Source organism: Thermoactinomyces sp. CICC 10735, assembly GCF_016055175.1.
Classification (GTDB): Bacteria; Bacillota; Bacilli; order Thermoactinomycetales; family Thermoactinomycetaceae; genus Thermoactinomyces; species Thermoactinomyces vulgaris.
The window spans coordinates 1-56,733 of sequence record NZ_JAECVT010000004.1; the positions used below are offsets into that span (position 1 = coordinate 1).

65 protein-coding genes, 1 tRNA gene and 1 pseudogene (1 of these 67 only partly in view) are annotated in these 56,733 nt (G+C 46.9%); 11 read left to right on the forward strand and 56 right to left on the reverse strand.

The window, feature by feature from the left end; all coding sequences use genetic code 11:
- Window positions 1-230: 230 nt before the first annotated feature.
- From I8U23_RS08935 to I8U23_RS09005, 17 genes are all read right to left on the reverse strand, one after another.
- Window positions 231-749 (reverse strand): Imm6 family immunity protein, encoded by a 519-nt coding sequence (locus I8U23_RS08935; protein WP_037993606.1) that lies wholly within the window; start codon window positions 747-749, stop codon window positions 231-233.
- A 300-nt stretch (window positions 750-1,049) separates the two neighbouring features.
- On the reverse strand, window positions 1,050-1,295 hold the full coding sequence (locus I8U23_RS13740; protein ID WP_370526930.1) for an SMI1/KNR4 family protein: 246 nt from the start codon (window positions 1,293-1,295) through the stop codon (window positions 1,050-1,052).
- A 150-nt stretch (window positions 1,296-1,445) separates the two neighbouring features.
- Window positions 1,446-2,372, reverse strand: a complete 927-nt coding sequence (locus I8U23_RS08940) for an Imm6 family immunity protein (RefSeq protein ID WP_370526931.1) — start codon at window positions 2,370-2,372, stop codon at window positions 1,446-1,448.
- Window positions 2,373-2,504, reverse strand: a complete 132-nt coding sequence (locus tag I8U23_RS13605) for a hypothetical protein (RefSeq protein ID WP_255347150.1) — start codon at window positions 2,502-2,504, stop codon at window positions 2,373-2,375.
- Between the two features lie 144 nt (window positions 2,505-2,648).
- On the reverse strand, window positions 2,649-3,167 hold the full coding sequence (locus tag I8U23_RS08945) for an Imm6 family immunity protein (protein ID WP_037993611.1): 519 nt from the start codon (window positions 3,165-3,167) through the stop codon (window positions 2,649-2,651).
- Between the two features lie 131 nt (window positions 3,168-3,298).
- Window positions 3,299-3,796 carry an SMI1/KNR4 family protein gene (locus tag I8U23_RS08950; protein ID WP_037993612.1) on the reverse strand — a complete coding sequence of 166 codons (498 nt, stop codon included), beginning with the start codon at window positions 3,794-3,796 and terminating at the stop codon, window positions 3,299-3,301.
- Between the two features lie 143 nt (window positions 3,797-3,939).
- Window positions 3,940-4,464: an Imm6 family immunity protein gene (locus tag I8U23_RS08955; RefSeq protein WP_037993615.1), complete on the reverse strand. Its 525-nt coding sequence runs from the start codon at window positions 4,462-4,464 to the stop codon at window positions 3,940-3,942.
- A 30-nt stretch (window positions 4,465-4,494) separates the two neighbouring features.
- Window positions 4,495-4,869 carry an SMI1/KNR4 family protein gene (locus I8U23_RS08960; protein ID WP_037993617.1) on the reverse strand — a complete coding sequence of 125 codons (375 nt, stop codon included), beginning with the start codon at window positions 4,867-4,869 and terminating at the stop codon, window positions 4,495-4,497.
- A 148-nt stretch (window positions 4,870-5,017) separates the two neighbouring features.
- Complete coding sequence (locus I8U23_RS08965) at window positions 5,018-5,428, reverse strand: P-loop NTPase family protein (RefSeq protein WP_309485135.1); 411 nt, start codon at window positions 5,426-5,428, stop codon at window positions 5,018-5,020.
- A gap of 436 nt (window positions 5,429-5,864) precedes the next feature.
- Window positions 5,865-6,242, reverse strand: coding sequence for a hypothetical protein (locus I8U23_RS08970; RefSeq protein WP_198050923.1), 378 nt, complete (start codon window positions 6,240-6,242; stop codon window positions 5,865-5,867).
- Window positions 6,243-6,899: 657 nt separating this feature from the next.
- Window positions 6,900-6,976 (reverse strand) — tRNA-Arg (locus I8U23_RS08975).
- A gap of 112 nt (window positions 6,977-7,088) precedes the next feature.
- Entirely contained in the window at window positions 7,089-7,592 is a 504-nt protein-coding gene (locus tag I8U23_RS08980) for a metallophosphoesterase family protein (protein ID WP_037993619.1), read from the reverse strand.
- Window positions 7,593-7,606: 14 nt separating this feature from the next.
- On the reverse strand, window positions 7,607-8,230 hold the full coding sequence (locus I8U23_RS08985; protein WP_037993622.1) for an XTP/dITP diphosphatase: 624 nt from the start codon (window positions 8,228-8,230) through the stop codon (window positions 7,607-7,609).
- 75 nt (window positions 8,231-8,305) lie between these two features.
- A complete protein-coding gene (gene rph / locus I8U23_RS08990) occupies window positions 8,306-9,076 on the reverse strand; it encodes a ribonuclease PH (protein WP_037993623.1) in 771 nt (256 codons plus the stop codon).
- Window positions 9,077-9,187: 111 nt separating this feature from the next.
- Window positions 9,188-10,234, reverse strand: a complete 1,047-nt coding sequence (locus I8U23_RS08995) for a GerMN domain-containing protein (RefSeq protein ID WP_198050924.1) — start codon at window positions 10,232-10,234, stop codon at window positions 9,188-9,190.
- An 81-nt stretch (window positions 10,235-10,315) separates the two neighbouring features.
- Complete coding sequence (gene racE, locus I8U23_RS09000; protein WP_232335506.1) at window positions 10,316-11,137, reverse strand: glutamate racemase; 822 nt, start codon at window positions 11,135-11,137, stop codon at window positions 10,316-10,318.
- 117 nt (window positions 11,138-11,254) lie between these two features.
- Window positions 11,255-11,704, reverse strand: coding sequence for a MarR family winged helix-turn-helix transcriptional regulator (locus I8U23_RS09005; protein ID WP_181731865.1), 450 nt, complete (start codon window positions 11,702-11,704; stop codon window positions 11,255-11,257).
- A 143-nt stretch (window positions 11,705-11,847) separates the two neighbouring features.
- Here I8U23_RS09005 and speE point away from each other — a divergent pair, with 143 nt between their 5' ends.
- Window positions 11,848-12,714: a polyamine aminopropyltransferase gene (speE, locus tag I8U23_RS09010; RefSeq protein WP_181731866.1), complete on the forward strand. Its 867-nt coding sequence runs from the start codon at window positions 11,848-11,850 to the stop codon at window positions 12,712-12,714.
- Window positions 12,715-12,773: 59 nt separating this feature from the next.
- On the opposite strand, the gene I8U23_RS09015 is transcribed toward speE, so the two are convergent.
- From I8U23_RS09015 to rraA, 11 genes and pseudogenes are all read right to left on the reverse strand, one after another.
- Window positions 12,774-13,775: a hypothetical protein gene (locus tag I8U23_RS09015; RefSeq protein ID WP_198050925.1), complete on the reverse strand. Its 1,002-nt coding sequence runs from the start codon at window positions 13,773-13,775 to the stop codon at window positions 12,774-12,776.
- A 172-nt stretch (window positions 13,776-13,947) separates the two neighbouring features.
- Window positions 13,948-14,400 carry a MarR family winged helix-turn-helix transcriptional regulator gene (locus I8U23_RS09020; RefSeq protein ID WP_037993632.1) on the reverse strand — a complete coding sequence of 151 codons (453 nt, stop codon included), beginning with the start codon at window positions 14,398-14,400 and terminating at the stop codon, window positions 13,948-13,950.
- Window positions 14,401-14,513: 113 nt separating this feature from the next.
- Window positions 14,514-15,557: a type 2 isopentenyl-diphosphate Delta-isomerase gene (gene fni / locus I8U23_RS09025; protein WP_198050926.1), complete on the reverse strand. Its 1,044-nt coding sequence runs from the start codon at window positions 15,555-15,557 to the stop codon at window positions 14,514-14,516.
- An 80-nt stretch (window positions 15,558-15,637) separates the two neighbouring features.
- On the reverse strand, window positions 15,638-16,468 hold the full coding sequence (locus tag I8U23_RS09030) for a YitT family protein (protein WP_037993637.1): 831 nt from the start codon (window positions 16,466-16,468) through the stop codon (window positions 15,638-15,640).
- Window positions 16,469-16,601: 133 nt separating this feature from the next.
- Window positions 16,602-18,347 carry a B12-binding domain-containing radical SAM protein gene (locus I8U23_RS09035; RefSeq protein ID WP_198050927.1) on the reverse strand — a complete coding sequence of 582 codons (1,746 nt, stop codon included), beginning with the start codon at window positions 18,345-18,347 and terminating at the stop codon, window positions 16,602-16,604.
- Between the two features lie 449 nt (window positions 18,348-18,796).
- Window positions 18,797-19,789 (reverse strand): annotated as a pseudogene (locus I8U23_RS09040) (RNA-guided endonuclease TnpB family protein).
- A complete protein-coding gene (locus I8U23_RS09045) occupies window positions 19,782-20,195 on the reverse strand; it encodes a GNAT family N-acetyltransferase (RefSeq protein WP_037993642.1) in 414 nt (137 codons plus the stop codon). Before I8U23_RS09045 ends, I8U23_RS09040 begins: the two are co-directional and overlap by 8 nt.
- A 150-nt stretch (window positions 20,196-20,345) precedes the next feature.
- Entirely contained in the window at window positions 20,346-21,344 is a 999-nt protein-coding gene (locus I8U23_RS09050; protein WP_198050928.1) for a protein-L-isoaspartate O-methyltransferase family protein, read from the reverse strand.
- Window positions 21,304-21,516 (reverse strand): hypothetical protein, encoded by a 213-nt coding sequence (locus I8U23_RS09055; protein WP_165489699.1) that lies wholly within the window; start codon window positions 21,514-21,516, stop codon window positions 21,304-21,306. Before I8U23_RS09055 ends, I8U23_RS09050 begins: the two co-directional genes overlap by 41 nt.
- A gap of 393 nt (window positions 21,517-21,909) precedes the next feature.
- Complete coding sequence (locus I8U23_RS09060; protein WP_198050929.1) at window positions 21,910-22,272, reverse strand: DUF2178 domain-containing protein; 363 nt, start codon at window positions 22,270-22,272, stop codon at window positions 21,910-21,912.
- A gap of 211 nt (window positions 22,273-22,483) precedes the next feature.
- Window positions 22,484-22,960, reverse strand: coding sequence for a ribonuclease E activity regulator RraA (rraA, locus tag I8U23_RS09065; protein ID WP_037993650.1), 477 nt, complete (start codon window positions 22,958-22,960; stop codon window positions 22,484-22,486).
- Window positions 22,961-23,101: 141 nt separating this feature from the next.
- Here rraA and I8U23_RS09070 point away from each other — a divergent pair, with 141 nt between their 5' ends.
- On the forward strand, window positions 23,102-23,692 hold the full coding sequence (locus I8U23_RS09070) for a superoxide dismutase family protein (protein WP_198050930.1): 591 nt from the start codon (window positions 23,102-23,104) through the stop codon (window positions 23,690-23,692).
- Window positions 23,693-23,725: 33 nt separating this feature from the next.
- Here the strand turns inward: I8U23_RS09070 and I8U23_RS09075 are convergent, their stop codons facing one another.
- The 3 genes from I8U23_RS09075 to I8U23_RS09085 all read right to left on the reverse strand — a co-directional run bounded on the left by I8U23_RS09075 (window position 23,726) and on the right by I8U23_RS09085 (window position 26,363).
- Complete coding sequence (locus I8U23_RS09075; protein ID WP_198050931.1) at window positions 23,726-24,730, reverse strand: LLM class flavin-dependent oxidoreductase; 1,005 nt, start codon at window positions 24,728-24,730, stop codon at window positions 23,726-23,728.
- A 63-nt stretch (window positions 24,731-24,793) separates the two neighbouring features.
- Complete coding sequence (thiM, locus tag I8U23_RS09080; protein WP_082240577.1) at window positions 24,794-25,615, reverse strand: hydroxyethylthiazole kinase; 822 nt, start codon at window positions 25,613-25,615, stop codon at window positions 24,794-24,796.
- A gap of 157 nt (window positions 25,616-25,772) precedes the next feature.
- Entirely contained in the window at window positions 25,773-26,363 is a 591-nt protein-coding gene (locus I8U23_RS09085) for a class I SAM-dependent methyltransferase (RefSeq protein ID WP_340711964.1), read from the reverse strand.
- A 224-nt stretch (window positions 26,364-26,587) separates the two neighbouring features.
- Between I8U23_RS09085 and I8U23_RS09090 the strand changes: the two genes are divergently transcribed.
- Both I8U23_RS09090 and I8U23_RS09095 read left to right on the forward strand, forming a co-directional pair.
- Window positions 26,588-27,433, forward strand: coding sequence for a DUF6612 family protein (locus tag I8U23_RS09090; protein WP_049719864.1), 846 nt, complete (start codon window positions 26,588-26,590; stop codon window positions 27,431-27,433).
- Between the two features lie 124 nt (window positions 27,434-27,557).
- Window positions 27,558-28,292, forward strand: a complete 735-nt coding sequence (locus I8U23_RS09095) for an arginase family protein (RefSeq protein WP_062842924.1) — start codon at window positions 27,558-27,560, stop codon at window positions 28,290-28,292.
- A 289-nt stretch (window positions 28,293-28,581) separates the two neighbouring features.
- Here I8U23_RS09095 and I8U23_RS09100 read toward each other — a convergent pair whose 3' ends face one another.
- The gene (locus tag I8U23_RS09100) at window positions 28,582-30,018 is read right to left on the reverse strand and encodes a sigma-54 interaction domain-containing protein (protein ID WP_198050932.1); all 1,437 of its coding nucleotides are present in this window, start codon (window positions 30,016-30,018) and stop codon (window positions 28,582-28,584) included.
- A gap of 264 nt (window positions 30,019-30,282) precedes the next feature.
- Between I8U23_RS09100 and I8U23_RS09105 the strand changes: the two genes are divergently transcribed.
- Window positions 30,283-31,485 carry an ornithine--oxo-acid transaminase gene (locus tag I8U23_RS09105; protein ID WP_037993658.1) on the forward strand — a complete coding sequence of 401 codons (1,203 nt, stop codon included), beginning with the start codon at window positions 30,283-30,285 and terminating at the stop codon, window positions 31,483-31,485.
- A gap of 58 nt (window positions 31,486-31,543) precedes the next feature.
- Here I8U23_RS09105 and I8U23_RS09110 read toward each other — a convergent pair whose 3' ends face one another.
- The 21 genes from I8U23_RS09110 to I8U23_RS09210 all read right to left on the reverse strand — a co-directional run bounded on the left by I8U23_RS09110 (window position 31,544) and on the right by I8U23_RS09210 (window position 50,820).
- A complete protein-coding gene (locus I8U23_RS09110; protein WP_138615056.1) occupies window positions 31,544-33,229 on the reverse strand; it encodes a sigma-54 interaction domain-containing protein in 1,686 nt (561 codons plus the stop codon).
- A 115-nt stretch (window positions 33,230-33,344) separates the two neighbouring features.
- Window positions 33,345-34,487 carry an acyl-CoA dehydrogenase family protein gene (locus I8U23_RS09115; protein WP_037993792.1) on the reverse strand — a complete coding sequence of 381 codons (1,143 nt, stop codon included), beginning with the start codon at window positions 34,485-34,487 and terminating at the stop codon, window positions 33,345-33,347.
- 18 nt (window positions 34,488-34,505) lie between these two features.
- Window positions 34,506-35,699 carry an acyl-CoA dehydrogenase family protein gene (locus I8U23_RS09120; protein ID WP_198051064.1) on the reverse strand — a complete coding sequence of 398 codons (1,194 nt, stop codon included), beginning with the start codon at window positions 35,697-35,699 and terminating at the stop codon, window positions 34,506-34,508.
- Window positions 35,699-37,324: a long-chain-fatty-acid--CoA ligase gene (locus I8U23_RS09125; RefSeq protein ID WP_198050933.1), complete on the reverse strand. Its 1,626-nt coding sequence runs from the start codon at window positions 37,322-37,324 to the stop codon at window positions 35,699-35,701. The genes I8U23_RS09120 and I8U23_RS09125 overlap by 1 nt, the downstream gene beginning before the upstream one ends.
- Window positions 37,325-37,346: 22 nt before the next feature.
- The gene (locus tag I8U23_RS09130) at window positions 37,347-37,826 is read right to left on the reverse strand and encodes a PaaI family thioesterase (RefSeq protein ID WP_138615058.1); all 480 of its coding nucleotides are present in this window, start codon (window positions 37,824-37,826) and stop codon (window positions 37,347-37,349) included.
- Window positions 37,827-38,579: an SDR family NAD(P)-dependent oxidoreductase gene (locus tag I8U23_RS09135; protein ID WP_198050934.1), complete on the reverse strand. Its 753-nt coding sequence runs from the start codon at window positions 38,577-38,579 to the stop codon at window positions 37,827-37,829.
- Between the two features lie 26 nt (window positions 38,580-38,605).
- Window positions 38,606-39,025 (reverse strand): MaoC family dehydratase, encoded by a 420-nt coding sequence (locus I8U23_RS09140; RefSeq protein WP_181731886.1) that lies wholly within the window; start codon window positions 39,023-39,025, stop codon window positions 38,606-38,608.
- Window positions 39,022-39,468 (reverse strand): MaoC family dehydratase N-terminal domain-containing protein, encoded by a 447-nt coding sequence (locus tag I8U23_RS09145; protein ID WP_138615061.1) that lies wholly within the window; start codon window positions 39,466-39,468, stop codon window positions 39,022-39,024. Before I8U23_RS09145 ends, I8U23_RS09140 begins: the two co-directional genes overlap by 4 nt.
- A gap of 21 nt (window positions 39,469-39,489) precedes the next feature.
- Window positions 39,490-40,668 (reverse strand): acyl-CoA dehydrogenase family protein, encoded by a 1,179-nt coding sequence (locus I8U23_RS09150; RefSeq protein WP_181732012.1) that lies wholly within the window; start codon window positions 40,666-40,668, stop codon window positions 39,490-39,492.
- A 28-nt stretch (window positions 40,669-40,696) separates the two neighbouring features.
- Window positions 40,697-41,440 carry an SDR family NAD(P)-dependent oxidoreductase gene (locus I8U23_RS09155; RefSeq protein ID WP_138615216.1) on the reverse strand — a complete coding sequence of 248 codons (744 nt, stop codon included), beginning with the start codon at window positions 41,438-41,440 and terminating at the stop codon, window positions 40,697-40,699.
- A 247-nt stretch (window positions 41,441-41,687) separates the two neighbouring features.
- Window positions 41,688-42,113: a DUF2935 domain-containing protein gene (locus I8U23_RS09160; protein WP_181731888.1), complete on the reverse strand. Its 426-nt coding sequence runs from the start codon at window positions 42,111-42,113 to the stop codon at window positions 41,688-41,690.
- 145 nt (window positions 42,114-42,258) lie between these two features.
- Entirely contained in the window at window positions 42,259-42,762 is a 504-nt protein-coding gene (locus I8U23_RS09165) for an Imm6 family immunity protein (RefSeq protein WP_138615062.1), read from the reverse strand.
- Window positions 42,763-42,978: 216 nt separating this feature from the next.
- Window positions 42,979-44,217: an MFS transporter gene (locus tag I8U23_RS09170; protein WP_049719855.1), complete on the reverse strand. Its 1,239-nt coding sequence runs from the start codon at window positions 44,215-44,217 to the stop codon at window positions 42,979-42,981.
- A gap of 184 nt (window positions 44,218-44,401) precedes the next feature.
- Entirely contained in the window at window positions 44,402-44,623 is a 222-nt protein-coding gene (locus I8U23_RS09175) for an Imm6 family immunity protein (protein WP_138615063.1), read from the reverse strand.
- Between the two features lie 172 nt (window positions 44,624-44,795).
- On the reverse strand, window positions 44,796-45,335 hold the full coding sequence (locus tag I8U23_RS09180; RefSeq protein WP_049719853.1) for an SUKH-4 family immunity protein: 540 nt from the start codon (window positions 45,333-45,335) through the stop codon (window positions 44,796-44,798).
- 60 nt (window positions 45,336-45,395) lie between these two features.
- Window positions 45,396-46,877: a nucleic acid/nucleotide deaminase domain-containing protein gene (locus I8U23_RS09185; protein ID WP_198050935.1), complete on the reverse strand. Its 1,482-nt coding sequence runs from the start codon at window positions 46,875-46,877 to the stop codon at window positions 45,396-45,398.
- 169 nt (window positions 46,878-47,046) lie between these two features.
- Window positions 47,047-47,829 (reverse strand): CoA-transferase subunit beta, encoded by a 783-nt coding sequence (locus I8U23_RS09190; protein WP_198050936.1) that lies wholly within the window; start codon window positions 47,827-47,829, stop codon window positions 47,047-47,049.
- 21 nt (window positions 47,830-47,850) lie between these two features.
- A complete protein-coding gene (locus I8U23_RS09195) occupies window positions 47,851-48,771 on the reverse strand; it encodes a CoA transferase subunit A (RefSeq protein WP_049719850.1) in 921 nt (306 codons plus the stop codon).
- 210 nt (window positions 48,772-48,981) lie between these two features.
- On the reverse strand, window positions 48,982-49,635 hold the full coding sequence (locus I8U23_RS09200) for a class I SAM-dependent methyltransferase (RefSeq protein ID WP_049719849.1): 654 nt from the start codon (window positions 49,633-49,635) through the stop codon (window positions 48,982-48,984).
- Between the two features lie 223 nt (window positions 49,636-49,858).
- Window positions 49,859-50,293: a DUF350 domain-containing protein gene (locus tag I8U23_RS09205; protein WP_049719848.1), complete on the reverse strand. Its 435-nt coding sequence runs from the start codon at window positions 50,291-50,293 to the stop codon at window positions 49,859-49,861.
- A gap of 65 nt (window positions 50,294-50,358) precedes the next feature.
- Window positions 50,359-50,820 (reverse strand): riboflavin biosynthesis intermediates N-glycosidase, encoded by a 462-nt coding sequence (locus I8U23_RS09210; RefSeq protein ID WP_276319285.1) that lies wholly within the window; start codon window positions 50,818-50,820, stop codon window positions 50,359-50,361.
- Window positions 50,821-51,010: 190 nt separating this feature from the next.
- Between I8U23_RS09210 and I8U23_RS09215 the strand changes: the two genes are divergently transcribed.
- Together I8U23_RS09215 and def are read left to right on the forward strand one after the other, a co-directional pair.
- Window positions 51,011-51,202: a helix-turn-helix transcriptional regulator gene (locus tag I8U23_RS09215; protein ID WP_037993685.1), complete on the forward strand. Its 192-nt coding sequence runs from the start codon at window positions 51,011-51,013 to the stop codon at window positions 51,200-51,202.
- Window positions 51,195-51,770 (forward strand): peptide deformylase, encoded by a 576-nt coding sequence (gene def / locus I8U23_RS09220; RefSeq protein ID WP_049719846.1) that lies wholly within the window; start codon window positions 51,195-51,197, stop codon window positions 51,768-51,770. Before I8U23_RS09215 ends, def begins: the two co-directional genes overlap by 8 nt.
- Before the next feature lie 53 nt (window positions 51,771-51,823).
- Here def and cmr6 read toward each other — a convergent pair whose 3' ends face one another.
- The 3 genes from cmr6 to I8U23_RS09235 form a co-directional block, all read right to left on the reverse strand.
- Complete coding sequence (cmr6, locus tag I8U23_RS13745; protein WP_370526944.1) at window positions 51,824-52,867, reverse strand: type III-B CRISPR module RAMP protein Cmr6; 1,044 nt, start codon at window positions 52,865-52,867, stop codon at window positions 51,824-51,826.
- 48 nt (window positions 52,868-52,915) lie between these two features.
- Entirely contained in the window at window positions 52,916-53,647 is a 732-nt protein-coding gene (locus tag I8U23_RS09230; protein WP_049719844.1) for a hypothetical protein, read from the reverse strand.
- Window positions 53,648-53,718: 71 nt separating this feature from the next.
- A complete protein-coding gene (locus I8U23_RS09235) occupies window positions 53,719-53,865 on the reverse strand; it encodes a hypothetical protein (RefSeq protein ID WP_198050938.1) in 147 nt (48 codons plus the stop codon).
- A gap of 454 nt (window positions 53,866-54,319) precedes the next feature.
- Between I8U23_RS09235 and I8U23_RS09240 the strand changes: the two genes are divergently transcribed.
- The 4 genes from I8U23_RS09240 to I8U23_RS09255 all read left to right on the forward strand — a co-directional run.
- Window positions 54,320-54,691: a hypothetical protein gene (locus I8U23_RS09240; RefSeq protein ID WP_037993692.1), complete on the forward strand. Its 372-nt coding sequence runs from the start codon at window positions 54,320-54,322 to the stop codon at window positions 54,689-54,691.
- A 347-nt stretch (window positions 54,692-55,038) separates the two neighbouring features.
- The gene (locus I8U23_RS09245; RefSeq protein WP_198050939.1) at window positions 55,039-55,449 is read left to right on the forward strand and encodes a hypothetical protein; all 411 of its coding nucleotides are present in this window, start codon (window positions 55,039-55,041) and stop codon (window positions 55,447-55,449) included.
- Window positions 55,421-56,227 (forward strand): hypothetical protein, encoded by an 807-nt coding sequence (locus tag I8U23_RS09250; protein ID WP_198050940.1) that lies wholly within the window; start codon window positions 55,421-55,423, stop codon window positions 56,225-56,227. The genes I8U23_RS09245 and I8U23_RS09250 overlap by 29 nt, the downstream gene beginning before the upstream one ends.
- 94 nt (window positions 56,228-56,321) lie before the next feature.
- Window positions 56,322-56,733 carry the 5' portion of a GNAT family N-acetyltransferase gene (locus I8U23_RS09255; RefSeq protein WP_131470835.1) on the forward strand. 149 nt of this gene lie beyond the right edge of the window, so only the first 412 of its 561 coding nucleotides appear in the window; its start codon is at window positions 56,322-56,324; its stop codon lies beyond the right edge, outside the window.

The window sequence follows — 56,733 nt, forward strand, 5'->3', positions numbered from 1 at the left end:
AATTTATGTTTATACTCTGGTGGTGCTTGAACCTTTTCGGATGGAAGGACATATTTTTTCAAAAAAGAGAAATCACACATTGTTCTGATCACCTTTCAAGATATGAGATCAGACATAATTTCACCGCATCATTTAGTTATGACCCATAAAAACATGGTATCCCTGTTGCCATCTTTTACAAAACCATGGTCCGCTCCTGTCTCACCGGAAACGGACATCCAAACAACTTTTTATGAAATTATGTTCAACAACTCTTCTCTTTTGATCTTCTTGTCACTGCCTGACGGATAATGTTTCAGCAGGTATTCCTTTAAACGATCAGCCCATTCTTCTTGATATCCGACTGTTTTTACTATTTTTTCCATAAACTCATCTATCGTCCTGTCACTTTCACCTTCAAGAGATTGCGGCAGATATTCTTTTTCATATTGATAGGCTTGCCAGCACGTATAACACACTGCATCCAATACACATGCCCAGACTAATTTAACTTGGGGACTATATACTTTATCGCTCTCATATGCCACCCCTTCAATAAAAATCAATCCTTCCTCATCTTCGTTCTCCACATTCTCATAAAGATCATCACCATGATTCTTCTTCTCTTCCACCCATTCCCAACAAGCATCCATCGAAGTCCTCACTATTGCGTACCAATCATAATTTTCTATTGGATCAAGAACTCTCTCAGTCATTGTTAATAAAAATGCCGCTTTCGCATCCATATTTACTTTTTTATACCATTCCATCTCTTATCACCTCCGATTCATGGGGGTTGTCACATGGAGGGAAACATTATTCAAGAACCTATTCGTCATCAACGTATAAATAATAATTTTCTTTAGCATCTAATTTTCGTAAAAAGTCTTCAAGGGATTCCGCAATGATAATACCTGTATAGTCAACGGGATGGATTCCTTCTCTAGTCTCTTAACTCAATTCGAAAAAAATCATGGAATCATTTCCTACATCAAAAAAGGGGAATCGGTGTGGTTGCTCTGCTATTTCATCCACTAAATAGTAATCTTCCCAAATGTCTTCACCCAAGATCAAATCTGCGATGAATGGGGACCCATAATCAGGTTATCAAAAGTCTTCTGATGAAAGCACATAAAGCCATATCCAATCTGCAAGTAAAATTCCCGTAACTCTTTTGGAAACGTTCGATTCAGTCTTTTTTCTGCTTCTTCAACTTCACTTCTATCAAGAGGATAAAATTTATGTTTATACTCTGGTGGTGCTTGAACCTTTTCGGATGGAAGGACATATTTTTTCAAAAAAGAGAAATCACACATTGTTCTGATCACCTTTCAAAATATGAGATCAGACATAATTTCACCGCATCATTTAGTTATGACCCATAAAAACATGGTATCCCTGTTGCCATCTTTTACAAAACCATGGTCCGCTCCTGTTTCAACGGAAACGGACTTCCAAACAACTTTTTATGCAATCAAGTTCAACAACTCTTCTCTTTTGATCTTCTTGTCACTGCCTGACGGATAATGTTTCAGCAGGTATTCCTTTAAACGATCAGCCCATTCTTCTTGATATCCATCTACTTTTGCTATCTCTTTTGTAAATTCATCAATTATTTCATCATCAACGGTTTCAATTGGTTGTGGAACAGCTATCGCATTTTCATATTCATAAGCCTGCCAAATCGTATATTCCATCGCATAATTAAAACATAACCAAATCACCTCTTGCTGAGGATCTTCTGCAAACTCATAATACATGGCGACTCCCTGAGCTTCATCATTTACAAAAACTTCATAAATATCATCGGCATGATGCTTTTTTTCTTCCACCCATCCCCAGCACATGCTGATTGCCTTTCTTACATCTTTTTTCCCTTCAGCTACCTGATTAATGATTTTTTCAGTTAAACAGAGTAAATATGCCACTCCAGCCTCACTATTAATATTCATATACCATTGCATAAATCTTCCTCCAAGTAATTCCTCAAAAATCCCGCGCTCCATAAATAACGGAATAGAATTAATCCTCAACCTCTTATAAGTAAATCGTACATAATAATCTTGTTCGGCATCTAACTTTCTTAAAAACTCTTCCAATGAATTTGCAACCTTCAGACCTGTATAATCTACGGAGTGATTTCTGTTATCTGTTTCCAGACTCAAATCCAAGGAAATCATGATATCATCGCCAACCTCAAAAAAAGGAAATAAGTGTGATTCCTCTGCGAATTCATCTGACAGATAATAATCTTCATAGACATTTATACCCAAAAGCAGATCCGCCACGGAACCCGGATCCATAATCCGATTGATGGACATCCGATCTTTGATTGTCCACATAAAGCCGTAACCAATCTGCAAATAAAATTCCCTTAACTCTTTTGGGAACATTCAATTGAGTCTTTTTTCCGCTTCTTCCACTTCACTTATATCAAGAGGATAAAATTTATGTTTATACTCTGGTGGTGCTTGAACCTTTTCGGATGGAAGGACATATTTTTTCAAAAAAGAAAAGTCGCTCATTGCTCTGATCACCTTTCAAGATATGAGATCAATGATTTCACCGCATCATTAGATAACCCATTGAAACATGTTACCCCTGCTGCCATCTTTTACAAAACCAAAGCCCGCTCCTGTTTCAACGGAAACGGACTTCCAAACAACTTTTTATGTAATCAAGTTCAACAACTCTTCTCTTTGGATCTTCTTGTCACTGCCTGACGGATAATGTTTCAGCAGGTATTCCTTTAAACGCTCAGCCCACTCTTCTTGGTAGCTGTTTACTTTTTTTATTTCTTCCATAAATTCATTTGGCGTATTTTCATCATTGACCGGTTCAATAGGTTGCGGAACTTCATTTTGCTCACCAGCAAGGATATATGCTTGTTTTATGGTGTATGATACGGCATCCAGAACACACCAAAAAGCTGACTCTGCTTGAGAATTTCCTGAAAACGGATCTGTTAAAGTCGTGACAACAAACAATCCCTCGTCTTCATCGTCTATCTCCAAATACATGTCGAGTCCACTTAACTTTTTTTCCTCGATCCATTTCCAACACAAATCCATGGACTTTCTTATTGCCGGAAACCAATCAAATTTAGTTAATTTATCTAAAACTTTCTCAGATAAAGCTAAAAAATAAGCCGCTCTCGCATCCATATTTACCTTTTTGTACCACTCCACACTCTATTGCCTCCCAAGTTCGTTACATTGTTCCATAATATCGGCCGCAAAATCGGAATCAACTTTTCAGCATTTGATATTCTATCGTTCAATCAGGTGCCACTATATTTTTTATAATGGGGGAAAATCTTTCAAAAACCCGATTTATCATCAACAACATTGATATAATAATTTTCTTTAGCATCTAACTTACGTAAAAAATCTTCAAGGGATTCCGCAATGATCACCCTTCCATAGTCAGCCGGATGAATTCCTTCTCTTGTCTCTTGACTCAAATCGAAAAAAATCAAGTCATCATTACCCAAGAAAAAAAACGGGAATAAATGCGGTTCTCCGATCTCTTCCATCAGATCATAATCTTCCCAAATGTCTTCACCCAAGATCAAATCTGCAAGGGAATCGGAATCCATGATACGGTTATCAAAAGTCTTCTGATGAATACACATAAAGCCATATCCAATTTGCAAATAAAATTCCCTTAACTCTTTTGGAAACGTTCGATTGAGTCTATGTTCCGCTTCTTCCACTTCACATATATCCAGAGGATAAAATACATGTTTATACTCTGGTGGTGCTTGAACGTTTACGGATGGAAGGACATATTTTTTCAAAAAAGAAAAGTCGCTCATTGCTCTGATCACCTCCAAAAAATGAAATCGAATCATTCAATGATAACCTATGGAAACACGTTACTTTTCTTTCACCTTTAACAAAAACAAAACCCGCACCTTTTGACCGGGCGGGCTTTCAAAGAAATCCATGAAACCGATTTTTACGCAATCAAGCTCAACAATTCTTCTCTTTGGATCTTCTTGTCACTGCCTGCCGGGTGGTTTTTTATCAGGTATTGTTTTAACCGCTCAGCCCATTTTTCTTGGTAATCATGAATCTGGCAAATTTTTCTCATAAATTCGCCGTCTGTAAATTCATCATTTACAACTTCAATTGCTTGCGGAACATAGCCTTTCTCTTCATACTTACAGGCTTGCCAAACCGTGTAGGCCACTGCATCGATTACACAGAAAAACGCAAGTTCATCTTCATCGTCATCTAAACCAGCATCGACTTCATTTATGTGAATTGAAAATAACCCTGTTTCTGATTCTTCATCATCAAGCCTTTCATAAAGATCATGTCCACTCCATCCTTTTTCCTCAATCCAATCCCAACACATGTTCATGGTTTCTTTTACATGAGGAAACCATTCATAATGACTGATTTTATCCAATACTTTTTCTGTTAAAGATAAATAAAAAGCCGCCTTTGCATCTTCACTAACATGATCATACCATTTCATAACGACCCCTCGATCCAATCCGGATGATATTCAAAGGATTATGAATATATATACCATCCCCAGGATAATCCATCTTTTGTTGTAAAGAAATATCTCATAGTCCTCTTTTGTCTTTCTTTCATTGCTGATGATACAATCATCAAGAGATATTTTTAAACGACGTTTACTGACATCCCACTTTAACAGAGTGAGAAATTTTGAATAAAACGATTCGTGAGGTTCGTTTTTCTGTTTGGTTTGAAGAAGATGATTTTTTAGATCTCCAAAGTCAATCGTATCAGGACTTGGTTGGGTTCCATGAGAAATAATTGCAATTTGTCGGAAATCGGAAGGGAGTTGAATCCCAAAATTTTTTTCTATCTGATCAATTGATTGCTTATCAGCAGGCACCTTGCTTTTCTGCATTTCATAATGTGCATCTCTAAGCTTTCAAATTTGGATCAGAGGTTCTGCAGAAATCTGAATAGCAAGCTGTTTACACTGTTTTGTTAAAATAACTGTTTGACCTTTCTTTGTCCCTTTTTTCAGTTCGGATTTCCCGTGCAATTTTTTCTTACTTATTTCTCTCTTCCTGCCTTTTGATATTTTCCAGAAAACGATGCATTGCTTGTTTGCTCTTTAAGATGACAACCGTTTTGCCAGCACCGGATTTTTGAAAAGCTTCTAATCGCTCCATCATTTTTCTCCGGCGGGAATCATAAGTGGTAAATACATACTTTATGAAATCCTTATTCCATCTTTCCGGACACCCTTCTCCCATACGCCGCGCTTTCCCCATGTTCACCAAAAAGCGCCTGATCACACGCAACAGGCACAGATATCGGGGCAGTTCCAAATAGATTATTGTATCCGCATGTTCTGCCCGGATCTCAAACGTACGACTGTAATTCCCTTCCACAATCCATTGGCATTGGTTCACAATTTCTTGCTGAGCTGCGACGAACTCCTCCGGGGAAGACTCCACCCAGCCCGGTTTTCAATAGAAAGCATCCAAATGATAAACACGGATCTTTAAGATTTGCCCTAATTTCCGCGCAAACGTCGATTTCCCAACTCCGGATGAAACCCCGATCACCATAATGCGGTTCACCACATGCCACCCCCTTTTCCCGTTTCCGGCCACAGAACCGGCCATTCCGGTTCAAGACCACACTTTGCAAGATACACGACAGCGCCACTTCCCTCCGCTTTGATCGTCGAAAAACCTCTCTAACAAAAATGATTCGCTCTTTTCGGCGCTTCTTTTCGTTTTTTATGTGCATAAAAGGTTACAAAACGCACATTTTGTAAAGATGATTCGGCAAACAACGCTGTTTTACGCACAGACCATCTGAATCCGGCTGACAACAGCCAGGCTTTGCTTTGCATGCACACAAAAAAATAACAGCCTGAAAAGGCAGTTATACCAGCACCGCACCGCGTTTTTTCCGTATGGATTCGTGAAACTCCGCCAATTGGCGGCAGCTTTCGGTTGGCACCCGTATTCTCTCTCCATCCAACCGTATGTACATTCCATCTTCTTTCGCTTCTTCATACGGATATTTGTCCAGCAACCAGAGTGCATTGATTTCGAAGTCTTCTATATCAGTGACAAAGCTGCATCCGCAATAAATCAACCCGATTTTCCGTCCTCTCATCCACCGATATTCTTCAATGTTTCCTTTTCTCTCTGCTTCCATCATCCGTACGTAAAAATCCACGGCTTTCGGCGGGAAACCCAAAATCGTCCCCAAAATCCGGTCGGCTTCTTTCGCGGATAGCGTTCCGCTGCGTTTCACTTCTGCGTGGAATAAAGATTAGATCAGCTCGTTTTGAAAGAACAAGTAAAAAGGTCAAATCATAATCTTTATCCCCGACCATACGGGTAATTGTCCAGCAAATACTCCATGTGTCCCGTTTTCCATCTTTCAAGGGGAATTTCCAAGAAGGCCGGTTTGTACCCTTATAAGAACGCATCCACCGCACGCAAGTTCATCGCTCCCCCGCTTACAATTGTGCGGGTATTTTATTCGTTATAGCCGCTATGATTCCTGCATAAAAAAACGCCCGTGACGGGCGCCAACCGTTCAACCGTCGTCTTCCCCGCATCCGTCGTATTCTTCGTATCCGCAGTTGCTGCAATACACGTAGCCGTCCCGGGACTTTCCCAATGTTTGTTCACCACAGCGAAGGCAAAGGGGTGCCATCTTTCAAGCCTCCTTCCGTTTGTGGCGGGTCTCGGATCGGCATTGTGAATAAAATTAATAATTTCCTTTATATTTTTATTATAACCCATTCAATACCGGATATTAAAAACCTGGAAATGTCAGCCGGGCCCGTTTTTCATCACAGTGGAGAAGTCTGTGCTTCGTGTTGGCAGGTTCCCCTTCACAGACACAAAAAAACGTTTGCCCCGTCCATATAGGGAAGGGGCAAACGTATTCCCTTGATCATTTTGGCGTCCCAGGAGAGATTCGAACTCCCGACCGACGGCTTAGAAGGCCGCTGCTCTATCCAGCTGAGCTACTGGGACATTTTTCTAATTCGCTGTGACGACACAAAATATTTTACAACAGATTATTCTTTCCGTCAACCACTTTTTTTATTTCAGCGAAAAAAACAGGCAAAAGGAAAAGGAATTATCGTTACGACAATTCCCCTTCAAATCCTCGCTCGGTAATCGGAGTTCCATCGGTTTGGTAGAATACCACTTTGATCTTCCCGTCTTTTTTCTCCAAAACAGCATAGGTCGGCACAGTAAAGCCCCGGGGTTGCGTGATGCTTCCGGGATTGATCAGCAAGACGCCGTCTTCTTCTTCACACACCGGGAAATGGGAGTGGCCGAAACAAGCAATTTGCGCTCCCGCCTCCTGCGCCCGGTATTTGACGGGAAGCAAAGATTCTTTCACCCGGTACCGGTGGCCGTGCGTGACAAAAAAGCGAAGGGAATCCGCTTCAAAGACCTCTTCCTCGGAAACTTCTTCCCAATCGCAATTGCCTCTCACCACAGTCAACGGCACAGAGGGAAGTTCCGATCGGCCGGTGCAAAAATCTCCGCAATGGATCACATGATCGGCTTTCACCCGGTCCACGATTTCATTCAACCGTTTCGCCCGGCCGTGTGAATCGCTGATGATCAACACTTTCATCATCATTCCTCCCCTTATGAAAAATGATACATGTTCTTCATCTCTTCGATCAACAGACGAGTGGCTTTCCCGCGGTGACTGATGGCGAATTTTTCTTGATTGCTCAGCTCCGCCATTGTTTTGTGAAGCGAAGGCACATAAAAAAGCGGATCATAGCCGAAACCTTGATCGCCTCTCGGCTCCCGGGTGATCTCCCCGTGGCACGTTCCTTCCACGGTTTTGGTCGGTTCACCGGGCACGGCCAGCGCCATGACGCAAACGTAGTAAGCCTGGCGTTTCTCTTGCGGGATGGATTCCATTTGCTTCAGCAATTTCCGGTTGTTCTCTTCATCTGTGGCATTTTCTCCCGCATAGCGGGCCGAATAAACGCCAGGCTCCCCGTTTAGCGCCGGAACCACCAGCCCGGAATCATCTGAAACCACCGGGGCATTCAAATGCCGGGAAATTGTTTCCGCTTTTTTGACGGCATTGCCTTCAAAAGTATCCTGATCCTCCACAATGCCGGGCAAATCTTGAAAGTCTTTCAACCCTTTGACATCCAGGTTCAAATGCTCCAAAAACAGTTCCCGGAATTGTTCCAGTTTGTTTCGGTTTCCCGTCGCAATGATGATATACGGAAAAGGCCAGTTTCTTTTCATTTTTCTCTTCCTTTCCCTCTCAGTGGTTCATGGGAAAGCCCATGAACAATAAAAAAGCTCATGGGCCCGTTTTGATTATTTGGTTGCCGAAGAACTTTCCTCCGAAACGGTTTCCCCCACCAGTTCGGCGTCGCTGCCCAAGATTTCTTTTTGCATGCGAATCAATTCAGACGTTCCTTTTTTGGCCAGCTCTAAGAGTTGGAAAAGCTGGTCGCCCGAAAAAGGAGATTCTTCGCCGGTTCCCTGGATTTCCACATATTTGCCGAGACCCGTCATGACTATATTCATATCCACAATGGCGGAGGAGTCTTCTTCATAACAAAGATCCAAGAGCACTTCTTCCCCGACGATCCCCACACTGGTCGCAGCCAAAAAGTCTTTGACCGGCATCTCTTTTAAAACACCGTTTTTCACCATGGGAGCCAGTGCATCCACCATGGCTACAAACGCTCCGGTAATCGCCGCGGTACGGGTTCCGCCGTCCGCCTGGATCACGTCGCAGTCGATCCACAGGGTTCTTTCACCGATGGCGGATAAATCCACAACGGAACGGAGCGCCCTTCCAATCAGGCGCTGGATTTCCATCGTCCGGCCGCTGACTTTCCCCCGGCTGGATTCGCGAACGGTCCGTTGATGGGTTGCTCTCGGCAACATCGAATACTCCGCGGTAATCCACCCTTTACCGGAATTTCTCAAAAAAGGGGGGACTCTTTCTTCCACCGTCGCCGTGCAAATGACCCGGGTATCCCCCACAGTTATGTAAACGGAACCTTCCGCCGTCTTGATAAAGCCTCGCTGCATTTCCACTTTTCTTAGTTCATGATTTGCGCGTCCATCGGTTCTCAATGATGCTTCCCTCCTGTGCCAAGTTCCTTTAGTATAGCATACCCTTATCCCAAATTCCGAATGAGAAAAGAAAAAAGGAATGAAATTTGACTCATTCCTTTTGCACCTGCATCAGGATTTATTTGGATTGACAAAGACCGGCCGGGCCACGGGCTGGCTGACGGTTCCTTCCCCTTCCACGGCAACGCTTTGTTTTCCGTTCACGGTCAATTGCACTTTATCCGCATCGGTGTTTTCCGTCAAGGACAACACGATCGTTTGGATGGCGTCTTTGGAAGCGCTGTTCTTTCCGTACTGTAACAGTTGCTCTCCCAGATCCGCCGACACCACCTTGCCTTTGACCTGAACTTTATTCACCGCCAGGGTGTTGTCCAGCGCCGCACTCAAACCGGAATCGTATTGCGGCCCTTTGATCAGCTCATTCATCACCGTTTCGCCGATTTGGTCCGATGAATTGACCATCCGGGTCACCGGCACATAGTAAATTTCGTTATTGGGCAATTGCCCCATGAAATACAGGATGACCGGCATGCTCCGCGTCAGGTCCGTTCCTTCGGCCACCTCCAGATTGATCCCGTCTTTGCGGGTCAAACCTTGAGCCGGTGTCTTTTTCTTCGGCATGACCGCAAGCGGTTTCCCATCGACCCAGATATTCACCTGGTCAATGGTGGGAAAACCCGTCAACGTCCAAGTCACGGCACTTAACAAATCCTCTTCTTCATCCTCTTTGTAGTTCAAAAATTCTTTTGAAAAGTCAATGGTTGCAACCCCGTCTGAAATATTTAACGCCTTCACCTGCGTTCCTTTGGGCAGAATCGGAGTCATCCCTTCCGGCAGCATGGACGCTCCCGGTCCTTCCTTCACCATGAACTTTAACACTTCTTTGGCAATCCCTGTGGAAGCCGGAAGATTCAAGGTATAAGGAGCGACGTGGCCGTTATTCGTTTTGAAATAAAGTTCGACCCCGGTCGTCTTTTCCTGTTTGTCATCCTTTTTTTCTTGGCCGGCCCCCACCGGCGTCGCGTTGTCCAAATTGGCATTGGCCGGGGGCGGGTCAATGGGCTTGGTGGATTCTTTTCCCGGTCCGAACATGCATCCGGTCACCAGCAAAGGAATGAATAATAGAAAAACGGCTGAGCGTATGAATCTTTGATCCATGAACAATCTCCCCCCAAGGACAAGTCATTTATTACATGTATACGGGCATGGGGGGAATTTAGCACTTTCCGGAACAAAATTTTATCCCACCGAAGGGAAATAAAGCTCCACCTGTTCCACCTTGACCGGAAAACCAAACCAGTCTTCGGCAATCTTCGAAAAGCTTTCCGTCGACCCCGTCGTAAAGAAGCGGTGTTTGGGCGAATGCTGATCCGAAAGCAATTGTTGGTGCTGCAAAATCGTGCTTAACTCCACCGCGGTTTCTTCCGCCGAGCTGATGATGGACACCGATTCGCTCACCGCTTTTCGGATGGAATCCGCCAAAAGGGGATAATGCGTGCATCCGAGAATCAAGGTGTCCATGGAAGTGTTCCGGAGCGGGGACAACGTGTCGGCAACTATGTCATCGGCCAAAGCGGTATGGCGATACCCGCTTTCCACCAGCGGCACAAAGGCCGGACAGGCCAGACTGTGAATGGTCAAGTCGGGATGGATTTTGCGGAGAGCCTGTTCATAAGCCCCGCTTTGAATCGTTCCCTGCGTGCCGATCACGCCAATCGTTTTGTTTTTCGTCGCTTTAATGGCCGCCCGCGCTCCGGGATCAATCACTCCCAGGACCGGAATGTCCACCTGTTCTCTCACCAAATCCAGCGCTGCGGCGGTTGCGGTATTGCACGCGATCAAAATCGCTTTGATCGGATGATTCATCAAAAACCGGACAATGCCCATGGTGAATTTCCGGACTTCTTCTTTGCTGCGGGGGCCATACGGACAGCGTTTGGTATCCCCCACATAATAAATGGTCTCCCGGGGCAACTGCCGCATCACTTCACGGGCAACGGTCAACCCGCCGACCCCGGAATCAAGGATGCCGATCGCCCGGTCTCTGGTTTGCTGCATCATACAAAAATCCAACTCCTATCCCTCTGTCTCAACCGGATATGATATCATATTGGTTTCCCCAAGAATTGGAACACAGGCAACAAAAACCTCCATTCGGTGCATGAATGGAGGAAAACCTCAATCTTTTTTCATTTCATGATACAAAACGGATAAATGTTTTTGGATTTGCTCCGTCTCTTCAGATGACAAATGCGAGAGAATGTCGGACAAATACTGCCGACGGGCTGCCAAAACTTCATCGATGATTTTCCGCCCTTTATCCAATAAACGGATCCGCACCACGCGCCGGTCACGTTCATCCCTTATCCGTTCCACCACTTCGTTTTTCTCCATCCGGTCAATCAAATCGGTCATCGTACTGCAAGCCAAAAACATTTTTTGACTCAATTCCCCGATGGTTAAATCCCCGTTTTCCTGAAGCAACAACAAAGCGGAAAACTGGGGAGGGGTCACCGGAAACCGGTCCAGGATTTCCCTTCCTTTTCTTTTGACAATCACACTGATTTCCCGCAATAAAAATTCGATTTCAGCAAATCGCTCGTAAGAGACCGGCTTTTTCTTTTCCATAAGCCTCTCCTTTATTTCAAACTTTCATCATACCCTTATCAAGAAAGTATATATAAAATTATACACCTTGACAAACCAAATCCAGTAAACAAAAAACTGCAAAACGGTGACACATCTGATAAAATGGTGTCTCGGTAACATATATGAAGGAGGTTGGACGGTTGAACCAAACACCTGAATTTCTGCAAGAAAAAAACGGGGATTTATGGCTGATCGAAGATGAACGGGAAAACATGAAGGTGAGTTACCGGATCAAAGAAGTGGTGTTTTCGGAAAAATCCCCTTTTCAACATGTCATGATTTTGGATTCATATGATTTCGGCCGCATGCTCGTTTTGGACGGCGTGGTGCAAACCACTTCCCTGGACGGCCACATCTACAATGAAATGATCACCCACATCCCGCTTTCCATCCACCCGAATCCCGAGCGCGTGCTGATCATCGGGGGCGGGGACTGCGGAGCCGCCCGGGAAGTATGCAAATATGAGAATGTCAAAGAAATCGACATGGTGGAAATTGACGAGCTGGTGGTCGACGCCTGCAAAAAATACCTGCCGGCGGTTTCCGGAAATCTTTCCGATCCCCGGGTGAACTTTATTTTTAATGACGGGATCAAACATGTGGAAAACATTCGGGATCACTACGATGTGATCATCGTGGACTCCTCCGATCCCGTGGGCCCTGCCAGAGCGCTTTTTGAAAAAAGCTTCTATGAAAACATCCACCGGGCTTTAAAAGAAGACGGATTAATGGTGTGCCAAAGCCAGTCCCCGCTGTTTCACCGATCCGTCATGAACCAAACCATCCGCCACATCCGCGATCTGTATCCGGCCGTCAAAGTATACACGGCAACGGTTCCCACCTATCCGGGCGGCTTCTGGAGCTTCACCCTGGGCTCCAAAAATTATGATCAAGTGTATGTGGACCGCTTCGAAAAAGACACCAAATACGTCAACCATTCCATCCTGACCACCTGTTTTGACGTGCCGGCCTTTTTGAAACATGATTAAATTAAAATACACTTCTTCAGAAACAAAAAAATCCCTCCTGTTTGAAGGAGGGATTTTGCTTAATCGTTTTCCTGCAATTGATTCAATAAATTTCGCCAACCGTGAAGGTGCGCCAGCGTCGTCACTTCACGCCGGATTTTTTCGTGGCGGCAATCGGCAAAATCGGCAAACACTTGCTCCAGATCCCCGATTTCCCGTTTGACCAAGGGACAATCCAAATATCCGAGCAAATGAATAAACCATTCATAATTGCCGTTTAATGCCTCTTCTTTTAACTCTTCTATGGTAAAGAGCTGATAAAAAGGGAATTGATCCAAGGCCAGAACCACATCAAAGGGAGCATCCACCGGCAATTTTCCGGCAGGTTTCTCCTCTGACGCCAGTTTATTTAAGGTTTGCCTCTTCCCTTCCAGGTATGGGCACGGCCTGTAGTGGACAAACAGATAAAAAATGCCCCATTGATCCTCCATCGGGATGCGGTACAAGGAGAAAATGGAACCGGAGTAATTCGTGTACCATTGCGACCACTGCCCTCCGTCCGCAGTGGCCGTCACCATCCGGTCGGTGCGCAAAAAAGGATTGAACGCCGCGCTGTTTTCCAAGTTAACCATTTCATGTTCGTAATGGCCGACGCCTATGTAAAAAGAAGACCATTTCAAACGCTCCTCCGTCAGCGGTGTCAACTGCCGCTGGCTGGTTCCTCTCCAAACTCGCGGGATCGTGTGATGAGGCAAGCGCATTTGCTCCATTTGCCAACCCGGCGACAAATAATAATCTGAAAAGCGACGGACTTCATCCAAATCGGCCGGAATGGCCAACGGATGTGAAACACATCCTTGAAAGATTGCAAAAATTTGATGTTCCACCAAAGGTTGATAGGCAAGCACAATACCGCGGGGAATACTCAGATCCTTTGCTTCGGCAAAAACGATCAAATCAGCTTCCCGATCCATGAACTGTGCCAGCTCATCCAAAAAAGCAGCTTCATCCAAAAACTCAAATCCCGTTTCCTGCCAACGCTGATCCCATTTCCAGCTTTGCAACCAGCCGGGTAGCTGCATAAAGATCATCCTTTTTATCAATATCCTTGAATTGTATTGAATACACAACTTTCGCCATTTGACAAATCCGCCCTCCATTTCTGATCTTTTTTAAGGGGGATTTTTCTCTTTTTTTACTGGCATTTTGGCTTCTTTTTGCAGTGATAGACCCTTCAACATTTTCCGAAAAAATTTATTCCGCCCGTTTTTCGTCGTTTACAATTCTCTCCAGTTTTTCATAAATTTCCAACAAGCGGATCAAATCGTCTTGGGACAAATTGGACAAATAATGTTTCACCACTTCTTCACTGATTTTTTTCGCTTTGGACAATATATTTTTTCCTTCTTCCGTCAGTTCAATGACAACCACACGACGGTCAAAAGCATCCTGGGAGCGCCTTACCCACTGGTGGGCTTCCAAACGGTCTATCATCAACGTCACCGCACTGGGCTTGACCTCCATCATGTTTGCAATGTCGGTCGCCCGGCATCGGTCGCTCGATCCGATATAATTCAATATATGAAACTGCGCCCGGGTCAAACCGATTTCGGATAACGCCGTGGTGATATGCTGTCCGATTCTCCGGGTAATGGCATATTGTTTCATTTGAATGTTGGTAATAATGTTCTCATGATCAAATGTCATCCGTCTCCCCGCTTTCCATCTCATTCCCATTGGTTAGGAAAGTTAATATTTAATTTTATTAAATATTAACCACCGGCCCGTTGTCAACCTGAACGGAAGCGATTACACCGCGATCACTGCCATGCATGAAATACCAGCCGGTCGGTCCGGGAAAGTTCCTTAACGGAACCGATGCCTGCTCCAAACATGGCGATTTTCATTTCCATCATCACCTGCCGGAGCCGGTCGATCAACATATCCTGCCGGTTATCGGCCGCATAGGGCAAAAGCGAACGTCCAAATCCGGCCAGATCTGCTCCCAACGCGATCGCCTTCGCGGCATCCACCCCGTTTTTCAATCCGCCGCTGGCAAGGATCGTTCCGGAAGGAGCCGCACTCCGCGCTTCGATCACACATTCCGCCGTCGGAATTCCCCAATTTTCAAAAGCTTGCGCCGCATTTTTCAACAAGGGGGTGGTCCGGTGTTTTTCCACCTGACTCCACGAAGTGCCTCCCGCTCCGGCCACATCCACAAACTGTACACCGCAATCAAACAGGGTTTTGACCAATTCGCCGTTGATTCCCCAACCCACTTCCTTGACACCGATGGGAAATGAAACGCGCCGGCACAGCTTTTCAATTTTCCGGAGGATGCCTTTGAAATTGACGTCCCCCTCCGGCTGAAACACTTCTTGCATCGAATTCAAGTGCAAAACCAGCGCATCGGCTTCCGCTGTCTCCACAAAACGGTAACATTCTTCTTCCCCGACCCCGTGATTCAATTGCACGGCTCCGATATTGGCAATCACCGGAATATCCGGGGCATGGCGCCGGACTTGAAAGGTGTGTTCCACCGGCGGCCGATCCAGAATCACACGCATTGATCCCAGCGCCATCGCCCACCCGCACTCCTGGGCCGCAATGGCCAACATGCGGTTAATCTCCCCCGTTTCTTCGGTCCCGCCGGTCATCGAACTGATGAAAAGCGGGGCCTTCAAAGGTTTCCCCAAAAAGGTACAGGAAAGATCAATTTCACGAAAATCCAGCTCCGGCAACGCCTGATGAACAAAGCGGTAATGTTCCAATCCGGTGGTCACTTGCCGGCTGGTCACATTTTCATTCAGCACGATTTCGATATGTTCGTTCTTTCGTTTCTGCACCCGAGACTTCGACTTCATAACGCAATCCTTTCCTCACAGGCAATTCCAACTATAGTTTAACGCAAGTCTTACTGGCTTCATGCAAAGTTCAACGTTTTTTAACCATTTTCTTCATTGAAATCCCGGTGGAAATATCCCATCACTTCCACGGTTTCCATGATATTGACAAACGCTTTGGGATCGTTTTCCATAATCACCCTTTTCACTTCCGCCAGTTGGTAGCGGGAAATAATCATGAACAAGACTTTCCGTTTTTCCCGGGTGTAGGCTCCCTCCCCGTCGACAATCGTGATTCCCCGCACCAATCTGGAAATCAGGCTTTTCCGGATTTCCTCACCTTTGCTAGTGATAATCATCAAGGTGACTTTCAAATGTTTGGTATGAATCATGTCAATCACTTTACCGGTGGCAAAAATGGACAACATGGTGTAAAGAGCCGTGTCCCAGTCAAACAGAAACCCTGAAACAAACACGATCACCGCATTCATGGTAAAGGTGAGCGTCCCCAAAGAAATCTCTTTTTTTCGGGTCAGCAAAAAGACAATGATATCCAATCCCCCGGTGGAACCGGATGAACGAAAGATAAATCCGGTGCCGATGCCGGCGAGCACACCCCCGAACAGCGAGGACAAGATCGGGTCGCTGGAAATCGGTTCAACAGGAATCAACCACAAAGCCACCGAAGTGACGACCACCGAAAGAATCGTATTGGTGATAAACTTTTTTCCCAGCTTCATGTATCCGAGCAGAAGCAAAGGAAGGTTCAAAGCAAAGTTGATGACCCCGGTGTTGATCGGCGTCAACAAACTGATAATCATGGCGATCCCGGAAACGCCGCTGCTTAAAATCTTATGCGGCAACAAAAACACATTCCATGCAAAGGCAATCAAGATGGAAGAAAGGACAATAATCACCATTCGCAAAACCATTTCGCATCACTTTCACTTTCTGTTTTCTGATATTCACAGCCATCTAGTATAACATCATCTTTCTCCGGAAGATATCCTATTCTTCGATTTTCCTGATAAAAATAAACCCTCTTCTCCAAAGAGGAGAAAGGGCTTAGTCATTGTCTGGATCCATGGTATAAATCTTCACCGGTTTACCCGGTTCATAATAAGCGATCATCAACTGTTTTTTCAAGAGGAATTCGCCGGTCTTAAGGTATCTTTTCAAATCAAACGGCACCGACTCGATCACCGCATGCTTGAACAACTGCCTTTCGCTCACCGGTTGCTCCCCGAAATCTCCCGAGACTTTCTCCGGTGATTTCAGCGCCATTTTCAAATAAGCGGCTTGTTCCTCCTTGCTCAGCGTCCAGTCCCACCACACTTTGCGCGGACGGTGACGATGATTGAGATAATAGTCATACTTCATCAACCCCAAAATCACATCCGGCTGTGAAGTGCCCCTGCTTTTCAGAAAGGAAACCAGACGCAAAAAGAGATCTTCCAACTGATGCCCGATTCGTTGCCATCCCTGCTCCTCCCAGTAGTCGCCAAACTCCTGGAAAAAGTCAAAGGCAGAAGGAAACTCGTGCTCAATCAAATAGTTCAAGGTGTGGTCCATGCGATGCGCATTCCAATACTTTTCCAACACATCCTCCACGCGCTTGATGCGGACAATGTCGGCAAAGGAAAGGTCCTTGTTGCCCAAGATCTCATAAGGTGCCCGCTCCATGTAAACATACTCATACTGATCAGCCTGGATGCGAAGTCCCGTTCCCCTCAACATTTTCAAAAAGCCCAGTTGCAATTCTTCCGGCCGCAGGGCAAATACATCATTAAATGTCTTTTTAAACGTGTCATAATCTTCATGGGGCAATCCGGCGATCAAATCCAGGTGCTGGGCAATCTTGCCGCTTTCTTTGATCATGTTCACCGTGCGCGACAGTTTGGAGAAGTTTTGTCTCCGTTTCACCGCCAAGTTGGTCGGGTCGTTCGTCGATTGAACCCCGATTTCAAAGCGGAAAATCCCCGGAGGCGCATTTTCCGTCAAAAATTGCAACACTTCCGGCCGCATGATATCTGCCGTGATCTCGAACTGGAACACACACCCTTGGTGATGGTCAATGAGAAACTGGAAAATCTCCAGCGCATAATCCCGCTTGATATTAAACGTCCGGTCGACAAATTTGATCAGCTTCGCCCCGTTTTCAATCAAGTACATAAGGTCCGCCTTCGTCCGCTCGATATCAAAATACCGGACCCCCACTTCAATGCTGGACAAACAAAACTGGCAATTGAACGGACATCCCCGGCTCGTCTCGAAATAAATCACCCGTTTGGACAAATCGGGCAGATCTTCCGGAAACCGGTGCGGAGTCGGGATCTCATTCAAGTCCAACTTGGGCCGCGGCGGATTGAGAATCACTTCTTCCCCTTGGCGGTAAGCCACGCCCAACACCTGATCATACCGCTCTTCTGCGCTGATCTCCTTCAGCAAGTGATGAAACGTCGCTTCCCCTTCCCCCATCACAATAAAATCCACTTGCGGCAACCGGTCCATCCATTCACGGGTGTCATACGACACTTCCGGACCGCCCAGCACAATCTTTGTCTGAGGCATGATCTTTTTTATCATATCCAAAATCGGGATGGTCTCTTCAATATTCCATATGTAACATGAAAAACCGATCACATCCGGCCGGCGTTGAAACAGATCCGAAACCACATTCATCGCCGGATCCTTGATCGTATACTCCGCGATCTCCACATCAAATTCCCGGCCGCTGTACGCTTTTAAATACCGCAACGCCAAAGATGTATGAATGTACTTTGCATTTAACGTCGCCAATACCACTTTCATCTTCATCAACCTCTTCTGAATTCATATTCTGTTTTCCATTTCATCTTCTCTATCCTAAACAGAATACCACAGAAACAGACAAAAAGCCCTCCCGCCGCGTTCCTTTCCCGCCAAACAAAAAAACCGCCAACCGGCTTGATGTCCGGAAGCGGATTGTATGACCAAACCCCGATTCTGCAAATCTTCCATTTTCTCAAATCAATGCCCTTTCCCCAAACAACCGGCCCATCCAGGGGGTTTTTCTATATCAATATACCGTTTTCGTCCAAGTCCAACAAATGATTCTCCCATATTGACACTCCACACGGCTGAAGCCGTGGGATTCTTGGGTCGTTAGCGTCCGTAGTCCATTTCCGTTTTGGACAACGCCCAAGTTCAGGGGTGTGTCATCACCCCGTCCCATGTGGTTAGAGTGTACCCACATGGGCGGCGTACCTGTTACCAGTACGCTAGGCTACTAACCCAGAATGGGCTTTAGCTATATTAATTGCTCCATTCAGATCAGCATGGCAGGTATAACCACACTTTTTGCATCTGAACTGGATGCCAATTCGATTCGCTTTTTCACGATGACCACATTTACAAGTTTGACTGGTGTAGTCCGGTTTAACTAATTCAAAGCAGATACCTACCATTTCTGCTTTGTACTTAATCATTTTCTGTAGCTGATAGAAAGCCCATGAATGAAGGTTTCTACCAGCTTCTTTTTTAGACTTTGCCCGATTTCAAATCTCCGTCAAATCTTCCATTCGAATGATACCAACACCGTTGGTAAATACGAAATCTACGATTTGACGGCTGATTTTATGGTTCTGATCTTTCATCCAACGAGACTCTTTATCTTTTGATTTTTTGATGGCGGAAAGTTTTTTCAGTTTACCTAGCTTTCTTCGTCTAGCCGCAAAAAGTCTACGAACAAAAGCAACTTGATTTCCTTTGAAGAATAATGATTTTGTTCCAACACTGGCGACAGCTATGTATCTCAGTCCCAGATCAACTCCCATGACTTTAGTTTCCGTTGTGCTACTTCAAAAGTGATTGGAATGGCGATATACCATTCCTTTTTTCCTGTATAGCTCGCTGGCACCCTGTTTGACGGTTCCGTTTAGGATTCTCTCTAACCATGCTTGCTGATAAGGACGGGCTACAACGGGTACACCGATCCGCTTTTCCAAAGTTGGAAAGGAAACCGTATAGAAGTCTCCAACCTTTTCCATCTTGAGGTTCTGATTGTTGAAGCAACACCATAGCTTTTTGAATGATTTCGCGTTTTGCTTTTTCTTTTTTGACTTGACTTCCCGAATCGTCTGGTTCACTACAGCAGACGGAAATTTCCCATGAGAAAACTCTTTGAAAATCTTACTGGTTGCTTTGCTCACCTCTGGGTGAACAAGTAGCCCGATATTCTTGGTTTGGTGTTTATACGGAGACGTATCAGACATATTTTGTTTTATCCCATATCATTCCTGGTGCGTCAGGACTGTGTTGAACAAAACCAAATCTTTCATAATAGCTGAACTTTCCTTTGGCACTAAATAGCATCACCAAAAGGATGTCATTTTCTTTACACTGATCTAAAAGCCTGCATAGAATACGGGTTCCGATCCCTTTTCCTTGATATTTTGAACTTACAATCAAGTCGCAGATCAGGGCTTGATAAACTCCATCAGATATCACTCTTCCAAATCCGACCAGCTCGTCTTCTTTGTAAGCTGAAACAGAATACCAGCTGTTTGATATTGCCTGAAATAAACGCTCTTTAGTAAATGGATGTTTCCATCCCGTCGTTTGGTACAGGTCAAAAAATTGCTTACTGTTTGGCAAATCATCTTTTAATGTAATTAACATTGTTAAATTCCCTCTCTTTACTAAATTCCGAATATAGTTATGACATCAATTATTTTTGTTAGATCATAAGGCTTTATGACTCCATGGAAAAAACAGTATTAATGTTTGGTTTACACGTTCAGAAGCACAAGAACGGCAAAATTGAATAGCCTAAATTTCCTTTGGTTCCGGTTCCTTTTTCAGTTCAACCCGGACTCGTTTCCCAACCACCCAGGCTTTGATCCGGCTGTAAGATGGACGTTTTTGTCGGTTCCACGATTCCCTCCAACGGATTAGAACATGTGCATGCCTTTCGTCCGTTGTGATCCATTGAGAATCCCGGAGGGAAAGCAATGCAAATCCTTCCGGACTGCTGTATCCGATATAGCTTCCATCCGATCGCTCTGCCGTTGTCAGACCATCGGGATTTACTGCCAGCAAGAATGCCCGAAGCTCGTCGCCAACTTCCGGAAAAGGAGGAGTTGTTGGATTGAGATAGAGGAATTGACAGACCCAGTCAGAATCAACCGGTCTTTCCATCCAAGAGGAACTGACCCACCACGGATTCTCTCCTTCTCCCGACCAATGGGCATGAATCCAAGGTCCGAAAAACTCTTCCGGTGTTCTTTCCGTCATGGCAATGTACGAACCCGGAATGACATTTTCCCCTTTCAGTTTCCCGTTTCTTTTGATCAGTCGAACCACAACATTGGTGTCCGCAATTGGAAGCACTTTAAATGGCGTTACCACCCAACCGCCTTCTTTCAATTGATGTTTCCACGCTTCAGGAAGAAGATCCGGGGTTGTCCAAGCCACAATCCGGTCATATGGGGAACCCGCTTCCCAACCGTTGCGCCCGTCCCGGGTTTCAAATTGCACCTGATGCAAATTTTGGTCTTCAAACATCCGGCGTGCACGTCGGGTGAGTTTCGGCTCAATATCCAAAGAGACAACCTTGCCGTCGGGCCCGGCAAGTAAGGCGATCAATGCCGTGCTGTACGCGGAACCCGTACCGATCTCCAGCACCCGCTGTCCTTTTTGGACATCCAATAATTCAAGACTGCCACGGATCGCGCCATCAGATGAAATCTGCGGGATCAGGCTCCCGTCCTCCTTGCGTATAAACTTTTCACGATTTACGCGCTGAAACACTTCCGGGATCGTCGGCATAATCTTCTTCTTCCTCCTTTTCACGTCCAAGATCAGGAAGAGCCTTTTCATTTATATTGTTAATATTATATATTTTTAATATAATTTTTGTATAAAATACAAAGGAGATTCCCATGATCAGTTTCGGAAAAAGGTTGTTGGCATTATTTTTTGCCACTTTGTTATTTGCCATATATTATATGTTTCTCGGTATCATCGATGATCCTGCTTTAGACAGTTCGACGGTTGAAACAATGTTCGTTTTCTCTTTTATATATGGCGGTTGCGGAATCTTTACTTACGGACTGGCAGTCTCTTATGTAACCGACCGGCTTTTGCATTCAGTTCAGAACCCGTGGAAACATGGAATCGCATTGCTGTCATATCTCTTCTTCGGTTTTATTGCTGACCAATGGATGTTTAAAGTAAATTTGCAAATGGAGGACAGCCCGAATTTTCTTCCTTTTTATTACTCAACGATCTCCGCTTTGCTGGTCTACATTTTCGTCAAACTGTTTGAATTTAAAGAACACAGGAAAAGAAAAGCCGATGGATTTCAGAATTGAACCAGAGGTATCTTTGCCACTCATTCATTCAAGCGGCTGTACACAAACAAACACAAGGGATAAGAAATCATAAAAATGGACAATGCAATCAAAACACCGGATTCGGTATCAATAAGATTCGCTCTTGAAGAAGCATACACAACCCCGACACTGATCAGACCGATTGCATAAGCCAAAAATCCACTCTTGCCTTTGATCAACTGAGTTCTTTCATCATTCTTTCTGATATCCAGATTAGAAAATACATAAAGAACAACAGACACCCCCAATGACAAGGGCAAAAGAGCATCCATCCCGTTGTTCATTGCTTTCAAAACACCTGAAAAGATAATGATGACAGCGCAAATTCCCAGCCAAAGACGATCGGATCGTTTCCCTTGCATGATTTCTCCCTCCTCTGAGACCATTTTTCCGCAATCAAAAACTGAAAGGAAGCCCCAAGGCAACCGGATCCTTTGTTTTTTGCGGTCAATCCTTCTGAAATGACAAGGAAGACATATTAAGTTTTTTCAATCACCTTGAGAATATTGAAGGAATATTCCGTATCATTTGACCCCCGGGATTTCTTTTCCGCCGGGGGTCGACGACCATTTTTCAGTCCAAGGTCAATGGCTTGTCCGAGAGCACAATGCCATCTTCATCGGCGTAAGCATACCAGCCTGGTTTCCAGTGAACGCCGGCGAAGGAGACGGTGATGTCCCGCTTGCCTTTTCCTTCTTTCTTGCTTTTGACGGGGCAGGTGCCTAGGGCCCGCACGCCGAGATCCATTTCATTGATTTCGGCTGAATCGCGAATGCAACCGTTGATGATGACGCCGGCCAGATTCCGTTCCACGGCGATCGTTGCCAGCCGGTCCCCCATCAATGCACAGCGGTTGGAACCTCCGCCGTCGACGACCAACACGGCGCCGGAGGGAACAGTTTGTAAAGCTTCTTTGACCAGCACATTGTCTTCAAACACTTTCACCGTATGAATCGGGCCGTTAAACCGCTTTTTCTTTCCAAAATTCAAAAAAATGTTTTCGCACACACCCAGTGACGAATAATGATCGCATAAATCCGCTGTTTTCACCACTTATCCTCCTTTCAGTTCTATTATATAAAAATATCCGATCCAAACGAGTCCCCTTCCCTTTCTTTCCCGGAAATCCTTGACAAATATATAAATTGTTTAAATAATGAGGGAAATTCAGCTTTCAGGAGGAATGCACCCATGCGCTTCTATTCTCTTTTTTCCATTTTTGTGTTGCTGATGGCGGGAAGCTTGGGATGTACCCCGAGCGAAGATGCCACGGCTCCCGGGGATCCTCATGCAACGGAAGAAAAAACACCGGAAGGAACCCCTCTGCGCAAAGCAGTGGCCAATCTGACCGACAGTGGGGGACATTCCGTGGGACAAGCGAGAATCACGGAAGATGAAAACGGCGTGCGAATTCATCTCACGGCAAATCACCTGGCTCCCGGCGAACATGGCTTCCATATCCATGAAACCGGCCAATGCGAAGCGCCGGATTTCGAATCGGCCGGCGGACATTTTAATCCGAAAGGCAAAAAACACGGAAAAGAAAACCCGGAAGGAGCCCATGCCGGGGATTTGGACAACATCACCGTGAATCCGGACGGAAAAGTGGATGTCACCTTGACTGTGGACGGCGTGACGCTGAATCCGGAAGCATCCCATTCGCTGCTGAAAAGCGGGGGAACCGCCCTGGTGATTCATGAAAAAGCCGATGACCTGAAGTCGGATCCTGCCGGAAATGCCGGGGACCGGATCGCTTGCGGTGTCATCGAAGAAACAAAATAACAGGCAGGGCGGTGAGTGCCCTGCCTTCTGTTTTCAGATCATGCCAAACGCTTCGGCGATCAACCGGTAAGATTTCAGCTTGGCTTCAAAGTCATGCATGATGGAAACCAGCATCACCTCATCGGCTTGATACGCTTCGCTCAGCCGGAGAATTTTTTCCTTGACATGAGCGGGATCGCCAACAACCACCCGTTTGCGGTTTTCTTTGATGCGGAACCGGTCAAACGCGTCATAGGGATAATTTAACGCCGTTTCCACGGAAGGAATCCCGCCCCGGGCTTCTCCTTTTTCGATCAAAAGCAGGGACAAATCGAGCGAGCTCGCCAGCTTTTCCGCTTCTTCCTCCGTTTCGCCGCACACCGCAAAAATGGAGACCATTGTCCGCGGTTTTTGGTTGATCCGGGAAGGTCGGAAATGCTCGCGGTAATAGCGGGTCACTTCTTCCCCGCCGGCTCCGTTGATAAACTGGGCAAACGAATAACCTGCCCCGTATTCGGCAGCCAGCGACGCACTGCCCCCGCTGGAGCCCAACAACCACAGTTCCGGAGCCGTTTCGATTTGCGGGGTGGCCAACAGGCCGGGGAACTTTTCATTTTCCTCCGCCAAATCATACAGATAAATGATCAGGTCTTTCAATTGCTCCGGATATGTGTCATGTCCCAACGTTTCCTTGCCTTCCTGCAGGGCGCGGGTCGCCAGCGGCATGCCACCCGGTGCTCTTCCCACCCCCAAGTCAATCCGGTTGGGATAAAGTGCCTCCAACACCTTGAAATTTTCTGCCACTTTATACGGGCTGTAGTGCGGAAGCATCACGCCTCCGGAACCGATCCGCATGCGGGAAGTTTTGGCCGCCAAATGGCTGATCAAAACTTCCGGGCTCGATCCGGCCAAGCTTTGGGTAAAGTGGTGTTCGGACACCCAAAAGCGATGATAACCCATTTTTTCGGTTTCTTGGGCAAACCGGGTCGTATCCGCCAAAGCTTCCACGGCATTTTTCCCCTCAGGGATCGGGGATTGGTCCAAAACACTTAATAACATAAACGGACATCCTTTCCATTGGTGGTTCATCTCCGGACGGAGACTGTTGCAGGGTGTGTTCTGCTACGGATTGACCTTTTGCACCCGGGCCATTGATTGCAAATCTTTGTCAGTAACCCAATGCAGTTGATCCAAAAAGGCCGTTTGGAAAGATCCGGGGCCCTTTTCTCCTGTTTCTTCAGCCGCCAATTCGCCTGCCACCCCATAGGCGGCGACACCGGTGACGACGGCCTGTAAATGGTTTGCCCCCACTGCGGTAAAGGCTCCCAATACAGAAGAAAGCAGGCAACCCGTGCCGGTTACTTTCATCAATAAAGGATGGCCGTTTTGCACCAAATAATGAGTGGATCCGTCCGTGATGAGATCTTCCTTGCCGGTCATTGCCACCACCGCTTTGAAGGATTTTGCACATGCGGCTGCATTTTCCACCAAACCGGCGGTTTCTTCCTCCTGCGCATCCACGCCTTTGGTCAATCCGGTCTGACCGGTCAATCCGGAAATCTCCCCGGCGTTTCCCCGGATCACCGAAACGTTTACTTCCGACAAAATTTTTTGCGCCATTTCCAGCCGGTAGGGGGTGCTGCCCACGCCAACGGGGTCAAAGATGACCGGAACCCCGTGCCGGTTGGCTGATTTGCCGGCAATGATCATGGCTTCCACCACGTCGGTTTGAAGCGTGCCGATATTTAAAACGAGCGCTTGCGAGAGCTTGGCCATGTCAGCCACCTCTTCCTTGGCATAAGCCATGACAGGGGACGCTCCCAATGCAAGCAACCCGTTAGCTGTAAATGCCGTCACCACCACGTTGGTGATATTGTGAATCAAGGGTTTTTGGCTGCGGATCCTGTTTAACAGATCTGCGTCGATCATTTCCATGCAACTCATCCCTTCATGAACAGACTATGTTTATTTTATCACGAAACCCTTGATTCCGTATCACCGGCTCACCATGACCGCCACCATACGCCCGCCCATTCGGGCACTTGCACCCAGCCGTTTTTTCTCACTTTGTCCGCCACTTCACCGCCAAAGAAAAAGCGTGTCAATTCTTCCGCTTCGTCCAGATCCCGGAATGTGTAATCAGTGCGGTTGACCGAATGGGAAAAACCGTATTCTTCTTCCAGAGCCCGGTAATACCGGCGTAAAAAATCCGGAGGATCCGGTTCTTCCGTGGCGGTTCCCATCGTTTCAAAAATGACGACGGTCCCCCCCCCGGTTTCAAGACACGCCGGATCTCCCCGATGATTTGGCTTAAATTTTTTCTCCATGTCGGATGATTGGAACTGGCCAGATAACAGATGCTCCATCCGGCCACCACCAAATCGGCTTGGTCATCTTCCATCGGAAGGCGGCGATGATCGGCCACCTGCACCTGCCAATGATCTAGGCCCTCCGCTTTCAGCTTTTCTGCCGTCACAGCCAGCATCCCGGCTGATTCATCCAAGGCCACGATACTGCGGGCAACTTTTGCCAGCGGCACGGTCAGCCTTCCGGTCCCGGCCTCTATGTCCACAATATCGGCTCCTTTTCCTGAATGGATTTTTTCAAGAAAAGGGATCACGCTTTTTTGTTTGGAAATCAACCGGTCATACATGGAAGCTTGTTCTTGATAAATCACGTCATGATCCGGCATCTTCATTCCCCTTTCTTCGCAAACGAACAATTGTTTGCAATTTTCGCCTTATCCGGGTAAAATAAAAAATGCGTCAATTTTTGCTTCTTTTTCCATCACGAAATATTTCATTTTATGGCAAATATTTTTTAAATTTTACGTTTCAGACATAATTATTATATCTAAAAAATTTAATTTATGCTAAAATATTACACGGATTACGGAAGCAAAGGAGTCAAAGTGTTATGCGAAGTTTGTGGAAATTATTTTCAGTCATGACCCTTTCGGGGGCCCTTCTCTTGACGGGTTGCGGCGGCAAAGAAAACGAAACGGCCGCAGATCAACCCAAACTCACTCCCACCCAAGTGATTGATAAATCCATGCAAACCATGGAAAAAGGCGGGCATACATACGATGTCAAAACGAATCAAACCATTACGGTAGCCTCCGGCGATGTGTCGCAAGCCATCAAAACCCGCAACACTTCCACCATTGATGTCACCATGAATCCGGTGGCCTTACACTTAAAAGGAAAAACCGAATCCAGCGGTGCGTCGGAAGAAATTGAGATGTTCCTTGCCGACAACGCCCTTTACAACAAAATCCCGCAAATGGGTTGGGTGAAAACCACCGTGGACACCTCCGCCATGGATGCCTCCCAGGATCCGATGTCAGGCATCAAACAGGTGGAGCAACTGTTTGAAAAATTGGGTGGAAATGCTCTTCCCGCCGGCGTTTCCTTAAATGAAGAAGGCAACCAATACGTTCTGTCCATTGATTTTACGGCCTTGAAACAAGACGGTCAAACCTTTGAGAGCATGATGAAAGATCAAGTCATCCGAGGCCTGCAAAGCTCGGGCTTCGACCCGTCCAAATTGCAAAATATGAAGTTTGAGAAATTGAATCAAAAGATTTATATCGACAAAAACAACTTCAAACAAACCAAGACCCTGCAAGAAATGCATATCCTGGTTACCAATGACCAAGATACCTTGAAACTGGAACAACAAATGGAAATGAATTTAAAAGGTGAGTACAACGGTAAAATCGAAGTGCCCGCTGATATAAAAAACAGCGCTAGACAAATTTAAAAAACCAACCGCTTTGCGGTTGGTTTTTTCGTCATTGATGTTTGGATCCCCGTCCGGAAGGGTATACAACTTTCACTTGGTTCTGTACTTCATTTCTTTTTTATTCAGAAAGGAAATGATATTGATGGAACTGAGAGAAGTCACGCTTTTAAATTTTGACAATACGTATCAGGAACAACCTCAACTTTCCCGTGTCGCCAATGAATGGATTGAACTTCAAGATATCCCCGGAACCAACCTCTATTGTTCCGGACAAGCATGGCAAAAGTTAACGGAACGGATTCCTGAAAAAACCGGCCGGGGCATCACCTTTATCGGGAACGGGAATCATCACTATGTCACCTATTTGTTTTTACAAAAATTCCGTCAACCGTTTACTCTTGTCCTTTTTGACAACCATACCGACAGCCAGCCGCTTACAGGAAGCAAGTTGCTTTCTTGTGGTTCCTGGGTCGCGGAAGCGCTCGGAAATTTGCCTTTTCTCCAAAAGGTTTTTTTGGTAGGGACCTGTTCAAAGTCCAAAGCGTTTCCGTCCCGGTTGAAAAACAAAATCGTTTTGTGGCTGAACCGGCAATGGGATCAACTCGTATCGGCCATTCCAACCGAGGATATCTATATCAGTATTGACAAAGATGTCCTGGACCGTGCCGACGCAATTACGAACTGGGACCAGGGAAACATGCGGTTGTCGGATTTGCTCGAGGCTCTTGGCCGCCTCATCCGCCGGAAAAAAGTACTCGGTGTGGATGTCTGTGGTGAACTTCCCGTTTCCCCGGCTGAAGTTTGGTCTCACCGCAACGAACTGAAACGAAATGAAACAGCCAATTTATCCATCCTTCAGCAAATCTTGTCCTCTTAAAGCTGAAAAGCGCCCGGACCATTGATGGCCGGGCGCTTTTTTTATTGATTCCTCATCATCCCCGCTCAAGCTGCTTTCTGCATTTTGGCCAACGGTTTCGGCAACGGCCAATCGGAAGGCGTGATCAGTGGTTGTTTCTTGTGGTCATGGGGACAAGTGGAATTCCATTTATTCCATCACTTTGGCGGTTCCTTCTTCACACGTGTCAATCACAATTTTTTTGTACTTGAAAAACCTTGCAACGATCAGGCAATGGCCCGTCTGACTGCAAGGTTTGGAATGGTTTTGTTTAACGCGTCTCTCCGGTTGCCAGATGGTACTTTTTCATCCGATACTGCAAACTCTGCCGGGAGATGCCAAGAGATTTTGCAGTCCGGGTGATATTCCCGTCATTTTCTTTCAAGGCTTCTTGAATCAGCCTTTTTTCCGCCTCTTCCATTTTTTCCTGCAAGGTTTGGCCGCGGAACCATTCCGGAATCCAACCGGTGGATTGTGTCGGAACCGATCCGGCCGCGCCGGAGTCATGCTCGTATTTTTTTCTCAACCGCAACGGAAGATGGCAAACATCCATCACCGCTTCATCCACAATCCGGTTCATCGCTCCTTCAATCACATGTTCCAATTCCCGCACATTTCCCGGCCAGTCATGCTGAACAAAAATCTTCCAGGCTTCCGGGCTGACCGCCTGGACATTTAAATGGAACCATTTATTGTATTTGTCGATAAAATGATGTGCCAACGGTTCCAGGTCTTCTTTGCGTTCACGCAAGGGCGGAATGTACAGCGTCACCACACTGAGGCGATAATACAGGTCTTTTCGCAACCGGTTGCGGTGCACCGCATCGACCGGATCTTCATTGATGGTGGCAAGAATGCGCACATCCACCTTTTTATCCCGGGTATCCCCGACCCTGCGGATGGTTTTTTCCTGTATGGCCCGGAGCAATTTGGCTTGCACCAAAGGATTCAACGCATGGATCTCATCCAGCAGCAGGGTTCCGCCATCGGCCTGTTCAAACAAGCCCGGCTGATCCACCGCTCCGGTAAACGCTCCTTTTTTGGTGCCAAACAGAATGCTTTCCGCCAGGCTGTGCGGGATCGCCGCGCAATTTTGCGCAATGAACGGCCCTTTCATGCGGGGACTGCCATTGTGGATGCTTTGCGCAAACAGTTCCTTTCCGGTTCCGGTTTCCCCCGCCAACAGCACCGAAGAAGAAGTGCGGGTCGCCCTTTGGGCTTCTTTGATGACAAAACGGATAGCTTCGCTTTGCCCGATAATTTGGTCAAACGTGTAAGTGGTGTTTTTGTTCCGCCACGCATTGTCTTTCATGACATGTTCCAGTTTGGTGATGTCTTTGGCCATTTCCACCGCCGCGATGATTTCACCGTCAACCCGGATCGGATACGTATCATTGATGGTGGTGATCTCTTTTCCTTTATTGTTGTAATACGTCTGTTTCACCCGCCGGGTTTCTTTTCCCGTCCGAACCGCTTCCAACAAGGTGCTTCCTTGATCACGGGAAAAGGAAAACACCTCCAAAACATTTTTATGGAGAACATCTTCACGCTTCATCGATTCGATTTCCGCCATTTTTTGATTGTAAATGATGGTCTTTCCGCTGCGGTCGATCATATGAATGCCGATCTCCACATCATCGATCAATTGCTTAAAAATTGCATCCATCTGCCTGGGAGACAGACCCTTCTTTCCTTGCGAACTGTTCATCTTCCTTGCCTCCCGCATCCGTCGGTCATGGAGTATATACTTTGATTATAAACGGATTTTCGCCGATGCAAAATATCTTGGCACATTTTTGGGTCAATACTTGTCATACGCAAAATTTATTTGCACCCGTTCTTACATAAAACCGCGCCATCCGGGCAACGAACTGACTGGCATGAAATTTGCTCTGTACTCTTACCGAACGGTTTTATCCCATCAAACTTTCCTCACCCATGAAAAATCAAGTTGAAAACTGGAGGGATCATCATGACCACGACAAACCGGTCCGGTCAAATCATTGACCAAACCAACCGCTATGGAGCACGCAACTATCATCCGCTTCCGGTCGTTGTCTCCGAAGCGGAAGGCGTTTGGGTGAAAGATCCGGATGGAAATAAATATTTGGATATGCTCAGTGCTTACTCCGCCGTCAACCAAGGACACCGGCACCCGAAAATCATTCAAGCTTTGAAAGAACAGGCAGACCGGGTCACCCTGACTTCCCGTGCGTTTCACAATGACCAACTGGGACCGTGGCTGGAAAAAATCTGCAAGCTGACGGGAAAAGACATGGCCCTGCCCATGAACACCGGAGCCGAAGCAGTGGAAACCGCCTTTAAAGCCGCCCGGAGATGGGCTTATGAGAAAAAAGGCGTGGAACCGGACAAAGCGGAAGTGATTGCCTGCACCGGAAACTTCCACGGACGGACCATGCTCGCCGTTTCGTTGTCTTCCGAAGCGGATTATCAGCGCGGTTTCGGCCCGATGTTGCCCGGAATCCGGCTTATCCCCTACGGCGACATCGATGCGTTAAAAGAAGCGATCCATGAAAACACGGCGGCCTTCCTGTTTGAACCGATCCAAGGAGAAGCCGGCATCAACATCCCGCCGGACGGATTTTTAAAGGAAGCGTATGAAGTCTGTAAAGCGCATCGTGTTTTATTTATGGCCGATGAGATCCAAACCGGGCTCGGGCGGACCGGCAAAATGTTTGCCTGCGATTGGGAAGGCGTGGTTCCGGATGTTTACATCCTCGGGAAAGCCTTGGGCGGCGGCGTGATGCCCATTTCTTGCGTGGTTGCCAACGAGGAGATTCTGGGGGTCTTTGAACCGGGTTCCCATGGTTCCACATTTGGCGGAAACCCTCTTGCCTGCGCCGTATCGATCGCTTCCCTTGATGTGATTACAGAGGAAAAATTGGCCGATCGTTCATTGGAACTCGGCGACTATTTCCAATCCAAATTAAAAGAAATTGACCATCCGGCGATCAAAGAAGTCCGGGGCAGAGGCCTTTTCATCGGTGTTGAACTGCATGAAGCGGCCCGTCCTTATTGTGAAAAATTAAAAGAAGAAGGATTGCTCTGCAAAGAAACCCATGAAAATGTGATTCGCTTCGCCCCACCGCTGGTGATCAAAAAAGAGGAGCTGGACTGGGCGATCGAAAAAATCAAATCGGTATTTGCCCGCTGATCATTTTTTCCAACACAAAAACTGCATGGAACCGGTTTTCTTCCATGCAGTTTTTTCATTATAAACGTTTCTTCCTGATGTTTTTGTTTTTGCTTCGGATCCCGTATTGGTACGCTTTGCGGATCGCGGTGGACTGGCTGATTTTCAGTGCTTTTGCCACTTCATAAGAACTGTTGTATTTCTGAAAGGCAGAAGAAATGATCTGCCGTTCCATCTGTTTCATGACCTTTTTCAATCCGCCGAGTTTTTCGGCATCCAAGTATTCGACAGCTTCCGCGAACTCATTTTGGGCCGTCCGCTTGCCACCGGATAAAAAAGGCAAATGTTCCGGAAGGATCACATCCGATGGCGTTGTCACCAGCAATCGTTCAATCAGATTGGCCAATTCCCGGATATTTCCCGGCCAATGATAGTTTTGCAACACCTGCATGGTTTCCCAGGCCATTTGCTTATGGGTTTGGTATTTGCGGTTATATTTCTCCATGTAAAAACGGATCATCGGCACAATATCCTGCGGCCGTTTCCTGAGCGGAGGAATCTCAATCGGCACCACGCACAAACGGTAATACAAATCTTCCCGGAATTTCCCCTCCGCCACCATTTTTCTCAAGTCACGATTGGTGGCGGCAATGATCCTTGTATTCACTTTGATCGTTTTCACCCCGCCCAGCCGGCGGTATTCCTGATCTTGCAAAACCCGGAGCAGTTTGACCTGCAACCGAACCGGCATTTCCCCGATCTCGTCCAAAAAAAGAGTTCCCTCATGGGCCAGTTCAAACAAACCGGCTTTCCCTTCTTTTTTCGCTCCCGTAAACGCTCCGGATTCATAACCGAAAAGCTCTGATTCCAAAAGTTCTTCCGGGATGGCCCCGCAATTGACTTTAATAAACGCACCTTTTTCATAGCGTTTGCTGTTTTTGTGAATCATGCGGGCAATCACTTCTTTCCCCACGCCGGATTCTCCGAGCAATAACACCGTCGTGTCGGTTTCGGCGACGCGTCCGGCCAGCTCCATCACTTGCTTCATCTCGGGGCTTTCAACAACCACCGGTTCATCGCCGGCGTGGAATTTGCGAAGCTGCGACAACTCTTCTTTCAGCCGGTTTAATTCGGAGATATCGCGGAGATTGGTCACCACCCGGATCACTTCACCTTCCTCATTAAACACCGGGCTTCCGGTCATCAACAACACTTTTCCCGTGGCCGTTTCCTGAACCATGGTGACCGGCTTTTTCTTTTTCATCACCTCAAAGGAAACCGATTTTTTCACAATCCCCCGTTTCTCCAGATAGCGCATATCCTTGCCGATATAATACTCCTTCGGGATGCCGGTCAACCGTTCGATCGCATCATTGGTTTTGCGGGTAATGCCGTTGGCATCCACAATATAAATGGCATCATAGGAATTTTGAATCGTGGCATCCAATTCATCCCGCACGGCTTTAGCTTCCTCCAATTGCTCTTCCATCTCTTTGAGTGCGGTCAGATTAACCACAACCAAGATGACCATCCCCTGGCAGGAATACAGATTCATTTGCAAATACCGCTCTTGGTGCTTGATGATCCAGCTGGCAGGCAAAGACGTTTTTTTCTCAAAAACCAATTGTTTTAAACCGGTTTGTCCGGTCCCCTCCAACCACCGCAAAATCTTTTTGTCCGTATACAAAGCTTTTCCCTCACGGTCAAAAACGGCGATTCCCGTTTCCAACTTCTTCATTTCTTGAATCTCCCCGACTTTTTCCATCTTGACGCCCCTTCCAAAAAAAGGTCATCTATTAATAATTATTTGTTAAATTTGAATATTCCTCCATAAAAAAGGCTTACCGTGCCGAACATCCGGCCGGTAAGCCCAAACGAATCTACTTCCCAAGCAGTTGGGACGCAATAATATTCTTTTGGATTTCATTGGTCCCTTCATAAATTTTGGTGATTCTCGCATCCCTGTAATACCGTTCCACAGCGGTTTCCTTCATGTAACCGGCGCCGCCGAAAATTTGCAGGGCACGATCCGCCACCCGGTTATAGGTCTCAGTGGCATAATACTTGGTCATGGCTGCTTCCTTGATCGCTTTTTCCCCGTTTTCCAATTTCTTTGCAACGTGGTAGTTGAATGCCCGCCCCACTTCGGTTTCCGTGGCCATCTCTGCCAGCATCCATTGCAACCCCTGGTTTTCGGCGATGGGCCTGCCGAATTGCACCCTTTGTTTCATATACTCCGTGGCCAACTCAATCAATTTTTGGCAGGAGCCGTAAGCCCGTGCCGCCAGGGTGCACCGCCCTTCCGTCAAAATTTTCAAGGCGGATACATAACCGTTTCCCACTTCGCCAATCACATTTTCCTCCGGCACCTCACAATCTTCAAAGAAGATTTGTGCCGTGTGCGAACCCCGGAGTCCCATTTTTTTGTCGACTGCTCCGATTTTCAAGCCGGGGAAACTTTTTTCCACCGCAAAAGCGGTAAAACCTCCCTTCACTCCTTTGCCGGGATCGGTCACCGCAATCACTGTGAAAAGATCGGCATCGGGACCATTGGTGATAAAATGTTTCATCCCGTTTAAGATCCACCGGTCTCCTTTTTTCTCCGCCCGGGTTTTGATGGACGCGGCATCCGATCCGGCTTCCGGTTCGGTCAAGGCAAAGGCGGCCAACTTGTTCCCGGCGGCCAGATCCGGCAAATATTTTTCTTTCAAATGCCGGCTGCCCAACCGGACAATGCCGGTACTGCCAATGCCGGTGTGGGCACCGATGATGGAAACAAATCCGTTATGGGTGCGCCCCAGATTTTCCAACACCAGGCATTTGCCTGTCACCCCGAGCCCCAATCCGCCGTATTCCTCGGGAATCCCCAGACCGAAAAGCCCCAACTGTTTGGCTTTTTCCAGCAAATGGCCGGGAACCTGATCCTCTTCCTCAATCCGGTTGGCATACGGCTCCACTTCATTCTCCACAAAATCCTTTACTGTTTTGGCAATCTGTCGCAATTCATCCGGAAAGGTGATCATGGGAACCATCTCTCCTCCTCAGTCTTCAAAAGGCCAAGCCGGCAAATTCCGGTTTAACGGCCGGTCCACCCGGTAACCAAGCGCATATTCCCCTTGCATGATGGTATGGATTTCACGGGTTCCTTCATAAATCACCGGCGCTTTGGCATTGCGGAGATAACGTTCCACCGGATATTCATTGGAATAACCGTATGCCCCGTGAATTTGGACCGCATCATTGGCCGCCTCAAAAGCGGCGTCACAGGCAAACCACTTGGCCATCGAAGTTTCCCTTGTGTTCCGTTTTCCTTCGTTTTTCAACCATCCGGCCCGGTAGACCAGCAAGCGGGAAATGTCCAGGTTCCGGGACATTTTGGCGATCATTTGCTGGACCAATTGATGGCGGCCGATTTCCTTGCCAAAGGTTTTGCGTTCATGGCAGTACTTGACACTGGCTTCCAGACACGCCCGGATCAAACCGCAGGCTCCGGCGGCCACCGTGAAGCGTCCGTTGTCCAGGGCCGACATGGCAATCTTAAATCCTTCTCCCTCTTCCCCCACACGATTTTCCGCCGGAACCCGGACATCATCCAGAAACACTTCTCCGGTATTGCCGGCGCGAATTCCCAATTTTCCCTGAATGGCCCGGGCCGTGACGCCCTCAAAAGTGCGTTCCACGATAAAACAACTGATGCCCTTGTGTTTTTTTGAAGGATCCGTTTTGGCAAAAATCAGAAAATGATCCGCCACATCGCATAAGGAAATCCATGTCTTTTGCCCGTTCAACCGGTAAACATCCCCGTCTCTCACGGCCGTCGTGGAAATTGCCGCCACATCGGATCCGGCATCCGGCTCGGTGAGACCGAAAGCGCCGATCTTCCCGCCACGGGCTTGGGGCGTCAAATACTTTTCTTTTTGCTCCTCATTGCCCCATTGCAACAGCGTCAGGCTGTTTAAGCCGGTGTGAACCGAAACCGCGGTGCGAAAAGCAATGTCCCCCCGTTCCAACTCTTCACACACGATGGCCAGCGTATTGTAATCCATTCCGGCACCGCCGTACTTTTCCGGGATGCATACCCCCATGAGTTGCAATTCAGCCAGCCGTTGCAAAATCTTTGGCTCAAAATGCCCTTCGGCATCCCACTTCCGGATATACGGCCGGATTTCCCGGTCCACAAAGCGCCGGACCAAATCGGCAACCGCCTTTTGTTCCGCGGACAAAGCAAAGTTCATCACGGGTTGTCCCCTCCTTTTTTCGCTTCATCCCTCAAAACCCGGCGTAATATTTTCCCGACGGCATTTTTGGGAAGGGAGGAACGGATTTCAAACTGTTTCGGCACTTTAAACGGTGCCAGATGCCCGCGGCAAAACGCTTCCAACTCTTGACTCGTTGCTTTGGCCCCCGGTTTGAACACCAAATACGCTTTAACCGTCTCGCCGCGGTACGGATCCGGCACCCCGACCACCGCCGCTTCCAGTACGGCCGGATGGGTGTACAACACTTCTTCCACTTCCCGCGGATAAATGTTGTATCCGCCGGCAATGATCAAATCTTTTTTCCGGTCCACGATGTAAAAATAGCCGTCTTCGTCCATGCGGGCGATATCCCCGGTATAAAGCCAGCCGTTCCGAAGGGTTTGTTTGGTTTCATCCGGCATGTTCCAATACCCTTTCATCACTTGCGGACCGCGGATCACAAGTTCCCCGGTTTCCCCGATCTTCACCGTCCGGGTTCCGGTTTCCAGATCCACAATTTTGGCTTCGGTTCCCGGAAGGGGAATGCCCACACTCCCCGGCTTTCTCTGCCCGGAACGCGGGTTGCTGTGCGTGGTGGGGGAGGCTTCCGACAAACCGTAACCTTCATACATCACGGCACCGGTCTTTTTCTCAAACGATTGAATCAATTCGACCGGCAGGGATGCCGATCCGCTGTTGATGATCCGGATGGCATCCACACCGTATTTTTCCGCTCCCGGATATGCGTTTAAAGCGACATACATCGTGGGCACCCCGGGAAAATAAGCGGGGCGGTGCTTTTGAATGGTTTTCAGCACTTCCAGCGGTTCGAACCGGGGCAGCAAAATCAGGGAACTGCCGAGAAAAAAGCCGAAATTCATGGCGCAAGTCATACCGTACACATGAAAGAGCGGGATCACGGTCAAAATTTTGTCCTGCTCCGTCAAGGGGTTTTCGCTGGCATGCGCATGAATTTGCTGGACGTTCGCCACCAGATTTTGATGGGTCAGCATGACGCCTTTCGAACGTCCCGTGGTTCCGCCGGTATATTGAAACACCGCCACGTCCCGCTCCGGTTCCACCGGTTCATCGGGAACCGGTGCCGACGCATGAAGAAACGCTGTCCAAGAAACTTCGTGGGACAGCGGATTTTCCAACCGGAACGAATCCGTTTCCACGATGATCACTTTTCTCAACCGGGAGAAAGAATTTATGTTTTGGACACGCGGATACAAATCCCCGGAAACAATCAACACGTCCGCTCCGGAATCGGTTAAAATGGCTTCCAACTCCCGCCGGGTATACATCGGGTTGATCTGAACCACGACCGCTCCCCTCCGCAGGACACCAAAAAAAGAAATCACATAAGGCGGACAGTTTGGCAACATGATCCCGACCCGGTCCCCTTTTTTCACCCCGCAGGCCCGCAAAGCTCCGGAAACCCGCTTGGACATGTCTTGTAACATTTTGTAGGAAATCTCCCGGTCATAAAAATAAACGGCGGTCCGGTCCGGGTGTCGTTCCACTGTGCGGTCAAACATTTGCGGCAGAGACAGCGTTTCGTATGCAAACGGTTGTCCTTTGGCATGACTCACCCCGCCCACCACGGTTACCTTGGCCACCAAAGTCTCCCCCTTTTTCGCATCAGATTTTCTGATCCAGGATGGCAAAAGAGGCGCTGGCGACGGCGACCAGCTGATCATCCCCGTCATAAATCCTGCACTCTGCCACCGCCGTCCGCTTGCCCAGATGCAACAACTCCGCCTGTGTTTTCAATCTCCCTTTGTGCACGGCACGGATGTAATTGATTTTCATTTCAGAAGTCACCGACATTTTCCCCGGCGGCAGCCGGGAGTAGACCAACGATCCCATCGTCGTATCCGCAATGTAGGCAATCACGCCGCCATGGACGGCTTGATTCAGGTTCCACAAAAACGGAGTCACTTCGGTTTCAAATTGAAGCGTTTTTTCGGATGTCCACTCCCCTTTGAACCCAATCATTTCATGAAGATGTGTCGAGACATTTTCCCGGACGTTTAAGATCGCCTGTTTCACCCGCTCAAGCAGCAGCTTTTCCATCCCGGTGCCGTTTTTTTGCACCTCTTCCCAAATGGACGGTTTCAATCAAACCCCACCCCGGACATAAAGCACTTGCCCTGTGATGAAACTGGCTTCATCCGACACCAGGAACAAGACCGCATTGGCCACGTCAATGGGTTTGCCTGTTCGCCCCAGCGGAATGGTTTGTGCTGCCGCTTTTTTAAAATCTTCAAAGGGAACCCCGATCCTTTCCGCCGTTTGCCGGGTCATGTCCGTTTCGATAAAACCGGGGGCCACGGCATTGACATTGATGTTAAATTTGCCAAGTTCAATGGCCAGCGTTTTGGTGAACCCTTGAATCCCCGCTTTTGCTGTCGAGTAATTCAATTGTCCCCGGTTGCCGAGCGCCGAAGTGGAACTGAAATTGACAATTTTCCCGTAGCGGTTTGGCACCATGAACCGTTGGGCCGCCCTGGATGCATAAAAGGTTCCTTTCAGATGCACATCCATGACGATATCCCAATCTTCGTCGGTCATTTTATGGACCAGATTATCGCGGATCACCCCGGCATTATTCACCAGGATGTCCAACCGGCCAAACGTGTCCACGGTTTTTTGCACCATGTCTTCCACTTCTTGCCGTTTCGTGATGTCGCAAGGGACCGCAATGGCTTCTCCTCCGGCTTCGCGAATTTTTTGCGCCGTTTCTTCACAGGTATCAGTATTCACATCCGTCACGGTGATCTTGGCTCCTTCTTCCGCCAGGCATATCGCCGTTGCAGCACCAATTCCTCTTCCCGATCCGGTGACAATCCCCACACGGTCTTTCAATCTCATATTTCATCCACTCCTTATTGAAAAAATCACGCTGCCGGGACGGAAAATTCCGCCTTGCCGGTGACAACCCGGTCCCCATTTTGCGTCGATGCCCAAATGTCGCATAAAACCACTTGTTTTCCTTCTTCCCATCTCGTTTCTTTCACCCGTCCTTCACAGGTGATCTCATCGCCCGGACGAACCATTCCCGTAAACCGGACCCCGAATGTTCTCAAATCCCCGTCCGTCCCGATCAGGTTGGTCAGCATTTGCCCGACAAAGGCCATGGTCAGCATGCCGTGGGCAATCACTCCGCCCAATCCGGATTTTCGGGCATAATCGTCATCATAATGAATGGGGTTGAAATCTCCCGACGCTCCCGCATACATCACCAACTGGGTACGGGTGACCGGCGGTTTTTTGAACGGGCCGATCGGATCCCCCGGTTGAAATGTCCGCAACTTCATCCCTCCTGTCCCCGGTAAATCACATTGGACCGGGCAATAAAGACCGTCTCTCCCGCTTCATCCACGCCTTTTTGCTCATACAGCAAAAAGATCATCTTCCCCAATTTCCCTTGCTTTTCATAAACATCCGCCAATTTCGTCGAGCAGTAAATCACATCCCCTGCATAAACAGGACGGAAGTATTCAAACTGTTGTTCCCCGTGAATGAGACCGTCCGTCTTGAGAGAAAACCCCGGAATCATGCCATAATCAAACGTCCGACAAAACGTCGGCGGTGCGACGATCCGGCCGTGGCGTGTGGTTTGGGCATACGCCTCATCATGATACAGCGGGTTGGGATCCCCGATTGCTTCGGCAAATTTGCGGATGGCGCCTTTTTCCACTTCATTTTTGACCGGGGCGGATTCTTTGCCCACCCATTTCCGGAATGCATTCACATCCACTTTTCGTTTCCTCCCTTACCGTCATTTCCCGTGTTTGGCAATGGCCCGGGAGATCACGAGTCTTTGGATTTCGGCCGTTCCTTCCCAAATTTGATAGATCTTGGCGTCCCGGGCCCATTTTTCCACCGGATACTCCTTGATGTATCCATAGCCGCCGAGGATTTGAATGGCATCCATCGTGGTTTGCACGGCGACATCCCCGGCAAACAACTTCGCCATACTGCCTTCGCCCCGGTGAAAAGGAATCTTTCGATGCCGCATCCAACCGGCCCTCCAGGTCAAAAGCCGGGCGGCATCAATCCGGGTCGCCATGTCAGCCAGTTTAAAGGCAACGGCTTGATGCTCAATAATCGGTTTTTTAAATTGGATTCGCTCCTTGGCGTACTGCAGGGCATATTCATAGGCCGCCCGGGCAATGCCGATGGCGGAGGCAGCCACTCCCGGCCGGGTGTGCTCCAACATTTTCAAAGCCCCGACATACCCCGGGACATATTCCGGATCCCCCGGTTCCCCGCCCAGCCGGTTTTCAACCGGAACCCGCACATCTTCCAGGATGATCTGGGCGGTATGCGACGCCCGGACCCCCATCTTCTTTTCTTTGCGTCCCATGGAAAAACCCGGCGTGTTTTTGTCATCAATGAGAAACGCCGCGATGCCCTTCCAGCCTTTGCTCCGGTCCAAAGTGGCAAACACCACGTGGATGTCCGCGATGCCCCCGTTGGTGATAAACTGTTTGGTCCCGTTTAATACATACACATCGCCTTCCCGCCGGGCCGTGGTTTGAATGGAAGAAACATCCGAACCGGCTCCGGGTTCCGTCAGCCCCATGGCGCCGATCAAGCAACGATCGGGATCACACAGCATCGGGATCCATTTTTTCTTCTGTTCGGTGGTTCCCATGGCCATGATGGCGGCAGCGGGCAGATGCGACCCGTTGATGGCCACCGCGATGCCGGCGCATCCCCAAGCCAGTTCTTCGGAAACCAGCAGGCTGGTCACCGGATCATCGATGCCTCCGCCGCCGTATTCCTCGGGATACGAAAAGGTCGTCAATCCCAGCTTGTGTGCCTTTTTGACAATCTCCCAGGGAAACTCCTCGGTCTCATCATGGTAAGCCGCATGAGGACGGATTTCTTTTTCGGCAAAATCATGTGCCAGCCGTCGGATTTCCTTCTGCTCCGGGGTCAGCTCAAAATCGATCATGTTCCGCCTCCTTCAAATCAACCGTTTATTTAATCAGCCAGCCGCCGTCGACTACAATGTCCGCCCCGGTGATGTACGAAGCATCATCGGAAACCAAAAAGGCGACGGTCCCCGCCACTTCCTCCGGTTTCCCAACCCGTTTCAAAACAGTGTGGCGCTCAATGGTTTTGACAAAACCAGGGTTATTCAAACTGTCTTCGATCAGCGGGGTTTCAATAAATCCGGGGCTGACCGAGTTGACACGAATGCCGTATGAGGAAAGCTCATAAGCAAACGCACGGGTCAGATTGATCACTCCGGCTTTGGCCGCGGAGTAATGGGCAAACAGCGTCCCCGGTTTCATTCCCGAAATGGAGGCAATATTGACAATGGCCCGGTTTTGTCCGCCCTTCATCCGTTTGGACAATTCTTTGGTGACCAGAAACACACTGCGCAGGTTGGCTGCCTGCACTTCTTCCCATTCTTCAACCGAAATATTTTCCAACAAATTTAGTTTTGAACTGCCGGCGTTATTGACGAGTATATCGATCTGGCCAAACTTTTCTTCAATAAAATCCGAAAGCCGCTTCACTTCCTGTTCACTTGTCACATCAGCCGAGTACGTGGTCGCATGCGACTCCCCGATTTCGCCGGCAACCCTTTCCAACTTGCTCAATGTCCGGCCGACCAGAACCACGTATGCTTCTTCCTGTGCCAACCGTTTGGCAATCGCTTCGCCTATCCCGCTTCCTGCACCGGTGACAACCGCCACTTTTCCGGCAAAGCGCAAAAAAACCCCCTCCTTGTCCCATGTCTCGTTATTTTTTAAATTGCAAATTTTATGCCAAATATAAATGTACAATCCGCCGGCATGAAACCGCTTGTTGACAGGGAGTTTGGGAATCATGTGGATCCACCCGGTTCATGTCGTAAGTCGTTTTTGCATTGGTTCAGTCATTTATGCATGAGCAAAAATGACTTATTTTCCGCGACAAAAAAACCCCTGTTCCCCCACCGGGACAGGAGTCTTCAACCGTTTAACACCGCCAGAGGATCGTTTGCGCGATCCCGATAAAATATTCCGATTCCCGAATAATATGATTCATCACCACTTGCGCTGTCCTGTTCCCTTGAAAAGCCGCGCTTTGGTCGCGAATCATCCTGCACAATTTGATAAACTGCTCACTTTGGTGGAGGCAAAACCGGACCAAATGCTTCACCCGGTATTCCAACTCCGGATTTTTTTTGCAGGGCAACCGGATCTTCGTCTCAATCCAGCGAACAACGAGCTGATGGGTGTCCGTCAAAGCTTTTTCCCACTCATTCAATGCCTCCACATACCGGGATTCCAAATTTTTGACCAGTTCCTTGATCACAACGGTGTGTTCCGCCTCCTGCTGCTTCCAAAATTCGGCTTCATCCAGAATGCGAAGCGGCATTTTTTCCCCGTAATAAAATTGCACAAAACCTCCTCCTTTTTTCCTCCCCGTCGCAAGTAAATATATATGCCGAAAAAAGAAAGATATGCTTTGAAACCACTCACAAACCCGGACCCGTTCAAATCAATAAAGCCTTCCCGTTATCCGGAAAGACTGTCCCGGTTTCGTATTAATCGATGTGCTTCAATAGTTCATTTCTCTTGATTTTCTTGTTACTTCCCGCCGGATGGTTGTGAAGCAGATATTGTTGCAAACGCTCAGTCCATTTCGCTTGGTATCCGTCGATTTGTCTGATCTGCTTCATAAATTCATCAATCGTGTCATGATCAACCATTTCAATGGGTTGGGGAATGTATTTTTCATTTGCGTGATCATATGCCCGCCATATGGTATAACAAATGGCGTACATTGCACACACCCAAATCTGCTCTTCTTGCGGATCATCGGTCAGCTCAAGATAGATCGACACCCCCGTGTCATTTTCATTGTCAAACTCGAAATAAATATCATCCGCACTGTGTTTTTTCTTCTCCACCCATTCCCAACACATGCCAATCGTCTTTTTCAACTGCGGATAACCCTTTGTTCCTTTCAACCGGTTGATCAGTTTTTCTGTTAAAGCCAATAAATAAGCCGGCCCGGCGTCATCATGAACGTTTGAAATCCATTTCATGGGTATCACCTGTTTATCTTTTCATTTCTGATTTATGCAAAAACCTGCGGGCAGGAATCAATATATCAAAAATCAATTCATCAACTTCACTCAGTGCTTCCCTTTTGATTCTTCCTGCTTCCCGCCGGATGGTTGTGAAGCAGATATTGTTGCAAACGATCCCTCTCCACTTATGGTCATAAAAAAGCCGCTTTGATCTGAGTGGCATGCACCAAATTATCCTTCAAATGTCCTTTTCTTTAAAAGTAACAATCCATTACCGATCAGCAACAAATCCATGAGCAACCAAGCCACGGAATAAGATTGCATATCCACGATAAACCCGAAAACAGCCGGAGCCAGGATGATGGCCACTTGGTTGAGTGTGAGCGCATAGCTGACCATCAATCCGTCTGCCTGAGGCGGGGCGTTCTCGGCCACTGCCAAAAGAAAGGAACTGAACCATCCGATGCCAAAAAAGCCCAGCCATGCCGACAAGAGAAAGAGAACCCACACAGGCAGAGACGCGGGAAGGAAAATCAAAACAGAGACGCCCAACACGGATGCCCAGATGGAAAGATGAAGCGGATATTTCCTGTTTCCGCCCCACCACTTGTCACTGATGTAAGCCAGCACAATCCTCCCTGCCATTCCGCTCAGCAAAGCCGTGGATAACAGCTGTCCCGCGTGAACCAGTTCCACATTGGTCTCATTGCTGAAGAAGATCATCAAATGGCCCACCAAAACCATTTGAAGGGAAACCATGATGATCCCGGTGCATAAAACCGGAAACATTTTTTTATTTTCGGCAATCTCTTGGATCTTTTCTTTGAATTGTGCATTGCGGTTGTTTTGGCTTTGGCGCGGAAGAGGCGGATCACGGTATAAAACCAAGAACAACAAGCCACCGAAGATGGCAAGGGACGCCTGGGTATATACCGCCGTTTTCCATCCGAAATGAAAAGACAAGAACGGAAGCAACATTCCGCCGATGGCCCCTCCGATGGGAATGCCAGCCTGCCGGATGCCCATGGCCAAGCCTCTTTCCCTTTCTGAGAACCAGCGCAAAATCACCTTGCTTCCCCCGGGTTGGGCCGTTCCATACCAAATCCCGACAATCCCGAGCAATCCCAACAACAAGAAGTAATTCTCCGTAAACGATACAAAGAAAAACGAAAGCCCCAACAAAACCGAACCCAAACTGATCAGCCAGCGTTCCCCGTATTGATCCAATGCATGACCAATAAAGAGCATCGACAATAAAGGGCCGATTTGGACGGCAGAAACCAACAACCCCGCCTGGAAAGTGGTCCATCCCCATTGTTCCTGCCAAATCGCGGCCAGCGGCCCGACTCCGTAAGTGACCAACGTTGCAGAAGCTTGAGACCAAGTTGCAATCGTCAAAATCAACCACCGATAATAAGCCGGTTGTTGAGATCCCATCGTTTCCCGTTGCAAAGGCAAACGGGTGTTCATTTGGGTTCGCCCCCTTGTTTTTTGATGAGACAAAAATAAAAGATTCACATCTGACCCACCGCAAGAAAGAAAGTCCGGTACATCCCGAAAGTCCCGTTTTCCGCCTCCAGCTCTTCCCTGCTCCGCATGTTTCCTGCCGGATCTTATTGTTACTTCCGGACGGATAATTTTGCAAAAGATATTGTTACAAACGTTCCGCCCATTGCTCTTGGTATCCGTTAATTTTATTCACTTTGTCCGTAAACTGATCAATCATTTCATCACTTTCCAACTCCCAACACCTGTCCATCGCTTCCCTTGCTTCTTGAAACCATTCACGGCCGGATATTTTGTACACGATCTTTTCGGACAAAGCCAATAAATAAGCCGCTTTTGCATCGGTGTTTACTTTTTTATACCACTTCACTTTCTGTTGCCCTCCCTGTGTCATCCAACCGGCCTCCGCCTTTAAAAACAAAAAATTTATATTTATATTTTAAATCAGATAAGTCCGCAAATCATCCCCTCTCCGATTTTCACGCTCAATAAAAAATCGAGAGCTGAATTTCTCAGCTCCCGGCTTTCCGATGATATGCATATCAGCAAATCAAACCATCTTCCACTTGCTCAAGAATCACCGCCCAATAGGTTTCTTCCTCTCCCAAAGCTTTTGGATCGAATTGATGAAATTGTCGTTTGATCTCCCCGACGATCCCCCGAATTCTTTCTTCATCCCCCGTCTCCATCGAATCGATCAGTTGCGGCTGGTGACGCAGATAGATTTTGAGAAACATCAGAAATGTGGCAAGGTCCGCGTTCATCCACCTTTTTCCTTTGGCAAAGAAGGAATCCAAATAATACAAACAATCCGTCTGGCAATGGATCCCGATTTCATTTCCTTCATTCTCAGCGATCATCAAATAGTCCTCACCCTCATGATCCCTTTTCATTTTGGGCTGATCATAAAAATGAAGATAAAAAGGGCTTCCTTTCACCTTCTCAGAATCCAGCGGCAACCCGACCGATGATAAGAACGTCAGAGTTGAATCAGACAAACCGGATTGGGGCAGCTGTTCATGATGAAACGGAACCAGTTGGTCTTTCCAAAACTCTTTTAATTCTTTAGTCAACTCAGCCATGGATCCAGCCTCCCTGTTTATGCATTCCAACACTTTTGAACATCTGGATGTCCCAGTCTGTTATTTCATTATTTCTTTGACTGATTTTTTAAGTTCATTGACTCCTTTCCTCCTTGACTCTCTGGTGTTTCCGTATTCAAAACTATAAGTAACTTTGGCATTTGGAAAATTTTTATCGATAAACGGTTGGCACATTCCACCCGGGATCACGCAAGGCTCCAGTTCCGAATAGATTCGGGTTACCTGCTCGGGATGTATTCCTTCTTGTTCCAATTCTCTGGCGATTTTTCTCTCAGAATGTCCATAACCACTTTCTTTTATGATGATTTTGTATTCGCCATTTTGGATATATTCAAAGACGGCTACGTTTCTTCCTGAGCTTAGATTGTTCTTTTTCCGGTAAGCTTGGACAATTTGACTTAAATCGGATTCTCCGTACTGTATTTTTCCAGTGAGATTGACATGAGGACTCCGCATCTCATCCGGAATGGTTTTGGAATCCAATACTTTTAAACATGAACCGGGGATTTCAATAGCGGCAAGATAACCTGCCGATGTACGGTTTCCCACACACCCGTCCACTTTCATGATGATGTTTTTGACAATCGGGGTTTTGCCCAGAATCGGTTCCAGTGAAGTGAAAGCTTTATAGACCGCCGGAGTGGCAAAATGAACCACTGCAACGGCACCAGCTCCAAAAACGCCGGCCATAATGGCATTAAGCACATTGATATTCCGGTTATGAAGGATATCATCTGCCACACTGGTTCCGGCACCCTCGACGGCTCCGATAAGCCCGGTTCTGGAAAACATTTTTTGAAACGGACCAGGCAACTTAGGAAGCAGTTGTTGTCCTCCCCGGAGAACAGCACCCAAGCCCGGGGTATTTTTCAAACCCATGATCAACTTTTGACCAATGCCGGATGCCAGTCCTTTGGCAAGACCTCCGGCAATGCCAAATCCCAAAACCCCAAGCACTCCACCGATGGCCGCCTCCATGAAAGTGTCCTTATTAATTCCGCCATTCAGACCGGCACTAACCAGAAAGGAAATCCCCATTCCCCACAGAATGGAAGCTCCCAATCCGGACGTGAGCGGAAAAAAACATAAGACAATGCCAATGACCAAAACAACAGCACAAGCAATATATTCTTTATATTTTTTCACCCATTCCCAAACTGTTGACAGCGCATCCACAACAACTTCCGCCATTTTGGAACAAATCTCAGTTAACCAATCCCAAAAGGCAGCGGCTTTCGCTTTGAGCCATTCCCATGATCCGGAAATTTTGTCCCCCAACCAGTCCACGATCTCTGACAATGGTTCGGTAATCTGATCCACAATTCCTTTCTGTTCATCGACCGGAGGGGACGAAACAGGCTGTTCCTGTTGAATCGGTTCTTTCTGTTCAAATTGGTCAAACTCGTCATTGACAGTGGGAACTTGAATGCCGTCTGCCAGCACCACACCTTGATGCCAAAAACCAATCCCTGACAATGCCATCAAACTAATTAAAAGATATTGAATCAGTCTCTTCGCCATTGTCCTTTGGTTACGAAAACCCGTAACCCCATTCCTCCTTTTCCTTTCAACCGAAGAAATGGATGATTATTAATTTTATGAAATTTCTGTCCTTATTACAAGATTATTTCATTATCCCCCATACAAAAGCACCTGCAACAAGCAGGTGCTTTAATCCACAAACTGTTTATCAACCACCTGTCCGAATACCCCGGCGTCCTGTCCAAAAACCTTCCGGATCGATCGAGCGGAGGGTTTTCAGTTCTTTTCCGGAAGGTGGCAGGGTTTCGGTAAGCGAGTCAAACCGCTTTAACGGCCAGTCGGTGTTTTCTTGCACTTGTTCAAAAGCGACGCCGGGATGAATGGTTGCAAGCATCAATTCTTTGGTTTCAGGATCCGGCTTTAAGACCCCCAAATTGGTGATTAAAGTGGATAATCCTCCCCAGGGCAATCCCACGGATTCCCGCCATCCGCTCCCATTGCCGAACCCGGGGGAAGTGATGTAGTCCACACGGTCGGTGAGTCTCCGCTTTTCATGGTTCATGATGGCCAACAACCGGTTGGAAAGCGAGGCGATATCCGCCGCTCCCCCGCTTCCGGGCAGTTTCACCTTGGGAGTTGTGGTCCCTCCGAGATAGGAGGTATTGATATTTCCGTAACGGTCGATTTGCGCCCCGCCGATGAACCCGACATCGACACATCCTTGTTGCATGAGAAACATCAAGTGATTGGTGGAGGTACACCACTGGGCTCCTGTCACATTGGGAGGATCCCCCATCGTGTATAACAGTTCATCGGAAGGCTCGTCCCGGACGATACCGCATTCGAAAAATCCGATGGCGTCGGGAGCATGCAGTTTTTTGGCCACGGCAAAAGCCAGCATCGGGAGCCTCATCCCGACAAAGACGACATCTTTGTCCCGGATTTCCCTCGCTGCGGCAATCACCATCAGTTCTTCGGTGGTATAATCCATTTCCCCACTCCCTCTCCGGCATTATTCGTAAGCATAGTTCACTTCTGCCGCCAACGCTTTTTTCGTTATCTTCAGCCTCTCCCAACGGCTTCCGAGCAACCGGAGGTATTCCTCATGGGAAGAAACCGACAAGACCCATTGGTTCAGCCACTTCCGAAAACCTTCTTCATCCCTGCTCTCTTGATGGTAATCGTGAAAGAAGGAATGATCCCGTTGATAATATCCCGGCATGGGGGAGGGATGGCAAAATCCCGGACAATGCACCACGGCCGACACTTTGAAGCCGGGAACCAGCAATCGGTTGGGGTCGCTGGTAATCACGTCGCCCGGCACGATTTCTTCCGCCAGCAAAATCACTTTTTTGCTCGCCAGGGCGGCTTCTTGCGCCACGCCGAGATTTCCCCAGAGGTGCGCATTCCCAAATTCATCCGCGCGCTGTACGCCCAAAATGGCGACATCCGGCGTCAGGGCGGGTACATACACCAGTTTTTCCTCCCCGAGCGGAGAAGTGCCGACCTGAAGCTTCGGATTGGTTTTGAGAAGATCCGATCCCAGCAACGACCGGGTCGGCAAAAACGGAACTCCCATTGCTCCGGCCAACAGGGCCAAACCGATGGTAAAATTGCTGTGATCCTCCACTTTGAGGGGGCGGGGAATCCCTTTTTCCATCGCCCGGCGGTAATTGTAACCAAGGCCCGCACTCACATTGCCGGACCACGCGGCAATCAGGCGGTCCACCACACCGGCGCCAATCATCACATCAAACAAAATATCGGAGATGGGCGCAATTAACGTTAAATTTTCTTTTTTCTGACGAATCAACTCATAAGCGGCCGCAAACGGAATCATCGCCTCCAGACAGGCGCCCATCACAACCGATTCGCCATCTTTCACCAAGTCTGCCATGGCTTGTTCCAAACTCATGCGTTTGGTCTGACGCATTCATCTTTCACCACCCGTCACCTGAGTCATCCGTTTCAAACGTAAACTCTTGCCGTTTGCTTCACCACATCAACGGCTGAATCCGCGCATCCAACGGATCCCGCCCAACTTTAAGCATATCATCAGATTGTCCGTAAGACCAGAACACAAAAAAGCGATCAGGATTTCTCTCCCGATCGCTTGCAACCGTCTGAAAAACCGGTTTTCTCTTCAGGCTTTTTGCGCCGTCATCAGCCATACAAAACGGTTCAGCTGTTTGAAGGCCACGGTCAACCCAGCCTGTTGGAAAGCGTTTTCCAAACGGCTCACCACCGGATAAAACTCCCGTTTCAAATCCGATGCCAGCTCGTGGAAACCGCGTTCTTCCGCTTCTTGTTGCATGTTTCGCTTCGCTTCTTCATCCCGGAAAACAGTATCGGCAAACACGATTTTGCCTCCCGGATTCAACCGGCCGGCCAACTCGCGGAGTGCCCGGTCTTTCATTTCATCCGGCAGATGATGAAAGGCATAAGTGCTCACAATCGCGTCAACCGAGGGGATTTCCTCCGGGACATCCAAAAAGTGTCCTTCATACAGCTTTAAATCCGGCACTTTTTCTTTTGCCTTTTTCCGCATCGCTTCCGATGGCTCGATACCGATCACCCGGTAACCGGAATTTAAGAGCAAACGGGACAAATTTCCGGTGCCGACACCAAACTCCAACACCAGACTTTGTTCCGGAAGTTGAAGAGCATCCACTACCGCTTTCAAAATGTCGGAATATCCTTCAAACACCTCTTTATATTCCTCATGGCCGCCGAAAACGGTTTCATCATAATGGTCGGCCCATTCATCAAACAAATCATTAAATAATGCTTCTGTCATATCCATGCCTCCCGGGCAAACGCCAATAAATCTCATCAAAATAGTGTGTTTTTATTTGATATTAACAGAATATACCTTTGGATACAATCCCTTTCTTTGATGATATTCCTATGCATATTTGCCGGTCCCCGTGTCTTTCCGGACTCCCGCTATCTGCCCAAAAAAAGAGCCATTTCATCTTTGCGACAAAACGGCTCTGCTATGTATCAGGAGATCCTCCGGTTTAATAACTGATCAGTGCGGCCATCAAAATTCCGGCTGCAATATGGAGTCTGGATGAGAAAATCGCCACGGCCACATTGCCTTTGGGGATTTCCTTCAACACACTAAACGGCGCAAACCAGTGGAACAGGAAAAAGATCGCCAAATGAAACAAAATCCCCACGACTCCCCAGATGATCAGATCCACCAAGTTCACGGAATTAAAAATGGCAGAAGCCACCACAATGACCAACCCCAACACTTTTCCGCCCAAATCATGGGCCGCCGCTTTAGCCGCCCGCACTTTGGTGTCATCCTCCGTATCCGCTCCGGCGCGGATCAACCCGATTTCACGATAAGGCGTTGACCACAAAAACAACAAATAACCCAAAAGCACAAGCGGAATGGAAACGCCGAGATAATAAATAAAATTCAAAAAATATCCCCATTGAGCCACTGTTGTTCCTCCTCTCTTCAGGCTTCTTTCCATTATACAAATTTTTCGTTCCCGGGCCTGCCTGTTTAACATTCGTTTCCGCTTTCCTTTTCCCCGCGCAGGATTCCCCGGACTTCCATCAAAATTTCCCCCAACCGGTTTTTTCCTTTTCCGTCGGGGCCACATCCCCAATAACGATCCACCGGTGTCTTTTCAACAATCCGTTCATCTCCGGTGGACAACAAGATTTCCCGGATCTCCTTGTGGGTTTGAAACTTTTTGAGAACGGCTTTCCGCATGATGTCATCTTTTACTTCTTCCCAATCATCCCGCAAAGGCAACCTTCGATCCCGTCCGGTATTGGCCGCTTCCATCGGGCTTTTGGCCAACCGGACTTTTTCTTCATAAGGCGTCCCGGCAAATTTTTGCGCCTGAAAATAATGTTCACTTGTCGGCCACCATTTCCCATCCAACCTGAAGCCGTGCGGAGAAAAATTGGAAAAACAGCCATAAGGTTCATTTACCCGGTAAAAATAAATCGTCATGATGCCACCTGCCCTTGAGCAAAAAATAGACCACTTAAATTATATCATGCCAGATACGAATAAGGATTAGCTTTATGATCTCTGATCATATCATTTGCCAGAAATATAAAACCGAAAATGTCCAAAGTTATTGACATCCTGTGATGAATTGTTAAACTGTAAATGTCCAATTCTTTTGACACGGGTGATACGGTTGAAAAACAAAATCAAAGAAATCCGCAAAAAGCTGGGGCTCACTCAAGAGCAACTTGCCAAAGCTTGCGGAGTGGCGAGACAAACAATCAATTGCATCGAAAACGATAAATACGACCCCACGCTGGAATTGGCTTTCAAATTATCCAAAGTTTTAAAGGTAAAGGTGGATGAGTTATTTATCTATGAGTAAATTTCACACAGGTTATACCATTACCATGAAAGACATTGTAAGGGAAGGCCATCCGATTTTGCGCAAACGGACCCGGGAAGTGAACGTACCTTTGTCCAAACAGGATCAGGAAACGTTAATCTGTATGATGAACTTCTTGAAAAACAGCCAAGACCCCGTGTTGTCCAAAAAGTATCAACTGCGGGCAGGTGTCGGCTTGTCCGCCAATCAAATCGGCTTGAACAAACGCATGTTTACGGCTTACTTCGCGGATGAGGAAGGGACGGAACACGAATATGCCCTCGTCAATCCAAAGATCATCAGCCATTCCATTATGATGGTGTATTTGCCGCAAGGGGAAGGCTGCCTCTCCGTCGACCGGGAAGTAAAGGGCTTTGTCCCCCGTTACGAATGGGTCAAGGTCAAAGCGTTTAATTTAGAGGGCAAAGAAGTCACCTTGAAATTGAAAGGTTATGCTTCCATTGTCATTCAACATGAGATCGATCACCTGAACGGAATCATGTTTTATGATCGCATCAATAAAGAAAACCCTTTTCAAGTGCCGGACGACTGCCGGAGCCTTTTTTAACATCTGTTCAAAAAAAAATTGCCGGTTGAAACACTTCAACCGGCAATTTTTTATCAGATTTCTTCAAAACGACCGTAACCCACAGCCGTCTTGGCCCCGGCCCCGGTCCAACTCATCGCTTCTTTCAACCAATGAACCACTTTGTCCACATCTTTTATGTTTTTTTCCTCACGGGGAGCAACCGCAAAGAGAAATGGCTGATTTTCGTCCACGGCCAAAAAAGGAATGGGAATGGGGTTCTCCCATTCTCTCGGAGAAATATTTCCCGGATCCGTGTAGTATTTTGAAAAGTGTGGGGTCATCACATCTCCCACCAACCGGATTGGAGTTGCCGGAATGGCATCAAAAAAGATGACACTTCCTGCTTGGCGGTTATTTTCGTTTTGTTCCGAATCAGTCCGGTCACTCCCAAAGATCTGTTGAATATCTTTTGGATCATTCTCCTCATAAAACTCCGCCCAAGTCCGGACAACTCCTTTGACCGAAGAACCCGGAAAATAGGGAACCCCCAGTGCGGTCTCCCATACTTTATCGGCACATTTGTCATTGACAACTGATACAAATAGTGAAGAATGATGATCCAGGATGGTATGGCTTTGTTCATCGTTCGGATCATGGTTCACCACGAAATTATTCCAGCATCTTGTTAAATTCTCTTCCCAATCTTCAAGTGATTTGGCGTTATGTAAAATCGGGAAATCATTATCGATCATGGATTGAAGCTTTTCACAATTTTTCGCTTCACATTTTTCCAAAGCAATCGTCCCGTATCCGCGACGGACTTTTGCTCCCACACCTCCAAAATGGCCGAGCAGCCAAATGCTGGCCAGAAGTCCCCGCCAATCTGGATCCGGTTTTTTACCTTGTTTTAAATGAGGTCGTAAAAGAAATTCGATTTCAAAACTTTTATCCTTATAAAAATCTGAGTTTCCTTTTCCCTTGGTTTTTTCTATAAACCGCATCAAAAAAGCCGATTGTCCGGCTTTTCCATTGGCACCGCCAAACAGATACTCTTCTTGAGTGATCCCGAGTGGTTTCACCTTTTTCTTATAATGCGGATTGGCAGCCCGGTACCAATACCGAAGCTCTCCTTTAATGGAGTCATCACACGAAACCTGGCTGTAATCCTGGGATGCTTCATGTGCTCAGCCCTCCTTTTTTTCAGGGAGTGCATGGATATATGTAAAGATATGGCCTAATAAGGTCACTGAGGAGTTGGAAGGGGTAAACCATCCATATTTGTTAAGTGATTTTATATCATCATTTGAAATCTTTTTTTTCGGATCATCAGTATAAACAATAATCGGAATATCCGATTTCTCTTTAGTAAGTAATTGAGTTACTTCTCTGATTCTTAAATCATCACTTTGATTTTCATTGTTGTAATAGAAAACAAGTATATCAATATCTCTCAATCTATTTTTAATTTCCCCTTTAGGAATTTGTTCTGGATTTTCCCCTAATGAAATATATTCAGGTTTCCTTACCCCACGTTTAGTCATCGCAGGATCCAGATATTTTTTCATATTTTTCAAGTCTTCCTCTGAGCCGAGCACCATCACCTTCACTTCTTTATATCGCCGTTCGTTTTGTATTAACCGCTCTAAATCATCCACTCTTTGGTTTAATTTATTTTCTTGCACAAATTGATTCCATTTCTTATTGAGTTCTGTTTCTATTTCTAATCGTTGCTTCTCAAATTTTTTAATAGCAGTTTCCTTTAATTCTGCAAAAGCTTGTTCCATTTTCTGACGTAAATTTTTGGGAAATGTATAAATTTCAGTACCAATAGCAAAGCTTAAAACTCCTCCCATAAGAGATAAAAACATAAAAACCTTATCCCATTCTCTTTCTACAAACGCACGGTAATCGTCCATGTCCTTATCTGCTGATTTTTTAAATTCCTTGATCTGCTCTTTTAAAAAGTTGTACTCATCATTTTTGGTTTTCAGCTTTTCGACTTAGAGCGAAGGCTTTCCACTTCTTTTCTTAACGCTTCCACATCCTGAGATTCTTGAGCTTGTTCTTCTGCCGGAATCAGGAAAACTCCGGAAAGCATCAGGACTGTCAGTAAAAGCAGAAAGTGTTTTCGCATCTTTCTCCTCCTCTCACATCGACAAAAATTTTGTTTTAATATAATAAAACATAAACATTTAAAAATTATCCAACGCTTTTTGTAAAAAACCCTCTTTTCTTTACAAATCAGTCAAAATCAAAATGAATTTGATAAAATTAAATTCCTTCTCTTTAGCGAAAAAAGCCGGATTTCATCGTTTATAAGCTTGTTGCCACTTTGCAACCACATAAATATTTCACAACATCCGATTTGTCACTGTTTCAAATCCTCACATAAAAATTAATAAACCAAAAAGATACCGGATCGATGTCATTCCCCGCAAGAATTTGAAGAATACGGAGAAAAAATGGTTAAATCCTTTTGGATCAAGAATCATAGCAATCGAATTTTGATGAAAATTTTTGTATATATTATATTTTCATAATATAATCGTTTTATGGCTTACGGGAATCAAAAAGAAGGGGGAAGTCCAATGAAAATCCAAGGCAACGCCACTTTTAACAGCTCCAAAAGCCAAGTCAATATTGCCAGTGATCAGGCAACCATTCACGCCTCTTATTCCCAATCATCCCAAGAAGACCTCATGGAAAAATTATGGATCGCTCTTCAAAAGTTGCACGAAGCATTGGTAAACGTGCCCAACCCTGACAAAGAATTGGTAAAACTGAGTGCCACGACGGAGGACCTCTTGGAAGAAATGAAAAACGATGAAGTCTCCAAGAGCAAACTGACACGCTTCCGGGAAAAAATTGAAAACATCCATCCAGAGCTTCAATTGGGTTCCACTTTGCTTGCAGCCATCAGCACCGCCAGTGATGTAATTCAAACGATCACAAATACATAGAAAGAGTGATGAACATGGGGAAAATCAATACCAAAGAATTAAAGGATTATTTGTATTGTCCGGAATACTGGTTCAAACGAAAGACGGATAATGAATATCAATGGAATATTGATATATCTGCTCAACGAAGGCGATATGAAAAACGAAAAAAGCGTTATGAGCATTATCAAAAGCTAAAAAAGGACCTCTTTTACGCCAAGAAAAGAGCAAAGACGAAAAAGCGTAAACGTCACACCAAAAAGAAAAGACCAAATGAGCCAATCATTTTCCTAGGTTCCTTACTCCTGGCTATGTTGGTCCTCAAATCGTATGTGTTATATATCTTTCTGACCGGATTAGTAATCGGGGTGCTCTGGTGGCTCCATAAGAACTGGAAACAGTGGACGGTCCGCATCCTGGAGAAACAATTGGATCCATACCGGCTGCTTTTGAAAGAATTAAAAATCAACCCTTCATTGGTTCTCTATGATTTTTCATCAAAACCTCCCCTTGGTACCAAACTGGAGGTGACTTATGAAGGAAACAAATTTTATATCCACTTGGATCGTTCCAATGATAAAATCCCCGGCTATCTCCGGTACAGCAAAAAAAGTGATCTCATTGAATTGGCCGCCCAAATGAAAATCTTCCATTCACATTTTTTCACAGATCACATCATCGGCCAAATTAAATATCAAAACGAAACCAAAACAATTCTTTGGAAAAAAGAAAAAAAGCTGACGAAAAAAAATGAACACTTTATTAAGTGGAGTCAATGAGATTGTTCATCAAGTGGAAGGCGGCCTGCACAAAAACTCAAAACCTTTGCCCTTTCGCTGTGCGCAATGCCCCATTCAGTCCGAATGTCAATCCTGCACTATCTATCCAAAAGCCAGAACCTCTCCGAATGAAGCAGTGGAAAAAACTTATGAACAATTCGTCGAAACTGCCTCCAAATTGCTTTCCACCTCCAAAAAACACTGGCAAAACGATGCAAAAGAACTGTTCAACGTCATCCAATCCTCTGCGTCCATTCAAAAAATCATCCAAAAGCACTGCACTTCCAGTCGTTCCTTTGACATCGAAGAGTTAATTGAAACAGCCGCGTTCCACAAAACCCGATTATTTAACACCACATTAAGCAAAAAAGACGAATTGTCCTTGGCTTACCAACTGCTCCAATATATTGCTTATAAAGGGCGCAGCTTCAAGCAAAAAACCATGGAAGATTTGGCGGGGGCTTATGGTTTCACCAAATGGTACGATCACCGAACCCACAGTGATCAAACCATCCGCTCCTTTTTCAACACCGTCATGAACCGGTTGATCCAAACCATTGAATCTGAATTGCAAAAGCAAATTCCCAAAGAAAAAATGGAACAAGTCATTTTCAACCTGAACCGAAGCCAACTGAATATTGCCTCTGATCTTGCAACCATTCGTGCAGAAATGCGTGTGGATGATGACTTTAGAGATGAAGAGGAAGAAGATGCGGATAAAAAGGATGGAGAAATGGAAATCTCGACGAAAAAGCAGTTTGCAAACCATCTGCGTTAAATAACAGACCTCCGTCTTGTTCAGACGGAGGTTTTGCACTAAAATAAAGAAACAGTTTGTCAATTCATCATTTTTCAATAAAGGAGCAAAAATTATGCTTTCAACCAATCGAATTTATATCGGAAAGTTAGAACTTTCTGATGCCGAAGCGTTGTATGAATTGAGAACCCGCAATCTGAAATATTTCCAGCCGTTTGAACCCATCCGGCCCGACGCGTATCACACGTTGGAAGGTCAAAAAGAAAAAATCGAAAAAAACCTTTGGAAGTGGAAAAACGATTTGGGATACAGTTTCGGTATCTTCCTGGCCTCCACGGATCAATTGATCGGCCAGGTCAATTTAAGCCATATTGTTCGTGGAGCTTGGCAAAATGCCTCCATCGGTTATTTTATGGATCACTCGATGCAAAGAAAAGGATATACGACAGAAGCCGTCAACTTGGCATTGGACTTTGCTTTCAACCAAGCCGGGTTACATCGCGTTGAAGCCGCGATCATGCCGCGAA

Excerpts from the sequence above, each read along its gene's own strand:
- I8U23_RS08980 (WP_037993619.1), bottom strand. The coding sequence starts at position 7,592 with ATGAAAGTGTTGATCATCAGCGATTCACACGGCCGGGCGAAACGGTTG.
- I8U23_RS09140 (WP_181731886.1), bottom strand. The coding sequence starts at position 39,025 with ATGAAGTTGCGGACATTTCAACCGGGGGATCCGATCGGCCCGTTCAAA.
- I8U23_RS09005 (WP_181731865.1), bottom strand. The coding sequence starts at position 11,704 with ATGGAAAAGAAAAAGCCGGTCTCTTACGAGCGATTTGCTGAAATCGAA.
- I8U23_RS08935 (WP_037993606.1), bottom strand. The coding sequence starts at position 749 with ATGGAATGGTATAAAAAAGTAAATATGGATGCGAAAGCGGCATTTTTA.
- I8U23_RS09185 (WP_198050935.1), bottom strand. The coding sequence starts at position 46,877 with ATGGCGAAGAGACTGATTCAATATCTTTTAATTAGTTTGATGGCATTG.
- I8U23_RS09120 (WP_198051064.1), bottom strand. The coding sequence starts at position 35,699 with ATGAACTTTGCTTTGTCCGCGGAACAAAAGGCGGTTGCCGATTTGGTC.
- I8U23_RS09105 (WP_037993658.1), top strand. The coding sequence starts at position 30,283 with ATGACCACGACAAACCGGTCCGGTCAAATCATTGACCAAACCAACCGC.
- speE (WP_181731866.1), top strand. The coding sequence starts at position 11,848 with ATGAAGGAGGTTGGACGGTTGAACCAAACACCTGAATTTCTGCAAGAA.
- I8U23_RS09015 (WP_198050925.1), bottom strand. The coding sequence starts at position 13,775 with ATGCAGCTACCCGGCTGGTTGCAAAGCTGGAAATGGGATCAGCGTTGG.
- I8U23_RS08995 (WP_198050924.1), bottom strand. The coding sequence starts at position 10,234 with ATGGATCAAAGATTCATACGCTCAGCCGTTTTTCTATTATTCATTCCT.
- I8U23_RS09115 (WP_037993792.1), bottom strand. The coding sequence starts at position 34,487 with ATGATCACCTTTCCGGATGAATTGCGACAGATTGCCAAAACAGTAAAG.
- I8U23_RS09135 (WP_198050934.1), bottom strand. The coding sequence starts at position 38,579 with ATGAGATTGAAAGACCGTGTGGGGATTGTCACCGGATCGGGAAGAGGA.
- I8U23_RS09055 (WP_165489699.1), bottom strand. The coding sequence starts at position 21,516 with ATGGCAAATAACAAAGTGGCAAAAAATAATGCCAACAACCTTTTTCCG.
- I8U23_RS09085 (WP_340711964.1), bottom strand. The coding sequence starts at position 26,363 with ATGCCGGATCATGACGTGATTTATCAAGAACAAGCTTCCATGTATGAC.
- I8U23_RS09190 (WP_198050936.1), bottom strand. The coding sequence starts at position 47,829 with ATGGATTATACCACCGAAGAACTGATGGTGATTGCCGCAGCGAGGGAA.
- I8U23_RS09235 (WP_198050938.1), bottom strand. The coding sequence starts at position 53,865 with ATGCGAAAACACTTTCTGCTTTTACTGACAGTCCTGATGCTTTCCGGA.
- I8U23_RS09035 (WP_198050927.1), bottom strand. The coding sequence starts at position 18,347 with ATGAAAGTGGTATTGGCGACGTTAAATGCAAAGTACATTCATACATCT.
- I8U23_RS09045 (WP_037993642.1), bottom strand. The coding sequence starts at position 20,195 with ATGTTAATTACATTAAAAGATGATTTGCCAAACAGTAAGCAATTTTTT.
- I8U23_RS08985 (WP_037993622.1), bottom strand. The coding sequence starts at position 8,230 with ATGAAAAGAAACTGGCCTTTTCCGTATATCATCATTGCGACGGGAAAC.
- racE (WP_232335506.1), bottom strand. The coding sequence starts at position 11,137 with ATGATGCAGCAAACCAGAGACCGGGCGATCGGCATCCTTGATTCCGGG.
- I8U23_RS09095 (WP_062842924.1), top strand. The coding sequence starts at position 27,558 with ATGGAACTGAGAGAAGTCACGCTTTTAAATTTTGACAATACGTATCAG.
- I8U23_RS13605 (WP_255347150.1), bottom strand. The coding sequence starts at position 2,504 with ATGAGCGACTTTTCTTTTTTGAAAAAATATGTCCTTCCATCCGAAAAG.
- I8U23_RS09250 (WP_198050940.1), top strand. The coding sequence starts at position 55,421 with ATGAACACTTTATTAAGTGGAGTCAATGAGATTGTTCATCAAGTGGAA.
- I8U23_RS09200 (WP_049719849.1), bottom strand. The coding sequence starts at position 49,635 with ATGACAGAAGCATTATTTAATGATTTGTTTGATGAATGGGCCGACCAT.
- I8U23_RS09075 (WP_198050931.1), bottom strand. The coding sequence starts at position 24,730 with ATGTTATTAAGTGTTTTGGACCAATCCCCGATCCCTGAGGGGAAAAAT.
- I8U23_RS09050 (WP_198050928.1), bottom strand. The coding sequence starts at position 21,344 with ATGCCGACGATCCCGGAAGTGTTTCAGCGCGTAAATCGTGAAAAGTTT.
- thiM (WP_082240577.1), bottom strand. The coding sequence starts at position 25,615 with ATGAGTTGCATGGAAATGATCGACGCAGATCTGTTAAACAGGATCCGC.
- I8U23_RS09165 (WP_138615062.1), bottom strand. The coding sequence starts at position 42,762 with ATGAAATGGATTTCAAACGTTCATGATGACGCCGGGCCGGCTTATTTA.
- I8U23_RS09240 (WP_037993692.1), top strand. The coding sequence starts at position 54,320 with ATGAAAATCCAAGGCAACGCCACTTTTAACAGCTCCAAAAGCCAAGTC.
- I8U23_RS09060 (WP_198050929.1), bottom strand. The coding sequence starts at position 22,272 with ATGCAAGGGAAACGATCCGATCGTCTTTGGCTGGGAATTTGCGCTGTC.
- I8U23_RS08960 (WP_037993617.1), bottom strand. The coding sequence starts at position 4,869 with ATGCAGAAAAGCAAGGTGCCTGCTGATAAGCAATCAATTGATCAGATA.
- I8U23_RS09030 (WP_037993637.1), bottom strand. The coding sequence starts at position 16,468 with ATGGTTTTGCGAATGGTGATTATTGTCCTTTCTTCCATCTTGATTGCC.
- I8U23_RS09230 (WP_049719844.1), bottom strand. The coding sequence starts at position 53,647 with ATGGACGATTACCGTGCGTTTGTAGAAAGAGAATGGGATAAGGTTTTT.
- I8U23_RS09195 (WP_049719850.1), bottom strand. The coding sequence starts at position 48,771 with ATGCGTCAGACCAAACGCATGAGTTTGGAACAAGCCATGGCAGACTTG.
- I8U23_RS09180 (WP_049719853.1), bottom strand. The coding sequence starts at position 45,335 with ATGGCTGAGTTGACTAAAGAATTAAAAGAGTTTTGGAAAGACCAACTG.
- I8U23_RS09170 (WP_049719855.1), bottom strand. The coding sequence starts at position 44,217 with ATGAACACCCGTTTGCCTTTGCAACGGGAAACGATGGGATCTCAACAA.
- I8U23_RS09090 (WP_049719864.1), top strand. The coding sequence starts at position 26,588 with ATGCGAAGTTTGTGGAAATTATTTTCAGTCATGACCCTTTCGGGGGCC.
- def (WP_049719846.1), top strand. The coding sequence starts at position 51,195 with ATGAGTAAATTTCACACAGGTTATACCATTACCATGAAAGACATTGTA.
- I8U23_RS13740 (WP_370526930.1), bottom strand. The coding sequence starts at position 1,295 with ATGTGTGATTTCTCTTTTTTGAAAAAATATGTCCTTCCATCCGAAAAG.
- I8U23_RS09020 (WP_037993632.1), bottom strand. The coding sequence starts at position 14,400 with ATGACATTTGATCATGAGAACATTATTACCAACATTCAAATGAAACAA.
- I8U23_RS09100 (WP_198050932.1), bottom strand. The coding sequence starts at position 30,018 with ATGAACAGTTCGCAAGGAAAGAAGGGTCTGTCTCCCAGGCAGATGGAT.
- fni (WP_198050926.1), bottom strand. The coding sequence starts at position 15,557 with ATGAAGTCGAAGTCTCGGGTGCAGAAACGAAAGAACGAACATATCGAA.
- I8U23_RS09070 (WP_198050930.1), top strand. The coding sequence starts at position 23,102 with ATGCGCTTCTATTCTCTTTTTTCCATTTTTGTGTTGCTGATGGCGGGA.
- I8U23_RS09110 (WP_138615056.1), bottom strand. The coding sequence starts at position 33,229 with ATGGAAAAAGTCGGGGAGATTCAAGAAATGAAGAAGTTGGAAACGGGA.
- I8U23_RS08955 (WP_037993615.1), bottom strand. The coding sequence starts at position 4,464 with ATGAAATGGTATGATCATGTTAGTGAAGATGCAAAGGCGGCTTTTTAT.
- I8U23_RS08940 (WP_370526931.1), bottom strand. The coding sequence starts at position 2,372 with ATGTTCCCAAAAGAGTTAAGGGAATTTTATTTGCAGATTGGTTACGGC.
- I8U23_RS08950 (WP_037993612.1), bottom strand. The coding sequence starts at position 3,796 with ATGAGCGACTTTTCTTTTTTGAAAAAATATGTCCTTCCATCCGTAAAC.